This window comes from Ruegeria sp. AB9 (assembly GCF_056542585.1).
Map to the genome: position 1 here is coordinate 1 of NZ_JBQGAA010000011.1, position 57,671 is coordinate 57,671.

Here is a 57,671-nt window from a genome sequence, read left to right on the forward strand (position 1 = left end):
AGATCATGTTCGGCAGGCTGAAGGACTGGAGGCGCGTGCCAACTCGCTACGACAGATGTCCGAAGGCCTTCCTCTCAGCAATCGCCCTGGCGGCAACCGTCATCTACTGGCTTTGAAATTCAATGAGTCCAGAGCCCAAAAAAGCAAGGGCGGGCTAACGCCCGCCCTAACCAGTTCACCTGATCGACAAAGCATCCCCTAAGGCGCGCAGCTGTCCCAGCCCTGGCCTGTTTCGCAGGCTTCGAAGAATGCTTTAGCGTTTTTGGTCATACTCATCTGGTTGTCTCCTTTGTCTGAACGCCGAGAACGATCCCCGCGTCTTCGTAGACTAAACATGAACAACGACAGGCTCCGGCGATATCGTTCAGATGAACCACTTGATGCAGGAGGGATGTAGGGTATCCTCTTCCTACATTTGTACGGGGGTAAAATGTCCGAACAGATCGAAGAGGTTGAAACGCTTTCCAAGCGAGAGCAAGAAGTCGCCGCTGCCTATGCTAATGGTGCAAGCTATAAGGAAATCGCCCGCGATCTTGGTATCTCACCAACTACCGTAAGATCTCATCTTCGCACCGTTTACAGCAAGCTGAATGTCACATCGAAAATTGCGCTGGCAAAATTACTGGTCGATCCGGCGGGGCCAGTTGAAAACGCTGACGAGGTCGCGCTGAAAGCCGATCTGGCGCTTGAACTTGATGACGCTATGCGTCGCGAGCGAATGATGGCGGATGTTCTGAACCTCATCAGCCGCCGAGACACCATATTGGAAGAAGTGCTTGATGCTCTTCTCGAATACGCGCTCGACATTTGTGAAGCTGAATTTGGGGTCCTCTTTGAGCATCACGGAGATTTGGCCTTCAGCGAGATGCGTTCGCTCGGAATCACAAAGGGGTTCAGTGACTGGTTCGCCGAACAGGGCGTTTTCACTCCTTCCTCCACCACTGTACTCGGACGGATGGCGGTCAGCCGCGAAGTTGTGAACGTTGTGGACGTGATGGCAGAAGACCCGGCCATTCAGAAAACACCCCTTAGGGTCGCAACGAGGGAGCTGGGCAAAGCCCGGTCCTTCGCGGCTATCCCAATCATCTCGGGTGATCAGTTGATCGGCGCTTTCACAGTCTATCGAACCCGTTTGCATCCATTCAATGACCGCGCACTGGAGCTGGCCCAGGCCTTTGCCGACCAGGCCGCCGTCGCAATTGAAAACGCGCGCCAGATTAGCGCGATGGAGGCACGACTTGCCCAGGCCGCCGCAACCCGCGAAATCCTTGATGCGATCAGCAACGCCAGCGATGATGAAAGCCCTGTATTTGACACAATTCTCAGAAATGCCCGAAAACTATGCGAAGCACCGTTCGCGGCGCTGATCCTGGGTCGCGAAGCGGATGAGTTTCAGACCATGATCGCCCATCATGGAGCTATTCAAAGCACAGAGGACATCTACGCCCAAAAACGGGTTCCAATGGATCCCGAAAAATCTTTCGCAGCCCGTGCAATCATTGAAAAACGCCCGGTCCACCTTCCTAACATGAAGGACACAGATGAATATCGGGCAGGCGTGCCAAATATTGTAGAGGTTTGCGATCTTCAGGGCATTCGCACAAATCTATTTGTGCCTCTGATCAAGGACGGCGAGGGGATCGGTTGCTTTATCATCTTCCGGCACGAAGTCCGTCCATATTCGGATGAACAAATCGCCTTGGTAGAAACTTTTGCCGCACAGGCGGTTATTGCCCTGGAAAATGTGCGCCAGTTTCGAGAACTTCGCGACAGGTTGGAACGTTCTTTTGCAACGCGCGAAATTATGGAAATGATGAGCCGTGTCCGAGAAGACGAACAACCGATCTTCGAGGCCATACTCGATAATGCGACCCGACTATGCGGGGCTCCGAATGCATCATTGATCCTGGGCCGAGAAGGCGATGCTGCGCAGGTTATGGCTGCGAACCGCGGTTCTACACCTGAGACGCTCGCCCACTATCATAGTGGCGCGGTTCCAATGGACCCGGCAGACTCACTGGTTGCGCAGGCTATAGTTGAGCAGCGCACGATCCTGATTGACGACATGCGAGAGACAGAAGGGTATCGTTCCGGCCATGACCGCTATGTCATGCTCGTTGAACGACAGGGCATCCGTACTAACCTCTTCGTTCCTCTTTTGAGTCCTGACGGTGGCGTCGGCTGCTTTATTCTCTGGAAGACAGAAAAAGAACCGTTCACTGCTAGCCAAATATCCCAGGTTGAGACATTCGCCGCACAGGCCGCCATCGCGCTTGAAAATGTACGTCAGTACAAGGCGCTCGAAGCGCGCACGGCTGAGGTTCAATCCTTGAATACTTCGCTTGAGGCGAAGGTTGCGGAACAGGTTGATGAGATCGCGCGGATCGGTCGACTAAAACAGTTCCTTTCTCCGGCCGTGGCCGAGACGTTTGTATCTTCGGGAGATGAACAAGGCTTATCCTCCCATCGCGCACTGATCGCCACGTTGTTCTGCGACATTCGAGGTTTTACGGCCTTTTGTGAGACTGCAGAACCAGAAGAGACCATTGAGGTTTTGCAAGCATATCACGAGCAAATGGGTGTGCTGATCTCGGAATTTGGCGGAGGCGTCGATAAGCGAATGGGCGACGGGATTATGGTTATCTTCAACGACCCGCTGCCATGCGACGACCCCGCCGGAGATGCTGTACGGCTAGCCATAGCAATGCGGGCGAAAATGCGCGAGCTCACTGCGAAGTGGAAGAAGCTTGGCCACCGGCTCGGGTTCGGAGTAGGAGTTTCACTGGGTTACGCTACGGTAGGCATGGTCGGCTCTGCCGGACGATTCGACTACACGGCGTCTGGAACCGCCGTGAACACTGCAGCTCGACTCTGCGACATCGCCAAAGACGGAGAAATCCTGATCTCACCACGCGCTTGGGCGGCCGTCGAAGATAACATTGAAGCGGAAAGCCGTGGCGCATTTGAAATGAAAGGCATCCGCGAACCGATGGAAGTGTTCGCAATTTCGGACTCGTGACCAACGTTACCTAGGCTCACCGCCGGACGCAAAGGTACTCATTTTCTCTAGTCAATGTTCGCCTAATCCAACGTATGTCTAATCCTTGGTGGTTTCGTTGAGCCAGAAACCATGTCTTATCAGATACCCGGCAGATCAGGAGCGAGTTGCTGTTAGATTTTTCAAAAAATGGTTCGTATTTATGCGAGGTTTTATCGCTGCCAGCGTTGGCGAAAGCGGTTGCTGACGCAATCGTGTTGAACGGTGGCAGCGATACGCAGACTGTGAGGCTGGGAGTAACCAAATTTCGCTACTGCAGCGAATGTCTCCTCCGGCGGGCCGCACCGCAGCGGCGATACTCGTTGCCCAACGGCAGGATTGGTCCGGCCTCATCAACATGCGCCGAGCAAGTTAGGTCGATGCTGCGCCGCCTCTGAGGTCAGCGGTGAGCCCATACATACTGTTTTCTGCATCGTGGCGGACGTCTGGGTCTGTTGAGAATGCCATCTTGATGATTCAGGTTCCCTAAGCAAAGCTTAGAGGAAATGTTTGGAGGAAGGCTTGGAGCTATTCAGGGATGATGCAATCAGAGACCTATGGAAAAGATCCCGGCTGATCGTGTGGCCTGATCTCTATCGTATGGTGAGTTTCGATCCGAAAGATCAAGCAAATGCTCTAGAATTGGTCGCGAGGGTAACACTAGTCGACCACTATGTTTCAATTATTTGCGATCAGCATGAAGTCGCGGTGATCCTACCCGATACTATCTGGAATGACAGGAATGCGTCGGTCAATTGTCTTGATAGCCACGGGCCGCTCGTCTGTCTTACGTTTGATGATCCGCTCGACATTGAAGTTGCGGGCTATCTTCAACCTGCCGTGAATTGCTTAGCTGACGCCGGGATATCTATCGTTCCGCAATGCGCGTTGATCTACGATCATATTCTGGTCAACGAAAAGGACCGTGATGCAGCAATTTGCGCGTTGACCGAACTAAGGCAAAAAGCCGTATCTTACGAGACCTATTCCATGTAGCGGCAACAAACGACCTACCGTCACATTATTCGGGTGTGATGGCGCGCGAATCCGGTGCAGCGTCAAGATTTCAATTGGATGGAAGGCCGGGATCCGTCACCTGTATGCTTGTCCGTTTCGACACATTAACCCACCAATCGGCAAGTGCTGCATGGCGGCTCAACGCATCCGCGCCTTCTGGCGCCTGAGCAAAGTATGCGATCATCGGTGCAAGATGGCAGTCTGCAATTGTGAAGTTTCGGCCATCGAGGACAAGCCCTTCGACCGCAATTGTATTCAATGCGTCCAATACAATCTGAGCGGCTTCGAGCCCCGTTACAATCTCGGTTTCGTTGACTTGCTCCCCCGCTATAGGGTGAAAAACTCTGTGGGCGAAGACCTGCCGGACCATCGGGCGATAACCATAGCTGTCTACAATCGAAATAACCTGTGCAACGCGCGCTAAATGTTCCGGTGTGACAGGAACGAGTTCCGGTCCATCAAAGGCGGCGTCCACGTAGCGAGCGATTGCCGACGTTTCATAAACATCGAACGTGCCATGGCTAAGCACAGGAACGCGACCGAACGGTTGTAGCTTCAGGTATTCCTTCGGAATATCAGAAGCGAAGGGGTCGATTTCCTTGATCTCATAGTCGACGCCCTTTTCGTTTAAAACCAAGCGAGCAATGCGATTATAAACACTATAGCGGTATCCATGAAGAACGACTGAATTGCACATACCTTCTAGTATCATCGTGACGCACATGAAAAAAGCGGCTCACACTAGAGGATTTATCTGTTATTTGAAGCGGACGTTCAGGATTAGCGCATCTATTGCAGCAATGTCCGCGGTCCAGTCCTCCTTCGGCCTTCCGGCTTTGCGCTTGCAGCGAACGTCTCCTCCGACGGGCCTCACTGCAGCATCGCTAATTGTCGGGCAATAGCAGCTCAGGGCCGTTCGTTCAAAAATTGAGACTTGAACTGGCAACACTTCAGACTACCAGAGGTAACATTAGTTGGCGGAAAGGTAAGTTAACTGGTCAAAAGGCAAATTTTCTCTGCATTTGACAACTTGTTTTATTGGTCGGAGTGAGAGGATTCGAACCTCCGACCCCTGCCTCCCGAAGACAGTGCTCTACCAGGCTGAGCTACACTCCGACCGTGGCGGGTGATCTATACGTGGCGGTTCTGATGCGCAAGAGGTTTCTGTGAAGCGGCAACCTGAATCTTTTGGCTCCAAAACAGATAAGAACTAAGGCAACACCCCAGGTGTTCAATCACGGCAACGGATCGGTTTTGTACAGGCGAATTTTGGTGCCGCCATGGTTTACCACCGGACCTGGCGTCAGAAAAGGCAGGCGAGTGGCCCGAGCTAGCCCGGGAGAACTGGTAATTACGCCAACACGCCAACCCCGGAAGCGGTTCATCAGAGTTTTTCCCATGGCGCCATAGACCGATCGCAAGCGTTTTTCATCGCCAATTCGCGCCCCATATGGTGGGTTCACAATAACCAACCCTGCAGATCCTTCGGAGGGTTTGATGTCACTGACGGAACGCTGTTGAAACCGAGTCAAAGTGCCGACATTCGCCCTTTTGGCATTGGCAGTCGCCGCATCAATTGCGCCGTTGTTGCGATCGGAGCCGTAAAAGGTGAGAGCGCATTCTGCCGTGTTTGATTCTCTTCGCATCTCTTGCCACTTGTCAGGATCGAAACCTGCCAGTTCTTCGAATGCAAACCTGCGGGATCGACCGGGACACAGACCCAGTGCGATCTCGGCGGCCTCGATCACGAATGTGCCTGACCCGCACATGGGGTCCAGTACAGGTTCATCGCCCGAGTAACCGCACTCTCTCAGGAACATGGCGGCCATTGTCTCGCGCATCGGGGCTTTGGCAATTGCTTCCTTGTGGCCGCGCTTGTGCAATAGCTCACCAGAGCTGTCGACAGAGATCGTGCAAATGTCTTTCTCGATTCGCAGCAAAATCCGAAGGCGCGCGTCGGGTGAAATCGGAGAGCCCAGTGTTTCGCTTATTGCCCGCTCGATCCTCTGACGAGCTGCGCCGGCATGGTAAATTCTGGACTTGCGGCTGGTGGCTTCGACTTTGATCGGTACATCGGGGCGCAAGACATCACCCCAAGGGAACTTGCGTGCGCGTTTATCCAATTGGGCAAGATGCACAGCCGGGAAACTGCCCAATCGCACCAAAACTTTGTTGGCACCTCGCAGTGTCAGGTTGGCACGCCAGACGTCGGACCACGAACCGCGGCACGTCACGCCACCCGGTACAGTTCTGACCTGTGCGAATCCGTTTGACTGCGCCTCGTCGCAAAGAGGTGTTTCCAGGCCCGGCGTCGCCACCAGAAAGATTTCCAAGTCTGTGTCATTTTCCATTCCGGTTGCTTACACTGGAAGTTCGGTGGGTGCGACACGCAATTTTCCACGACGGATTCGGAAGATATGATCGGTAAAACGCAGGATTCTGTGGATCATTCTTTAGTTTTGGCGGTAACAGGTTTGCGTTTGTGACCTTCCCCGCGTAAAGGGTCCATGATCGGAAATACGCCTGCGGATTTTGGACCGTTTTCGACGCTTTTGCGACGGAGGCTAAAAAAAACCGAGCTATTGCATGACCCCGAAAGGGCGTTGGCAGAGCTGGCGCAGACAAAGAGGCTTGGAAGAACGTAGCAACATGCAAACTTTCAAACTGAAAAAAGGGCTGGATCTGCCGGTGGAAGGCGCTCCTGACCAGACCATTCATCCGGGTCCGGAATGTTCGACTGTTGGCGTACTGGGCGGTGATTACATCGGCCTGAAGCCCAAGATGCTGGTACAGGAAGGCGACAGTGTTAAGCGTGGCGCACCGCTATTCTGTCACAAGGATGCTCCTGACGCGATGATGGTCGCACCGGTCAGTGGCAAAATCGTCGCCATTAACCGGGGTGCCCGCCGGGTGCTGCAGAGCGTTGTGATCGAAGTATCCGACTTCAACGACACTGGAGTGGATTTCTCGGGCGTGGGTGATGCGGATAGCGCTGCCGGCGTGACCACCAAGCTGTGCGCTGCCGGCCTTTGGACTTCTTTTCGCACGCGACCCTATTCGAAAATGCCGGAACCGGGTGTTAAACCGCATGCGATTTTTGTCACAGCTATGGACAGTGACCCGCTGGCCGCTGACGCCGCCACGATCATTGCCGAAGCACCCGAAGCTTTTGCCGCCGGGCTGGCGACAGTCAGCGTGCTGACCGAGGGCAAAACCTATCTTTGCCAGAAAGAAGGTGACACAATCCCTGGCACAGACGTTGCCGGTGTCGAAGCAGCTTCGTTTGGCGGCCCGCATCCATCTGGACTGGCCGGAACGCATATTCACTTCCTCGAACCACTTGCAGGTGACAAGCAAGTCTGGACCATCGGATATCAGGACGTCATCGCAATTGGCCGCCTGATGCAGACCGGACATCTGGACCCGAATGTCGTGATTGCTTTGGCCGGGCCCGGTGCCCGTCAACCGCGTTTGATCCGCACAGTGATGGGCGCGTCCACCGACGATCTGACCCGCGACGAAGTCAATTTGGACGGCACACCCCGTATCATTTCGGGCTCGATCCTGTCTGGCCAACACGCTGACGGTACAACCGCGTATCTGGGCCGGTTTGCGCGTCAGATCAGTATTATCCGTGAAGATCCCGATCAAATCCCGATGGGCTGGATTCGTCCGATGCCGTCGAAGTATTCGGTCCAGCCTGTTTTGGGTTCGGCATTCGCCAAGAAGCTGTATGCCTTCACATCCAACCTGAACGGCGGTCGTCGTGCGATGGTGCCGACAGGCGTTTTCGAAGAACTGATGCCGCAGGACTACCTGCCCACTCAGTTGCTGCGGGCACTGCTGGTTATGGATACTGACACGGCCCAGGCTCTGGGTGCGCTGGAGTTGGATGAAGAGGATCTGGGCCTTGTGGGCTTTGCCTGTCCGGCAAAATATGAATACGGGCTGGCGCTCCGCGACTGCCTGACCAAGATTGAAAAGGAGGGCTGATCCTAATGGGTTTGCGCAGCTTCTTCGATCGGATCGAGCCGAACTTTACCAAGGGCGGCAAGTACGAGAAGTATTTCCCCATCTATGAGATGGTGGAAAGCTTTATCTACACTCCGAAAACCGTGACCACCGTCGCCCCTCATGCGCGGTCTTACGTGGATATGAAGCGGATCATGACTTACGTCGTGATCGCCACGATCCCCTGTATCTTATGGGGAATGTGGAACACCGGTTATCAGGCCAATTCTGCCATTGCTGAGCTTGGGCCAGATTCGGCCACAGGTTGGCGGATTGCCATTCTGCAGACATTCGGCATCGCGCTGAACCCGGACAGCATCTTTGCCAACGTCATGCACGGGCTGATGTATTTCCTGCCTATATATATTGTCACGCTGGTGGCGGGCGGCATCTTCGAGGTTATCTTCGCGACCGTTCGCGGGCACGAGGTGAACGAAGGTTTCCTTGTTACATCAATGCTGTATACGCTGATCATGCCCGCTACCACGCCTCTGTGGCAGGTCGCATTGGGGATTATCTTCGGTGTCGTGATCGGCAAGGAAGTGTTCGGAGGAACCGGTAAGAATTTCCTCAACCCAGCATTGGTCGGACGCGCCTTTCTGTACTTCGCATATCCCGCACAGATGTCGGGCGATGCGGTCTGGACTCCGGTTGACGGGTTTTCCGGCGCAACGGCTCTGGCGGTCTCGGCGGCGGACGGCGTTCAGGCTTTGGCCGCAGATGGCATCACTTGGTCGAGCGCGTTCTTTGGTCAAATACAGGGCAGTTTTGGCGAGACATCAACACTCGCCTGCATGATTGGTCTGGCCTTCTTGCTGATGACAAAGATCGCCAATTACCGGCTGATTGTCGGCTGTTTGGCCGGAACCATCGGCTTTACCCTGTTGCTGAACCTGATTGGTTCGGACACGAACCCGATGTTCGCAATGCCATGGTACTGGCATATTGTGCTGGGTGGTTATGCCTTTGGTCTGGCCTTTATGGTGACGGAACCGGTTTCGGCCAGCCACACCAATGTCGGTCGCTATATTTACGGCGCATTGATCGGTGTCATGGTTGTGATGATCCGCGTGATCAACCCGGCTTTCCCTGAGGGCATGATGCTGGCAATCCTATTCGGGAACGTTTTTGCTCCGCTGATCGATTACTTTGTCGTTCAGGCCAACATCAAACGGAGGGCGCGTCGCCATGTCTGATACGCAATCCCAAGAACCTAAAGGCGCACTGGCCAAATTCCTCGCGGCCTCACCGGATTCAGTTGGCAAGACGATCTTCATCGCCGTCGCCGTCTGTCTGGTCGCCTCGATGGTTGTTTCCGCAGCTGCAGTCAGCCTGCGCCCCGTGCAAGAGGCCAACCGCCTGAAGGACAAACAAGTCAACGTTCTGCAAGTGGCGGGCGTGTTCGAGCCCGGCATCGACGTGACCGAAGCTTTCGCCGCGTTCGAACCCCACGTGCTGGAACTGTCCACCGGCAATTTCGTCGACAATCAGTTTGACCCTGCCACCTTTGACGACATCGCCGCCGCCAGCGACCCTGAGCTGAGTGTCGCGCTTGACAACGACCCCGCTGGTATCGGGCGCAAGTCCAAGTACCGCGTAATCTATTTGCTGCGCGACGAGGCGGGTGATCTGGACAAAGTGATCCTGCCGCTGCACGGCTATGGTTTGTGGTCGACTCTCTACGGTTTTATCGCGCTTGAGAATAACGGCAACGATATCTATGGCCTGCAGTTCTATCAGCATGGTGAAACTCCGGGCCTTGGCGCCGAGGTGGACAACCCACGCTGGAAAGCCTTGTGGAACGGCAAGAAGCTGCGTGACGATGCCGGTGATCTGCAAATCACCGTTGCCAAATCGCAGCCTGCTGCGGGACCAGACTTCTATGTCGATGCGCTGGCCGGAGCCACACTGACTTCCGTTGGTGTCGATAACCTCGTGAAATTCTGGATGGGCGATGCGGGCTACGGTCCCTTCCTGGCCAAACTGCAAGCAGGAGAGATTTGATGTCCCAGACCAAAAAGGAAATGCTGGTCGACCCGCTTGTCGACAATAACCCGATCACCCTGCAGGTGCTTGGCATCTGTTCGGCACTGGCGGTGACATCATCGCTGCAGGTGTCTTTCGTGATGGCGCTGGCGGTAACTTTTGTAACATCGTTTTCTTCCTTCTTCATCTCGTGCCTGCGCAACCAGATCCCGGGCTCGATCCGGATCATTGTCCAGATGGTGATCATCGCCTCGCTGGTGATTCTGGTCGATCAGGTCCTCAAGGCTTACGCCTTCGAGATTTCGAAGACCCTTTCGGTCTTCGTTGGCTTGATCATCACAAACTGTATCGTGATGGGCCGCGCCGAGGCGTTTGCGATGAAGAACCCTCCGGTCGCGTCTTTCATCGACGGACTGGGCAACGGTATGGGCTATGGTCTGATTCTGCTGCTGGTCGGTTTCATCCGTGAGTTGTTCGGGAATGGCTCGTTATTTGGTGTCACCATTCTGGAGACTGTCAACAACGGTGGCTGGTACGTGCCCAACGGCATGTTGCTGCTGCCGCCGTCAGCATTCTTCATCATCGGTCTGATCATCTGGGCCTTCCGCACATGGAAGCCGAACCAGGTTGAAGAACGTGAATACAAAATCCAGCAGGTAGAGGCGCACTGATGGAAGGGCTTATCTCTCTGGCCGTAAAGGCCATCTTTGTCGAAAACCTTGCGCTCAGCTTCTTTCTCGGGATGTGTACTTTCATCGCCGTTTCAAAGAAAATCTCGACTGCGCTGGGTTTGGGGATTTCGGTCATGGTCGTTCAAGCCATCACCGTGCCCACCAACAACCTTTTGCTGACCTACTTGCTGAAGCCGGGTGCGCTGGCCTGGGCCGGGTTCCCGGATGTGGATCTGACCTTCCTTGGCCTGATCTCTTATATCGGCGTGATCGCGGCAATGGTGCAGATCCTTGAGATGATTCTGGATAAGTACTTCCCTCCACTCTACAACGCGCTGGGGATCTTCCTGCCGCTGATCACAGTGAACTGCGCCATCCTTGGCGGATCTCTGTTCATGGTGGAGCGTGACTATAACTTTGCCGAGGCGGCGACTTATGGCCTGTCCTCCGGCTTTGGCTGGGCACTGGCAATCACGGCGATGGCCGGCGTACGGGAAAAGCTGAAATATTCGGATATTCCTGACGGTCTGCAAGGCCTGGGCATTACTTTCATCACCGCAGGTCTGATGGCTATGGCCTTCATGTCCTTCTCGGGCGTGAAACTGTAAGGAGGCGTCGATGGAAACCTTTACCCTAGGCGTAGCTCTTTTCACTGTAATCGTTCTGGCGTTGGTGGCTATTATCATGGCCGCACGCTCCAAGCTGGTTTCGACTGGCAACGTCAACATCACGATCAACGGCGAAAAAACCATTTCCGTTCCTGCGGGCGGCAAGCTGCTGCAGACGCTGGCGGCCGAGAAGCTCTTTGTTCCTTCGGCCTGCGGCGGCGGCGGCACCTGTGCGCAATGTCGCGTGCGCGTGCATTCGGGTGGTGGGTCGATCCTGCCAACCGAAGAAAGCCATATCACTAAACGTGAAGCATCATGCGGTGACCGTCTGTCCTGTCAGGTCGCTGTGAAACAGGACATGGACATCGAAGTCCCTGAAGAGGTTTTCGGCGTCAAGAAATGGGAATGCACGGTTCGCTCGAACGACAACGTTGCAACCTTCATCAAGGCGCTGACGCTGGATCTGCCCGAGGGCGAGGATGTGAACTTCCGCGCCGGTGGCTACATCCAGATCGAGGCCCCTGCGCACCAGTTGAAATACACCGATTTCGACGTGCAGGAAGAATACCGCGAAGATTGGGATCGCTTCAATCTCTGGCAGTATGAATCCGTGGTGGCCGAACCGATTGAACGCGCCTATTCGATGGCCAACTATCCGGATGAAAAGGGCATGATCATGCTCAATGTACGGGTTGCCTCACCGCCTCCGGGCTCCGAAGGTATCCCTCCGGGTCAGATGTCGTCGTACATCTTCAACCTGAAGCCGGGCGACAAAGTCACCATCTCAGGTCCGTTTGGCGAGTTCTTTGCACGCGAGACAGAAAAAGAGATGGTCTTCATTGGCGGCGGTGCCGGTATGGCACCTATGCGCAGTCACATTTTTGACCAGCTCAAGCGCCTAGAGAACCGCAACCGCAAAATCAGCTTCTGGTACGGTGCGCGGTCGAAGAAAGAGATGTTCTTTGTCGAAGATTTCGACACACTGGCCGAGGAATTCGACAATTTCGAATGGCACGTCGCCCTGTCTGACGCCCAGCCAGAGGACGATTGGAAGGGCTATACTGGCTTCATCCACAACGTCCTGTTCGAAGAATACCTCAAGAACCACCCCGCGCCAGAGGATTGCGAGTTCTACATGTGTGGCCCGCCGATCATGAACCAGTCGGTCATCAACATGCTGCTGGATCTGGGTGTGGATCGCGAAGACATCATGCTCGACGATTTCGGCGGGTAAGAAACCAAAAGCCGGCGCTGACTGCGCCGGTTTTTTTCATTTGGCGACCTGCTCGGCTATTTCCCGTAGTAGTCCCGATACCAGGCGACAAATTCGGCGATACCGTCTTTCAAGTCGGTTTGCGGGCGGTAATTTGTCAGTTGTTGCAACAACCGGTTGTCCGCCCATGTGGCATAAACATCCCCCATCTGCATTGGCATCAGGTTCTTGACGGCTTTCTGCCCAACGGCTTCTTCAATGGCTTCGATAAAATCCATCAGGCGCACTTTTTCCCCATTGCCAATATTTACTATGCGGAAGGGCGCGACAGGCGACAGACTGTCTCCATCTTCGATATCGTCACGGCTGGCTGGCCGCACCGGAGGCACGTCGATCAGCAATCTGATCCCGCGCACAAGGTCTTCGACATGGGTGAAATCCCGAAACATGTCGCCATGATTGTAGATATCGATCGGGCGGCCATCCAAGATGGCAGCAACAAATTTGAAATAAGCTAGATCGGGCCTTCCCCACGTTCCATAGACTGTAAAGAATCGGAACATGGTCGTCGGCAAGTCCCACAGATGCGCGTAGGAGTGCCCCATCGCCTCATTTGCCTTCTTTGTGGCGGAGTAAATGGTGAGCTGTGTGTCGGCCTTTTCCGTCTCAATGAACGGCATCTCTTCATTGGCACCGTAAATCGACGAGGTTGACGCCATCAGCAGATGATCAATTTTGTGCTGCCGGGCAATTTCCATCACGTTGAAAGTTCCAACGACATTCGATTCTATATAGCTACGAGGATGTTCCAAGCTGTGTCTCACACCGGCCTGCGCCGCCAGATGAACGATGACGTCCGGCTGAAATTCTTCGGCAACCTGCAACAGCCGGTCAAAGTTTTCCAACCGATCCTCCGTTGCCGTAAATCCGGGTGTCTGAAGCAGAATTTGATGCCGACGCTGCTTCAGAACCACATCGTAGTAGTCCGTCATCCCGTCATAGCCATGCACACGGTACCCTTCCTCTAACAGCACCTTTGCCAGATGGAACCCGATGAACCCCGCAGAGCCCGTAATCAAAACCCGTTTCATAGAACCCTCAAAACGCCCTGCAAAATCAATGCTGAACAAAAGGCTTCGACCGGGTAGCAGGACAAACACTTTTGACAGCTTCAAAAGTCATATCGGACATCCCGATGCCATTGGTCAACTCTTTGCCGATTCAATCAGATGTTCATTGCCGCCAACGGGTGAGAAGGATAGGGATGCAACCTGCATGATTACGAACTGGATCAGACGGCGGTTCCACCGCACTGCGGGGCAAACAACCGATATTGTGCCTTGCGACATCGCTCCGGCTGCGAAAGTGACGGCTGTGGGTGATATTCACGGACGTCTGGATCTGCTGCAGGCGTTGTTGCCCAGGCTGGATGATCAATGCACGCTGGTTTTCGTCGGCGACTACGTCGATCGGGGGCCTTATAGCGCGCAGGTATTGCACCATCTGCGTCACCTGAACGAGACGTCAGGAGGTCGCGTTCAGTGTCTTCTTGGAAACCACGAAGAGATGTTATTGCGCTTCCTGGATGCGCCGGAACGCAACGCCCGCCTCTGGTTTCAAAACGGGGGCGCGCAAACCTTGGCGTCCTACGGGCTGAAACCGTTTGACGATACCGACGACATCCAACAAGTTCAAAAACTAGCGAATGACCTACGCCGGAAGATGGGAGAAAATCTGCTCGACTGGCTTGCAGACAGGCCCCTGACTTGGACCAGCGGCAATGTCACATTTGTTCATGCGGCCCTGGACCCTCAACAACCCATTGAAGCCCAGGACCGTCAGATTTGCCTTTGGGGGCACCCCATGTTTCCAAGACACGCGCGCGGCGATGGCCAATGGGTGGTACATGGCCACACTATTGTAGGCCTCCCCCGGCTCAGAAACCGGGTGGTTTCGATTGATACGGGTGCGTTCGCCTCGGGGCGACTTACGGCAGTCGAAATCGAGGTCGGAAGCGTCCGGTTCCTTTCAGCCGCCTGACCTCAGCCGACGATCATCTGCTTCATGCGAAGGGCTTCATATTCCAGCTCTTTCAGGCGGAAATGGACAACGTCACCAATAGTGATGACACCGGACAAATTACCGTCGCGCAGGACCGGCATATGGCGAAAACGGCCCTCGGTCATTGTTTTCAGAACGTCATTCAGCAGATCGTCAGGTGTGCAGGTCTTTACGTCCTTGGTCATCAGGTCTTCGACCGATTGCGGCAGGGTCTGGCCGGGTGTATCTGCCATTCGCCGAACGATGTCGCGTTCTGACAAAATTCCCTGCAATGCCCCGTTCTGGTCCGTCACAAGTACAGCGCCAATTCGCTTTTCCTTCAGCGTGTTGACTACCGAATGGATGGTGTCGTTTGGCCGCACCGAAAATACCGCGTCCCCTTTACCCTCAAGCAGTTTGGCTACGGTTGTCTGCGAGTGCGAAAGGTTTGATTCCGCCGACTGGCTGTACGTCGTCTTGTCAGTCTTGTCGCCGCGTGAGGGCGACTGGTATGAGGTTGGAGCCATGGGCAATCTCCTTATGGTTCTTGCAAAGTCTTTCCCTTTCACCTTAGCGCAGCTAAACGACCTGTATAGGGTGCAATTGCGAGGATCAGCGAAAACGCGGGCCCGGAAAGGATGTTTAAGCTATTGAGTGAACTCTATCTAACTCCGCCCGTAGCAGCATTGATCTTCTTTGCAGTTGTTGTATGCGGCCACAATTTTCGCATGGCGTGGAAACAACAGTCGCCGGGTTGGCAAAAACGCGCGTGGTTGTTCGGTGTGCCGGCAGGGATCGGCCTTTTGATGCTTGGTTTCCTTCCACTAAAAATGTGATCGCAGTTTGACTCTTGCCGGGGCCACTGGCATATGCCGGGCACAGAATATCCCGGAGACCGACCTATGCGTCTTTTGCCTGTACTGGCTGTTGTTACTCTTCTATCCGGCTGTCTGTTCGACAAGGAACCCGAGGTGGTTCGTCTGTCGGGCGAAACAATGGGCACGACCTTCAATATTACCGCGATCGGTGAAGATCTTGATGAGGCTGCATTGGCCGCGGCCGTCGAAGAGACATTGGCCGAGGTTAACGCCAAGATGTCCAACTGGGACCCGAACTCCGAGGTTTCTGTCTTTTCGGCTTCAACCAGCACAGACCCCGTAGCGGTCTCGGACGAGTTTGCGCTGGTCCTGTCGGCAGCGAATGATGTGCACGAAAAAACCGGTGGTACTTTTGACGTAACTCTGGGGCCCCTGATCGAACTCTGGGGCTTTGGCCCACGCAAACCCGAGGATCCGGTGCCTTCGGATGCGGAAATTGAGGCCGCGTTAAACGGTGTGGGGCAAGCCCGCTTGCTAACGCTCGACACCGACGCTGGCACTCTTTCGAAATCCGACGCCAAGGTCGGCATTAACCTGTCCGCTATTGCGAAGGGCTATGGCATCGATGCCGTTGCCGGAACTTTGCTGGATGCTGGTATCGGGAATTATCTTGTCGAGATCGGCGGTGATCTTGTCTCCAAGGGTCAGAATGAACAGGGCGAAGCCTGGCGCATTGGCATTGAAAAGCCTGAAACGGGCGCTCAGAGCATCCAGTTGATTGTTTCACTGGATGATCGGGGCATGGCCAGCTCAGGCGACTACAAGAATTTCTTCGAACAGGACGGTGTGCGCTATTCGCATATCATCGATCCGACAACAGGCCGTCCGATCACGCATCGAACAACCTCTGTCACGGTTCTGGCCGAAAACGCGATGATGGCGGATGCCTGGGCGACGGCCATGCTGGCTTTGGGTCAGGAAAAGGGCATGGACGTTGCGGAAGAACATAAACTTGCCGTGTACTTCATCTCACGGGATGTGACAGGCGGCGAAGACGACTATATTACTTCGCACAGCACCGCGTTCAAAAACGCGTTGGGAACCAACTGACAGGTAGGAACCGAGATGAGCACTTTTATTCTGGCCTTTATTCTTCTGGCACTCGTCATGGTCGGCATGTCTTTGGGCGTCATGCTGATGGGTAAAACCATTAAGGGCAGTTGCGGTGGCCTGAACGCGATCTCGGGCGCTGATAAATGCGTTGTGTGCCAAAAGGATGTCGACCCTGACAGCCCGCTGCGTGACCAGTTGCAGTGCAAACGTGCCAAGAAGGCGCTGAAAAAGATTGAACGGCAGACCTGAAGCACATTTTGCTTCGCTCCGCGGGTGGAAGTGGCTAACTAAGTCTCCATGACTTTTGGGGGGCGTCGCGTTGGCCAAGGCAAAAAACATCCTGTTTATCATGTTCGACCAGCTGCGCTGGGACTACCTGAGCTGCTACGGGCATCCGCACCTGCACACTCCGAACATCGACAGTCTGGCCGCGCGCGGTGTGCGGTTTGACCGCGCCTATATCCAGTCGCCAATCTGCGGCAGCTCACGCATGTCAACCTATACCGGGCGTTACGTGCACTCTCATGGAGCGTCGTGGAACGGTATTCCACTTAAAGTCGGCGAGATCACGATGGGTGATCACTTGCGCAAAGCCGGGATGGACTGCTGGCTGGTCGGCAAAACGCACATGCAGGCAGATGCTGAAGGGATGGCACGGCTGGGATTGGAACCTGATAGCCTGATTGGTGCCCGGGTTGCCGAGTGCGGTTTTGACGTGTTCGAACGGGATGACGGTATGCTGCCCGAAGGGCCGGATGGTTATTACGATCCGGACGGCGCAAAGGAATACAACAAGTTTCTGAAAGCCAAAGGATATGAAAGCGACAACCCTTGGCACGACTTTGCCAACTCCGGATTGGATGAAGACGGAAACGTTCTGTCCGGTTGGTTTCTGAAAAACTCACCGGAAGCTGCGAACATTGCCGAGGAAGACAGCGAAACGCCATACCTGACCAATCGCGGCATCGAATTTATGGAAACACACGACGGTCCCTGGTGTTGCCACCTTAGCTTTATCAAGCCACATTGGCCCTATATCGTACCTGAACCTTACGCCTCGATGTATGGACCAGAACACGTGCTGCCCGTAGTGCGGTCTGAATCTGAACGCCAGACTGCGCATCCGGTGCTCAAAGCCTTCATGGACACAAAAATCGGTCAGACCTTTTCGCGACAGGACGTTCGGGATGCGGTAATCCCGGCTTATATGGGTTTGATCAAGCAAGCCGACGACCAGATGGGCCGCCTGTTCGAGTGGATGGAGAAAACCGGACGGATGAACGACACGATGATCGTTCTGACGTCAGACCATGGTGACTTTCTGGGCGACCACTGGATGGGGGAAAAGACCTTTTTCCACGATGCCTCAACCAAAATGCCGTTAATCATCTATGACCCATCGCCCGAGGCGGATGCGACACGCGGCATGGTGAGTGATGCACTGGTTGAGTCCATCGATCTGGCACCCACCTTTGTGGACTTCGCCGGAGGTGAAGTGGCGACGCATATCCTTGAAGGCCATTCACTGCTACCGATCCTGCGCGGAGCGACAGAGGTGTTGCCCCGTGACGTCGCGATCTGTGAGTACGATTATTCCGCCTCGCCAATCGCGGACATATTGGATGCGTCGGTAAGGGATGCCGTGATGTTCATGGCTGCGAACAAGAAGTGGAAACTAGTCCATTGTGAAGGTGGTCATCGACCGATTCTGTTCGATCTGGAAAACGATCCTGAGGAACTGACTGATCTGGGTGACAGCGCAGATCATGGCGACGTGATCGCCGAAATGTATGACCATCTGTTCGCGTGGACGCGCCGAGCGTCACAGCGCACCACCCGATCTGAGCAGCAACTGATCGAAATGCGTACCAAGAGCCGGGGTCGAGGGGTTGTTTTGGGTGTTTACGATGAAAACGACGCTCCGCTGGACTTGACAGTAAAGTACCGTGACCGCAAGGCACGCCCTTACAAGAGCTATCTCAAGGATTAGCTTTTCCGGGATTTTCACTGAACAAGCAAAGCCACCGGTGCCTCGAATTGTTCAGGGGTTTGTTGGCTTGCAGCAATAGACCCTAGCTGCCTGACCGTTTGATTAATTCTGCGCAAAATTGCCGCAAAGACGGTTCACCCCCTGCCAGCCAGACGATAGAAGGTGACCCAAGAGCAGTAATCGGAGAATTTCAATGGCCACCCCCAAACCCGTTGTCCTGTGCATTCTTGATGGGTGGGGCCTGTCCGGCGACACACAGGCGAACGCGCCCTACCAGGCGAATACTCCGACCTTTGACACGATCATGGCCGAATGCCCCCACGCCGCCTTGATAACGCACGGCCCCGATGTGGGTTTGCCAAGCGGGCAAATGGGTAATTCCGAAGTAGGTCATACAAATATCGGCGCAGGCCGCGTTGTTGCCATGGATCTGGGTCAGATTGACCTGGCCATCGAAGACGGCTCATTTTTTGCAAATGAGGAGCTGCAGGCTTTCATTTCCAAGGTCAAATCCTCCGGAGGAACGGCTCACCTTATGGGGTTGGTCTCGGACGGTGGTGTCCACGGGCACCTGAACCACATCATTGCAGCAATCAAGGCCATTACGGACGCCGGTGTTCCGGTCGCCCTTCATGCCATTACGGACGGGCGCGATGTGGCCCCTAGATCTGCGTTGTCCTACTTTTCCGAACTGGAAGAGCGACTGCCCGAAGGTGCCCGCGTCGTCACGGTGAGCGGTCGATATTTTGCCATGGATCGCGACAATCGCTGGGAAAGGATATCTGAAGCCTATGACGCGATGATCAACGGCAAGGGCAGGGCGGCCAGCACCGCACATGGTGCCGTGGACCACGCCTACAACCAATCTGAATCTGACGAATTCATCACGCCAACCGTGTTGGAAGGTTATGAAGGCGTCGCCGATGGAGACGGCTTCTTTTGCCTCAACTTCCGTGCAGATCGCGCGCGCGAAATTCTGCGCGCGATTGGTGAACCGGGCTTTGCAGAGTTCGAAACCGGGCCACGGCCGAAGTTGTCCGCGCTGTTGGGTATGGTGGAGTATTCGGAAGGTCACAACGCTTATATGACCACAGTTTTCCCGAAACGGGCGATTGTGAACACACTGGGCGAATGGGTGGCCAAACAGGGTTTGCGTCAATTCCGGCTGGCTGAAACTGAAAAATACCCCCATGTCACTTTCTTTTTGAACGGGGGGAAGGAAGCCCCGGAACAGGGTGAAGATCGCTTTATGCCCAAATCACCTAAGGTTGCGACCTATGACTTGCAGCCCGATATGTCCTCGGCCGAGGTCACGGCCAAGTTTGTTGAGGCGATTGAAGAAGGTTATGACCTGATCGTCACAAATTATGCCAACCCCGACATGGTCGGACACACCGGTGATCTGCAGGCTGCGATCAAGGCGTGTGAAGCTGTCGATGCGGGGCTGGCTCAGATCGTTGCAGCCTTGGAAAAGGTGGGCGGCGCAATGATCATCACTGCCGATCATGGAAACTGTGAGGTGATGGTCGATCCTGAAACCGGAGGTCCACACACGGCGCACACGCTGAATCCTGTGCCCGTCGCATTGGTTGGTGGGCCTGAGGGGGCGCAATTGCGTCAAGGGCGGCTGTCAGACTTGGCTCCAACTCTTCTTGATCTGATGAACTTGTCCAAGCCGACCGAAATGACCGGAGAAAGCCTTTTGTCATGAGGCTTACCGCTCTTGCGATATATCTGCTGTCAACTTTGCAGGCCTTGGCCCAAACTGATTCGGCCCGGGCTGCTCTGGAAGCGGCAGAGATGCTGGAACAGGCATCCATCTCGCTGACCGAAGCTGAAAGTGCCCGGGATAGGGTGCGGGCACTGACCGAAACGATACAGGCGTATGAGGCAGGGTTAAGCGCCATGCGATCCGGTCTGCGCAAGGCCGCAACACGCGAAGCGCAGTTGAGCGCTGAACTAAGGGCACGCGAAAAGGATGTCAGGCAATTGCTTGGCGTGTTGCAAACGATCGAAACAACCGCCCCACCGGTGCTGATGTTGCACCCTTCAGGCCCGTTGGGCGCGGCACGAACCGGAATGATACTGTCCGAGGTAACACCTGGTCTCAACGCCAAAGCGCAAGCGTTGGCACAAGACCTGAACGAAGTTCAAACACTGCGCGTTCTGCAGCAAAGCGCCTCAGAAACTTTGACAGAAGGGCTGAGCGGGGTGCAACATGCCCGCACGCGTTTGAGCGAAGCGATCGCTGACCGCACTGATTTGCCACGTCGCTTTGTAGAAGACCCGGTGCGCACGGCCATTCTGATTTCTTCGACCGAGACTCTGGACGGGTTTGCAAGCGGTCTGTCCGAAATCTCGGAAGGCGAGATTATTGAAACCGACGCAAGCGTTACGGATCAGAAAGGGCGGATCGCTTTACCGGTGCAAGGTGTCTTGCTGCGCAAAGCTGGCGAGCCGGACGCGGCAGGGGTGACCCGCGCGGGTCTGGTTTTGGGCACCCGTTCCCGCGCGCTTGTAACATCCCCCACAGCTGCGACCATCCGCTATCGCGGGCCATTGCTGGATTTGGGAAATCTGGTCATTCTGGAGCCGCAACCGGGCCTGTTGTTCGTGTTTTCCGGTTTACAAGAGGTCTATGGCAGACCGGGGCAGGTGATCCCCAAAGGCACTCCGGTTGGTCTGATGCCGGGTGAATCGCCGGAAATAGGCGCAATATTGTCAACAAGCGGTGATGGCACTGGAACTGATCGCCCAGAAACGCTCTATATAGAGGTAAGAGAAGATAATAGCCCCGTGGACCCGGAATCGTGGTTTCGGACCGACAAGGATGGATAAACGAGTATGAAGAAATTTGTGATGGCCGGTCTGGCCGGAACTGTGGCAGGCATTCTTGCGACAACTCAGATCGCAGGCCCCCTGCTGGCACAGGAGGCCGTGAACAAGGCCAGCGTCTATGAGCAGCTTGACCTGTTCGGTGACATTTTCGAACGCATCCGTGCACAATATGTCGAAGAGGTTGAGCCTGAAGAACTGATCGAGGCTGCAATTGATGGCATGTTGACCTCACTTGATCCGCACTCCAGCTATCTTTCTCCTGACGATGCCGAACAAATGCGCGTGCAGACACGAGGTGAGTTCGGTGGGCTGGGCATTGAGGTCACGCAAGAGGAAGGCTTTGTCAAAGTCGTCTCTCCCATCGACGACACGCCCGCTGACGAAGCAGGGATCGAAGCCGGGGATTTCATCACACACGTAGATGGCGAAAGCATTCTGGGCCTGACGTTGGACAAAGCGGTCGATCTGATGCGTGGGCCCGTCGGGTCTGAAATTATCATTACCGTGGTGCGTGAGGGCGAATCTGATCCCTTCGATGTCACCATTATCCGCGATACGATCAAGCTGACCGCTGTTCGCGCGCGCACCGAAGGCACAAGCGTTGTCCTGCGCGTGACCACCTTCAATGATCAGACTTTCCCCAATCTGCAGGAAGGGTTACAGGAACAAATTGACGAAGCTGGTGGCATCGAAAAGGTCAATGGTGTCGTGCTGGATCTGCGTAACAACCCGGGCGGTCTGCTGACACAAGCCATTAAAGTTTCGGATGCGTTCCTGAACGAAGGTGAAATCGTCTCGACCCGCGGGCGCGACCCGGAGGAGGGCGAGCGGTTCAACGCAACCCCCGGCGATCTGGCTGAAGGCAAGCCGATCGTCGTGCTGATCAATGGTGGTTCGGCCTCGGCATCCGAGATCGTTGCCGGTGCACTGCAGGACCACCGCCGCGCTATCGTGGTTGGCACCAAGAGCTTTGGTAAAGGCTCAGTCCAGACGGTCATGCCGCTGCGCGGCGACGGAGCCATGCGCCTGACCACGTCGCGTTATTACACGCCGTCGGGACGGTCGATTCAGGCGCTTGGCGTCAGCCCGGACATCATTGTTGAACAGCCACGTCCGGCGCCGGAACCGGAAGAGGAAGAAGCCAACGCCCGTACACGGTCCGAAGCCGATCTGCGCGGTAGCCTGAACAATGACAGCCTGAGCGAGGATGAGATTCGCCAGATCGAGGAAGATCGCGCCAAGGCTGAGGCCACAGCAGAGTTGAGGGAAGAGGATTACCAATTGGCTTATGCCATCGATATCCTAAAAGGGCTGTCAGCCTTCAACCCTAACGGGCCCTCGCAATAAAACGGTAAGGGCTGCGTGATCCGCAGCCCTTTTTTTAGGATTCAACTTTCGATCTTGTGCAGTTTCTTTTCGTCGAGAAGCAGCGCCAGAACGACGCCGACCGAGACCGAGATGGTTGAAAATACGAATGCCATGCTCATGCCGCTGTCGAACGCCGCCGACAACGCCTGTTGAACCTTCTCCAATTCACTGGAAGACAACCGGCTGATAACCGCTTTTGCAGACTGGGTATCCAGCGTTCCGCCATTGATCGCCCGCAGGTCTGCTTCCGTCAGCCTGACGCCAGCAGCGTTCAGCCCTTCGCGCAGTTTGGACAGGCTCACGACATACATGATGGCTGTGGCACTCGCGACAGAAATCGCGCCATAGACCAGATGAGTCATAAAGCTCAGGCCGCCGACCAGACCGGCCCGCTCAGGCTTCACAGCACACACTGCGGCGGTACCGGACGGCCCTACGGTCAGAGTTGCGCCCAGTCCGATCATCGCCATGCCAGGCAGGATACGAAAGTATCCCAGATCGCTGGGCATCACGACAATCGTCGCGGCCCCGATCGTGGCTATCAGGTAGCCCCAAAACAGTAACCGCTTGGGACCGAAATCATTGTAAAGCGTGCCCGAAACGACTGACCCAACGGCGAGCAACACAGTTAGCGGCGCCAAACCCATCGCCGATTCAAACGTCGACCAGCCCAGCACCTTTTGCATGTATTGGGGAAAATAAAGCAGCCCCACAAATGCCGCTGACACGTTGAACATGTTCAATCCAAGAGTGATGCGAAACTCTCGATTTTGCATCATCTGTGGTAAAAGCAGCGGCTCTGTCACGCGTTTCTCGACTTTGGGGAACAGAATGAAAAGCGCAGCGCTAATGAAAAACAGCATCAGCAACGGAACCGACGTCCACCCCCAATCCGTGCCTACATCCAGACCGTAAAGCAGCAATAAAACAGCAAAGGACAAAACGCCCATTCCGGCGAGGTCGAGATGCTCATCCTGTTTGTGCTGGGTTTCGCGCTCCATCAGGATCAGCGCGGTGGCCATTGAAATGCAGGAAAAGACGACATTGGCGAGGAAGAAATACCGCCACTCTCCCAGGTTCACTGCCAACCCGCTGATCATCGGACCAAACACATTACCCGTGGTCACACCCGCCAGAATAAGCCCCATCACCAAGGCCCGATGTTCGGGCTTCGACACTTTCGTAGCCCCGAAGGCCAGGGTGCAAGGCCAGACACAACCCGCGCCAATCCCTTGCAACGCGCGCGCAATGACCAGGAAGTCCAGGCTGGGCGAAACAAAACACATGACCGAGGAAAACAGAAAGATCGACAGACCAAAAATCATCATTCTGCGGTGGCCATACATGTCGCCAAGCCGCCCGCCTGCGACCATGGTCATTGCAAAGAACAACGCATAGATGTTCAGGACCCATTGGGTGCTGGTGATATCGGCGTCAAAGCTGTTTTCGATTGCAGGCACCAGCATGAGGGCACCGGTAAAATCGATACCGATGCCAAATCCAGTCACCATCAATGCGATGACTTTGACAATACTGCTGCGATCCATGACGGGGCGCGATCCGTTTTGAATGCGCCTATGATGCACGAAACTGTTAAGAAAGATAGGACAACCAACAAGAACGGTTTAGGAGTCGTCCCGGCAGATCCGGCGAAAGGCACGCTTCAGCATATCCAGCTCTGCACGTAACAGATCTACTTCGGCCCTGAGGTCGTCTGCTGCTGGCTCACCCGAGATTACTGTGAAATGTCCCAGTTTCTCAGTCGTATCTGCGTCTGCGATGACGAACGTGTGCACTCCTTCTGACAGGGCGCAGACGGGTACCTGAATGCTTAGATCCCATCCGTTTTCTGCTGGCGACAAGTCAACACCGTTCAGAGTTTCGCCCTGATAACGCACGTCCAGCCGCGGCTCGCCGCTGGCCTGAAGGTGGCCTTGCCAGAGACCGTTTTCAAATCGAAGGAAGGTCAGAGTGGTTTGTGTCATGTCTGATCTTCTCACATATCGGCTCGGTGGAAACGGCAGAATGTAAGATCCCGCACCACCATGCAGTTCATCTCGGGCGTTTCAAAAATCAGGTCCAGCCAGATTTTTTCGATCCTGCGTTCATTCAGGGGGAGGTGTGCCAGATCAAAATCAACAGCATTCGACGCCTCGGTGGTATCAAGGCTTCGCAATACTTGCTCCATATTGGGGCCATGCTGAATGTTGAGGCGCGCAAAAACGCCAGTTGGCCCTTCGCACTCAATCGCGGTTTCCACCCGCATAAGGTGCTCACGTGTGAGGTTTAACGCCGCATCCTCAGGCAATTCGACCGAAACCGAAAGAAACGACCCCTCAAAGCTGAAAACTTCGACCAAGAGACTGAACGGAGCCAGATCTCTGCCTCCCCTGTTCCGAACTTGCCGCACGGCAATTTCGGATAGCGGGCAATCGTGGAACAGGCTGACCTGTCTATCCAGAACGGTCTTTCGCGGGGCCGAAGCCACGCCCGGTTGTATCAGGGGTCCTCGCCAAAGGTCGGGGCGACAGCTCCAGTCCGTCCCAACGGGTTTCGAAAACTGCGTGGACCCGATTTCCGGCCGGACGAGGCGAATATCCGCCTGTTGAATCAATCGATCAAGATGGCCGCGCAGACTGCGTGCTTGGTCCCGTTGCAGTCGCAATTCTGACTGCGCAGCATTCGGAGCGAGTTTCGCGGCCCGACGCCAACGTCCCAGAATCTTGCGATGAAAATAGCGATCCAGAATCCTGCTCATGGCCTCGTCGTCCGATAATGCCCGCCTTTAGTCAAGGAGAAGAACATGAACAAATCCGCAATAACAAAATTGCTATCGAAGGCCTGTGTTTTTCTGTTGGGGCCGGAACATAATTTGGATAGGCGCGAGGTGCTGAAACTGAAACGGTCTATTCTTGCAATACACCGGGCCAGTGCTTACCGTCTGGTACCTGCAAAGTGGGTCGCCCCAAAAACAGCCACACGACAGTTTAGCTAATGATAAGGCCAGGTTATGGAGTCCACTTTATTTGCCTTCATTTGGAAACACTCGAAGAAACAGCAACTTGTTCTTCTTCTGCTGACGGTCTTGTCGTTCCCGTTTCTCTATGCCTCGCTGGAATTGCCCAAACAGATCATTAACGACGCAATCGGCGCGCCGGGTGACACAGTAACCATCTGGAACTTCACCGTGACACAGGTGCAGTACCTGCTGATACTGTGCTTTGCATTCCTGGCCACAGTGATCGCAAGTGGCCTGATGAAGATGCGCATCAATACGATGAAAGGCATTCTTGCCGAACGTATGTTGCGACGTCTTCGGTTTACGTTGATTCAGCGTTCGATGCGATTTCCCAAATCCTATTTCGCGACCACCAGCCAGGGTGAGCTGGTTTCGATGATCACGTCCGAGGCCGAACCGATGGGGGGTCTGATGGGTGATGCCATCGCACAGCCTGTGTTCCAGTTCGGCCAAATGATGACCATCGTAACTTTTCTGTTCATGCAAAGCGTTTGGTTCGGCCTTGCCAGTATCGCACTGATCCCGCTTCAGGCCTGGCTGATCCCCAAGCTTCAGCGGCAAATCAACCTACTCAACAAAGACCGCATTCAGGAAGTTCGGCGTCTGAGCTCGGAAATTGGTGAAAGTGCGGCTGGCATCAGCGACCTGCGTACCAATGGCGGTTGGCGCTATCGTCTGGCGCAATTCAGCCATCGGCTGGGGAACCTGTTCGAGATCCGCTTCAGGATCTACAACAAAAAGTTCTTCATGAAATTCCTCAACAATCTGATCACTCAGATGACACCCTTCCTGTTTTACTCGGTAGGTGGATATCTTGCGATAACTGGTGAGGTGACGGTGGGTGCTCTGGTTGCTGCGTTGGGTGCCTACAAGGATCTGAGCGGCCCGTGGAAGGATCTGCTGACCTATTACAACCAGGTGCAGGACATGTCTTTGCGGTGGGAGATTGTCACGGAACGATTTGCTCCGGACAACATGATACCGCAAGAGCTGTTCGAGGGTGAACCCGAATCCATCCCTCGTTTGACTGGTGATATCGAGCTGCGCAATGTGACGGTCCGCGATAGTGACGGTAAAACGATCCTTGAAGACCTCGATTTGACCATCCCTCGGGGCGCGCGCGTCGCAATTCAGTCCACACACGCGTCGGAACGCAGTGCATTGGGTCAGCTTCTGACCCGCGAAGTTTTGCCGGTGCAGGGTGAGGTGATCATGGCAGGGCATAACCTGCGTGGCCTGCATCAGTCCGTCATTGCGGCCCGGATCGGTTATGCCTATTCGCGACCTTACTTGTTTGACGGGACGCTGGGCGATAACCTCATGATGCCTCTGCGCACCCACCCGATGCATGAAGCAGACACGCTCAAGGCGCCAACACGGCGGCAAATCGAAGCTGTCCGCGCAGGTAATCCACCGGACTCTCTGGACGATGAATGGATCGATCCAGGCCTCGCCGGTCTGGACGGTATCGAAGACATACGCGACTGGTGGTTCCAGTTGGTGGAAGCGATGGGCATTGATGAATTCATGTTCCGCCGCACATTGCGTACGCAGTTCAACCCCGAAATCCACCCGGTCCTGGCACAGGAAGTTGTCAATTTGCGAGAGACCATAACCAAGCGTCTGAAAGAAAAGGGGCTTGATCGCTATGTTTATCGGTTCGATCCTGATCGCTTTAACCCGGCAGTTCCGCTGGGCGGCAATCTTTTGTTCGCGGCACCATCCCGGGACATTTCCCCTGACATTCTGGCCGGTGACGAACGGTTCGTTCAAATGCTCAGCGCCCACGATCTGGCGGATGACGCGATCAGTATCTCTAACGCTGTTATGGACACGCTCAGCAAGACCTTTGGGCGGGACGGAGCGGATCACCCGCTTTTCCTGAAGCTTGGCATGTCCAAGGACATGTATCACCAGCTGCTGGATATAGAAGACCGGCGCAAAGCCAAAGGTGACATGGCAGTGAGCGACCAAGAGCGTGCATTGCTGCTGACGGTGCCGTTCCTGTTGACGGCTGAGCAGATCGGCCCGGACTTCCCCGAAGAATACAAGGACAAAATTCTTGCCATCCGCAAAAGTCAGGCCAAGCGGTTGCGCGATGCGATGGGTGGAATGTTCATGTCAGTTGCTCCGGATATCTATGTACCCCGTCTGACGGTGATGGAAAATGCAATATATGGCCGGGTGTCATTGATGGCCGGTGCACATGCGGACGACATCGAAAACATTGTAGCCGAAGCCATGAACGAAGCCGGCCTGCGCCGTCGGGCGGCGGCCATCATTTATGATCTGCCATCAGGTCTGGGCGGGAACAATCTGCCGACCGTCTTTCAGGAGCGCGCCGCTTTCTCACGCGCTGGTATCAAACGTCCTGATGTGCTGATTCTGGACAAGGCATTGGCCAGCCACGATTCTGAAAGCAGGCTGCGTACCCGCCTGAAACTGCGGGAATTGCTGCCGGATTCCATCATGATCTTCATGGAAGATCATTTTGCCCATCCCGAAGCCTATGATCTGTTTGTGGAAATCAAGGATGGTCGTATCGATGGCGTTTCGCGCACCAAACCCTCACAAGAAGACAGCACATCGGACGATCTGAGCCGCAAGCTTGAGATTTTATCGGCCACCGAGTTGTTCTCTGGTGTGGACGGCCGAAATCAGCGACTGCTTGCCTTTTCCGCGCAATGGTACGAAGCGGCCGCGGGGCAAGTCATTTTCTCGCGTGGTCAGGCACCGGACGCGGCTTATCTGTGCATCTCAGGGCAGGCCAGACTGGACTGGCCCACCGATGATGGAAAAAAACGTCCAATCTCAATCATCGAGCCCGGGCGCCTGATTGGGGATCTCTCCATCATCACCGGTGAACCCAGACAATTGGATCTGGTCGCCACCGAAGACTGTAGCTTCCTGCGTATCGGTGCAGAAGAGCTGCGAGCCGTGGTTGAAAGCGATGCGTCGGTTGCTACACAATTGCTGCAGACTGTTGCAGGGTATCTGACTACGCTGTCCACTAAGATCAACGCGGCACAGAACCCTGAGGAACTGCTCCCTTCCATAACGGATCAGGTGACTCCGGAAAGCGCGGGTAAGAATGCATAAAGCATATTCCGCTCATAACCATCTGGTCGAAACCGCACGCGACAAACCGGAAATCTGGCGCCTGTTACTGGGGCTCTTGCTGGTTGCCGTGCTGGTCAGCGTTCTGAACATGGTGTTCTTCACCGTGGTCGCTCGGATGGGTCCGGAAAGCTGGGCGCAGACGCTTCTGATTGGCGGTTCACCGCCGGCACTGTTGTTGTTGTTAGCCAGTTTCGGATTCATCATTCTGGGCGTGGCCGTCGCCGCGCGGCAGGTTCAGCACAGGTCTTTGCGGTCCATAATCGGTGGGTACCGGTTGGCCGTGAACCAATTCCTTAAAGTGTTCAAAGCCCTTCTTATTTTGGGCACGGTTGGGGTCCTGCTGCCGCCGTACAGTATGGGCGGATCTTTGTCTCAAAACCTGCCACTGTCGACGTGGCTTCTTCTTTTGCCGGTCTCGGCATTCGTTGTTCTGGTACAGACCGGTGCCGAAGAAGTGTTGTTCAGAGGGTACATCCAGCAAACTCTTGCAGCCAGATTCCAATCTCCCGTCATCTGGATAGGCGTGCCATCCATCCTGTTTGCCGTGGGACATTACACGCCGGATATGGCAGGCGACAATGCACTGCTGATTGCGCTATGGGCCTGCGTTTTCGGCCTGCTAACCTCGGATCTGACGGCTCGGGCCGGAACACTGGGACCTGCTATCGCCCTTCATTTTTTCAACAACATCATTGCGTTGTTGTTCATCTCGCTGCCTGACAACCTCAATGGGCTGGCCCTGTTTACGCTGCCGTTCGACGCTTCTGACGCCGAACAACTGCGTCCCTGGCTTTTGGTGGACTTGGCTGTGATGTTCGTTTGCTGGCTGGCCGCGCGGCTTGCGCTCAGGCGTTGATTGCATTTCCTTCCGTAGCGTCTTATTTGACGTCAACACCGCACAAGCCAAGGTTCCGACATGAACTGGATCACAAATTACGTCCGCCCCCGGATCAACTCGATCTTCTCACGCCGCGAAGTACCGGAAAACCTCTGGCACAAGTGTGACGAATGCGGAACGATGCTTTTCCATCGCGAGTTAGCGGAAAACCAGAATGTCTGCACTCAGTGTGACCACCACATGGCGATCACTCCTCGTGAGCGGTTCAAGCACCTGTTTGACGGCGGCATCTTTACCGAAGTTGAGGTGCCCACACCCAAAGACGACCCGCTGCAGTTTCGCGATCAGAAGAAGTACCCCGACCGCATGAAGGCGGCGCAGAAAAAGACCGGCGAAAAAGAAGCTATGCTGGTCGCAGTAGGTGAAATTGGTCGCACCCCAATCGTCGCCGCCGCGCAGGACTTTTCCTTCATGGGCGGCTCGATGGGCATGTACGTAGGCAACGCGATTATCGCCGCCGCGCAAGAAGCGGTAAGGCTCAAGCGTCCATTGATCCTTTTCTCGGCTGCCGGTGGGGCCCGCATGCAAGAAGGCATCCTCAGCCTGATGCAAATGCCGCGCACCACCGTGGCGGTTGAAATGCTGAAAGAAGCCAACCTGCCATATATCGTTGTTCTTACCCATCCGACGACCGGAGGCGTAACTGCATCTTATGCGATGCTGGGCGATGTCCATATCTCGGAGCCTAACGCGCTGATCTGCTTTGCCGGACCCCGCGTGATCGAGCAGACGATTCGAGAAAAACTGCCCGATGGTTTTCAGCGCGCCGAGTACTTGCTGGATCACGGGATGTTGGACCGTGTCACCAAACGCACCGAAATGCGCGATGAACTGATCACAATCACGCGGATGCTTATGAACCAACCTCCGGCGATCATGGGCGATCTGCCAGCACCGGAACCAGCCGACGCAACAGAGGCTCCCGCCGAAGAGACAGATCAGAAATGACGACACAGACGTCTGACGCCATCCTAGACCGGATGATGGCGCTGCATCCCAAGATCATTGATCTGACCTTGGACCGTGTCTGGCGTTTGCTTGCAGCGCTGGACAACCCTCAGCTTAAAATGCCGCCGGTCATTCATATCGCCGGAACCAACGGCAAGGGCTCAACCCAGGCCATGATCAGAGCTGGGCTTGAAGGGGCGGGTCGTTCAGTACACGCCTATACTTCGCCGCACTTAGCGCGTTTTCACGAACGCATCCGATTGGCCGGAGAGTTGATCTCAGAACCGGACCTGACAGCGATTCTGGATGAATGCTACGCCGCCAATGGCGGCGAAAACATCACTTATTTTGAGATCACCACATGTGCCGCCCTGTTGGCTTTTGCCCGCGCCGAGGCGGATTACACGCTGCTGGAGGTCGGGCTTGGAGGGCGTCTGGACGCGACAAATGTAATCCAGAATCCGGCCGCTACAGTTATCACGCCCGTTTCCATCGATCATGAACAGTTTCTGGGAGATACTCTGGGCAAGATTGCGGCTGAAAAAGCAGGTATCATCAAACCTGGTGTTCCGTGCATTGTTGGCCCGCAGCAAGACGAAGCGCTGGAGGTCATCGAGTATACGGCGGCCCGCCTGGGCGCGCCTTTGTTCGTCCATGGGCAGCACTGGCATGTGCATGAAGAAAATGGTCGCCTGATCTATCAGGACGAAACTGGTTTGCGTGATCTGCCTCTGCCAAACCTTCTGGGCGCACATCAGTTCCAGAACGCCGGGGCCGCATTGGCAGTTCTGCGCCATCTGGACATGGGCGACGATGCCTATGAAGCCGCTGTGGCTAAAGCCGAATGGCCGGCACGTATGCAGCGTCTGAAATCTGGCCCGCTCATCGATCAAGCCCCGCAGGCCGAGTTGTGGCTGGACGGCGGTCACAACGCCGCTGCAGGTATCGCGCTGGCGGATGTGCTGACGAAACTGCCGCAAAAATCCACCCACATGATCTGCGGCATGCTCAACACCAAGGATGTGACCGGCTACCTTGCACCTCTGGCAGCAAGGGCTGCAAGTCTGACCGCCGTCTCGATTCCGGGTGAATCAGCGACGCTCAGCGCAGAAGAAACCGCTGCAGCCGCAGCCAAGGTCAACCTACCGGCATCCACCGCAGACAGCGTTTCGGAAGCACTGAATGAAATCATAGACAAAGACCCGCAAGCGCGCGTCCTGATCTGCGGCTCGCTCTATCTGGCCGGAAATATCCTGCGAGAGAACGCCTAAGCGCGTCCCAGCCTTCTCACCTGACTGAAAATTTCTTGGGGGAGCTCCTCAGTACGGGCAGGGGTCGCGCCCTAATTTCCCCCAATCCTGATCCTGCATTTCCCGCAAGCGCGATGCCGTGCGTTCAAACTCGAACGTCCCTTCCCCTTCGACATACAGCATCTCGGGCTCGGCCGCCGCAGAACAGATCAATCGCACCTTGGCTTCGTAGAGCGCATCGATCAGGGTGACAAAACGCTTGGCTTCATTGAAGTTGTTCCGCGACAGGCGCGGGATATCCTCAAGCACCAGCACCTTCACCTCTTCCGCAATCGCCAGATAATCCCCCGGTCCCAGCATGCGACCACACAGGTCATAGAATGAGGCCCGGGCCACTCCATTGCGAAAGGCAGGCAGTTCAACGGCGCGCCCCTTGACTTGCAACACAAGCGGATCAGCAGGACCACCGGCAAGATCGACCCAGACCTGGCGGATTTTCTGCCGGGCTTCCGGGCCGATCGGTGTAAAATAGACCGGTGCGCCTTCCAGCCGGTTTTGCCGGTAGTCCGTCGGGGATACCAGTTCCCATACCTGCAACTGCTCTTTGATATGCGCGATAAATGGCAAAAACAGCTGCCGGTTCAGCCCATCTTTGTACAGCTCATCAGGATGCCTGTTCGACGTTGTTACAACGACCACGCCCCCCTCGTGCAGCAGATCAAACAGTCGCCCGACTATCATCGCATCTGTAATGTCGGTGATTTGCATTTCGTCAAAAGCGAGCAGGCGAACTGAATTGACCACATCCTTCGCTACCGGCGCCAGAGCATCTTCAACATTCTGTTGCCGAGCCTTGTGCATTCCGGCATGGATTTCTTGCATAAAAGCATGAAAATGAACGCGCCTCGCCGGGATATCGTCCAGCGTATCGACGAACATGTCCATCAGCATGGATTTTCCACGCCCAACGCCACCCCATAGATACAATCCTTTGGGAGGCGGAGGTGCCTTGCGGAAGAACCCGCGCTTGACCGGTTCGGACAACGCGGCACGGATACGTTCGAAATGGGGAAGAACGGCCTCTTGCGCATCGTCGCGTGTCAGGGTTCCATCCGCGATGCGGGCCTCGTAGTGCGAAATAAGATCCGTCATGAATCTGAGCCTTACCTGTCGCTTCGCCCATTGAAAAGAAGCCATTTTTGGCGACGCATCAAATTTGCTTATCCGTTACCGCAAATCTGCTGAATTGACGCCAACAGCAAAAACAATACGGTCTGCCGGAGGAAACGCCCGAGGTCTAAATGCCCCAATCCGTCCGCCTGTTGAATCCGATCCTGATCGTCGGATGCATCATCATCACGGTCAGTTTCGCCGTGCGCGCCTCGTTCGGTGTGTTCCAGATCCCGATTGCGGATGAGTTCGGCTGGTTGCGTACAGATTTCTCGCTGGCAATCGCAATCCAAAACCTGGCCTGGGGCATCGGACAGCCGATCTTTGCCGCTATCGCTGAGAAAGTGGGTGACCGACGGGCAATCATCTTGGGCGCTCTGACCTATGCCGCAGGTATGGTGTTGTCTGCTTGGTCGGTCACGCCGTTCGAGCATCAGATGTATGCTTGGCTGGTGGGTTTCGGCATCGCTGGGACCGGGTTCGGCGTGGTTTTGGCAGTGGTCGGACGGGCGTCTTCCGACGAAAACCGGTCTATGTCGCTTGCCATCGTTACGGCTGCGGGCAGCTTTGGGCAGGTTCTGGGTGCGCCCACTGCGGAGTGGCTGCTGTCTTTCCTGCCCTGGCAGCAAGTCTTTATCGTATTTGCCGTGGCGATTTTGACACTTGTGCTGACCTTGCCCTTCATGCGCGCACCGCAACCAGTCTCCAAAGCTGAGCTGGAAGAAAGCATGAGTGAGATACTGGGCAAGGCGTTCCGCGATCCTTCTTACGCTTTGATTTTTCTGGGGTTTTTTAGCTGCGGGTACCAACTGGGCTTCGTAACCGCGCATTTCCCGGCTTTCGTGACCGAGATGTGCGGGCCAATTCAACCCGGAGGTGTCCTGCACTCCATCGGGATCACCTCAACTTCAGCGCTTGGTGCTGTATCGATTTCCCTGATCGGTTTAGCCAACATTGGCGGCACGCTTCTGGCAGGCTGGGCGGGCAATCACTTTCCCAAGAAGTACCTTCTGGCCACAGTCTATACAGGCCGGACAATTGCTGCGGCCTTGTTCATAGTATTCCCGATTACACCACTTTCTGTCATCGTCTTTTCGCTGGTAATGGGATCGCTTTGGCTGGCCACTGTACCGTTGACCTCGGGCCTTGTCGCGCACCTCTACGGTTTACGCTATATGGGAACGCTCTACGGTATCATCTTCTTCAGCCATCAGATCGGCAGCTTCCTTGGCGTCTGGCTTGGAGGCCGCATGTATGACCAATATGGAGACTACAACATGGTCTGGTGGATCGGGGTCGCAATCGGGGCCTTCAGCGCCATTGTTCACCTGCCAATCCGTGAGAACCGATCAGCAGTGCCTGCCTGAGGCGTATCGGCACGCCACAGACAGTGAACCAAAAGGGCGATGAAATTACCGGAGTTCAGCTTCGGTGTTTCCGCCATCCACGGTTACGACATGCCCTGTGGTGCGTTCCATCAGCGCTAACGCAACAAATGCGTCGGCCACATGTGTCGCTTCGACTTCGCGGCCCAACAGATTGCCTGACATATATGTTTCCTCGGAAACTCCGCGCGCAGCGGCGCGTTCCTGAATGAACCCGTCTGTCAAAAGGCCTGAACGGATTCGGTCTGCATTCACGCCATTCACGCGAATACCATACTCGGCCAGTTCCATTGTCAGTTGGCGCAGCAGGAACAAGGTAGCAGCCTTTGGCGTGCCATATGCCCCCATGTTGCGACCGGGGTTTATCGCCTGCTTGGAGATGTTGAACAGGATCTGCCCACCACGGCCCTGTGCCTGCAATACCTGTGCCGCGCGGGTCGCAAACGCCTTATGCGCAAAGAAGTTCAATTCGAAAGCAGAGCGGAATTCTTCATCTCCAAGCTCCAGCAATCCACCGGAGGTCGCTGACCCGGCATTAGACACCAGTATATCGAGGCCTCCGAACCGGTGTATCGCCGCAGCAATCGCGGCGTCTGCGGCACCCCCATCAGTCACGTCGCAGGCAAATGTCGAATGCCATGTGCCAAGGCTCGACTTTGCGTCTGCCAACGCCGCCTCATCCCGATCAATCAACACGACGTTTGCACCGACATCCGCAAAGGCCTTGGCGGTCGCCAGACCAATCGCACCTGCGCCGCCTGTGACCATCACGATCTTACCTTGAAGCGGGGGCGGAGAGCTTTTGCCCAGCTTTGCCTGCTCCAGAGACCAGTACTCGCAATCGAAGCGGTCTTTTTCGCCGGTCGGGTAAAAACCTCCGGCATCTTCGCCAACCGATCGAACCCGCAGGTTTTGTTCTGCAAGATCCGCCGCTATCGAGGCGGCCTTTGCGTTTGGACCTATTCCAACGATACCCACGCCCTCGATCCAGGCGTGCTTAGGGTCTTGGGGCAGAAGTTTCTTGGGCTCATCAGCCTGCGGGGCCTGCCGTTCAAAATACGCTCGGTAGTCATCGGCAAATTCCTCTATCTTTGCCTTGAGCCCAGACCGCCCCCTGACCAAATCCGAAGCGCGCAAAACAAGAGGGCATCCTTTTGTTCGCAAAACGTGGTCAGGCGATGCCATGCCTCGCTGGGACAAGGCATCAATGTCTGATCTATCAAAAAACCGCATGACATCCGGCCCGTTGCGAAGGTCAAAAACCGGCATCGGATCATCCCGCTGGGCTGTAACTTCGGCAATAACCCCACGCAGGATCGGCAATACACTAAGATCCTGAGAAGGATCGCGATGGCCAATCGTCGTCAGGTCCGTCATACCAAAATAAGCGGCCACTTCGTTGGTATGCGCCACGATCCGGTCATAGCTTTCCTGCGCTGTCGCGCCGAATGTAAAATGCCCGTGCTGAAGCAGCAGAAGGCCTTCGACATTCGGGTTTTCATCGAATACTTCCGCCGCCTTTTTTGCGAGCCCAAAACCCGGCATGATATAGGGCACAATACCCAGCCGGTCGCCAAAAATCTCACGACAGATTTCCTCGGCATTGGGCAGGTTGGCAAGCACCAGAAACGGGGTCGCATGCGTATGATCTACATATTTGTGCGGCAGAAACGCGTGCAGAAGGGTTTCGACAGAGGGGTTCGGCGAACCTGAATCCAACAGGTTGGCACGCTGAACATTGACCATCTGAAAATCCGACAGATGATCCAGGGCACGCAGTTTCATCAATGGTTCAAGCCACACGCCCGGCAGGCCCGGTGCCTCGATACTGTCCAGATCCCACCCCGATCCTTTGACATGCAGAACGCGCTGCGGCGTGCCGAACAGATCAGGGCGTTCCAGCTTGACCGAGGTGTTGCCCCCGCCATGCATCAATAGATCCGGATTTTGGCCGATCAGGCGGGAGGTATAGACACGCTCGCCCAGCTCCTGATCCGCCGGATCAGTCCCGGCCTGATCGCGCCATTTCCGTGCCTCATCGGCCTTGTACCAGTTTTCAATCATCATTCATTCTCAGCAATTTAAGCGCGTTCATGACCCGAACGTTCGGTCACACAATCATGGATGGTTTTAAACAAAGTGTTAACCAACCCGATCCGGAAATAGACCTGCAAGGCCTTCGGCCGAGGCCTCGCAGACGCCACGTTCGGTGATAAGCCCTGTCACCAATCGGTTAGGAGTGACATCAAAGGCGGGATTGCTCCCTTCGGTACCATCTGGTGTCACACGAACATCCGAGATATTCCCCTGCCCATCAACACCCATGACATGGGTCACTTCCTTTGCATCGCGTTCCTCGATCGGGATTTCTGCCACTCCGTCGCGAACCGTCCAGTCGATCGTGGGGGAGGGCAGAGCAACATAAAATGGAACGCCGTTATCGCGCGCAGCCAACGCCTTCAGATAAGTCCCGATTTTGTTGCAAACATCCCCTTGAGCCGTCGTGCGGTCCGTGCCGGTAATGACCAGATCAACCAGCCCGTGCTGCATCAGATGACCGCCGGCATTGTCCACGATATAACGATGGGGAATTCCGTGCTCACCCAGTTCCCAGGATGTTAGCGCCCCCTGGTTGCGGGGTCTGGTTTCATCCACCCATACATGCAGCGGAATGTCTGCGTCGTGAGCGTGATACATCGGGCTTGTCGCCGTGCCCCAATCCACCGTCGCCAGCCAACCCGCATTGCAATGGGTTAATAGTCGTACCGGCTCACCCGCAGGTTTTCGGGCCGCGATGTCCTTGATCAGTTCCAGCCCGTGTCGGCCAATGGAGGCGTTGATCTCGACATCTTCGTCTGCAATCTCTTGCGCCAATGCCCAAGCGCGTTCGGCGCGATCACCCGGAGCAAGTGGCATCAGCGCTTCACGACATCTGTCCAATGCCCAACGAAGGTTGATTGCTGTAGGCCGTGTTGCGTGCAGAACATCATATGCAGTGTCGAATGACGCTTCTGAACTGTCACGAGACATCTGTTCGGCCATTCCAAACGCTGCGGTTGCACCAATCAGAGGCGCGCCTCTGACCCACATATCGCGTATCGCGGCTGCGAATTCATCCAGCGTTTTTAGAGTCACGACCCGAAAATCATGTGGCAACCATCGTTGATCGATGATCCGAACCTCACCTGCGGGTTGGTCCCACCAAATCGACCGGTAGTGTGTGCCCCGAACTTTCATAACGCAGTCTCCGTATTCGAATGGCCTGATCAGAATTCCAAGACAGGGTGCGTTCTTACGTAGGAGTTGTAAACGGCGTTTCTGATATCACGTCAGTGTTTTGGACAGAACGTCGGCCCAGTCAGTTCCGCCGGACTGCGCGAATTTCCCGCTCCAATGCATCCAGAAACCGTGAGCGGTCTGCCTTGCTGAATGGGCGACCACCGCCTCCTGCTCCCAACGGATTGGCAGCACGCAGGTCGGCCATTAAATCGCGCATCGCCAGCTGCTGGCCGATATTGGCCGCCGTGAAGGCTTCACCGTTGGGGCGCAGAACGCGTGCACCTGCTTCGACACATTTTGCGGCCAGAGGGATGTCGGACGTGATGACGACATCCCCCGCACCACAACGTTCAGCGATCCACTTGTCGGCCTCATCGGCGCCTTCCGAAACGATGACGATTTGCACCAGCGGGTTGGCAGAGGGTCGAAGCCCGCCATTGGACACCAGCACCATGGGCACCTTATGTCGCGTAGCGACCCGTTCGGCCTCGGCCTTTACAGGGCAGGCATCGCCATCGACATAAAGCGTAGTCACGCCTTTTTGGCCTCTTTCTTCGCTGGTTCCGCAGGTTTCTTTCGAACCTTGAATTCGTCCGGAATTGGCATGCGGTTGAAAGCATCCAGGCCAGCAATTTTATAAGCTTCGGCAAGAGTTGGATAGTTGAACGTGTTCTGCACGAAGTAGTCCACCGTGCCTTTCAGGTTCAACACCGCCTGCGCGATGTGGATCAGTTCAGTTGCGCCTTCACCAACGATCTGCACACCCAGAACCCTACGGGTCTTCAACGAAAACAGCATTTTCAACATGCCGTGTTCCAGCCCCATGATATGCCCGCGCGACGTTTCGCGAAACCGGGCGACGCCGACCTCATAAGGGATGCCCCGTTCCTGCAGTTCTTCCTCGGACATTCCGCATGTGGAAATCTCGGGAACTGAATAGATGCCATAAGGGTACCACGGGCTTTCCGGCAGAGTAGGCGTTTCAAGCGCATGGCAGGCCGCGACGCGTCCCTGTTGAAGTGAAGTAGAGGCTAAGGACGGATGCCCGATCACATCGCCGGTTGCATAGATATGCGGTACCGATGTCTGATACGTCTTTCGGTCGACCTTGATCCGATTGCGGTGATCAGTCTCCAGACCAACGGAGTCCAGATTGAGTTTCGACGTGGCGCCCATTCGTCCTGCCGCAAACAGCAGCATTTCGGCGCGGACGTGACGCCCGTTTTCAAGGGTCACTTCGACATGGCCGCTCGCATCTTCAATTTTCTCGACGGCTGAACCCAACCGCAGGTCAACACCATTTTCCCGGATCTGATGGGTGAAATCATGGATCAGGCGACTATCGATGAAATCCAGAAAAGTATCGCGCGGCTCGATCAAGGTTACCCGCACATCCAGGGCCGAGAACATGGTCGCGTATTCGACACCAATAACCCCTGCGCCGATAACGACCAGCGAACGAGGAATTTCCGCCATTTCCAGAAACTCGTCACCGTCAACTACGGTCTTACCGTTAAACGGAACATAATCCGGGCGATAGGTTTTGGTGCCAGTCGCAATCAGAAACTTAGCGGCCGTTACACGTGTGGTCTCTCCGGCGTCAGTTGCCACCTCCACCTCGTGTGGCCCAACGAACTTGGCCAGACCATCCAGTGTCTCGACGTGGTTACGGTTGAACTGATGTTCCAGCACATCAACCTCGTGGTCGAGAGTCATATGAAGGCGGGCCTTCAGATCTTCTGCACGGATCTGGTCCTTCACACGGTAGGAGCGCCCGTAAAAGCTGCGCTCGCGCCAACCTGACAAATTCAGAACCGTTTCACGCAAAGTCTTGGAGGGAATGGTACCGGTGTGAACGGATACGCCACCGAAACGGTCCTTGCGATCGATCACCAATACTCGGCGTTTCAGTTTGCCTGCCTGAATCGCCGCTGAACGCCCCGACGGCCCGGACCCGATGATGATAAGGTCATAATCGTACTTGCTCATCGTTCAGTCTCCGTACAGTGCTTCGGCATGGAAAATGATGTGATCCTCCATGAAAGTCGACACAAAGTAGTACGAATGATCGTAGCCCGGCTGGAAGCGATAAGTCGCTTGCTGGCGACGCTCGGCGATAGCTTGCGCCAAGGCTTCAGGGCGCAGAAGATCCATGAACTGATCGTTTGCGCCGGTGTCGATCAGGATCGGACCGTCGAAACCCGTTTCCTTCATCAACAATGACGCATCGTGCTTGGCCCAGAGAGCTTCGTCGTCACCGAGATAGGCGCCCAGCTGCTTACGGCCCCAATCCGCGCCTGTAGGGTTCGAGATCGGCGCAAAGGCCGAAACTGAGCGGAATCGCCCGGGCAGGTTCATGGCAAGTGTCAGCGCGCCGTGACCTCCCATGGAATGGCCAGTGATGGCCTGACGTTCGCTATCGATCGCGAAATTCTCAAACAGAAGGGCTGGCAGTTCTTCGGCAATGTAGTCCCACATCTTGAAATGCGGAGCCCATGGTTCCTGGGACGCGTTCACATAGAAACCCGCGCCCTGACCGATATCATAATCCTCATGATCTGCAACGCCTTCACCGCGCGGCGACGTATCAGGAAACACCACGGCAATCCCTTGTTCCGCTGCCCACGCCTGTGCTCCAGCTTTGGTCATCGCGTTTTCGTGGGTACAGGTCAAACCTGACAAGTACCAAAGAACCGGAACCGGACCGTCTTGGGCCTCGGCTGGAAGAAACAGGCCAAATGTCATGTCACACTGGCACGACGAGGAGGCATGGCGGTAAACGCCCTGCACTCCGCCGAAACAGGCATTTTCCGAGAGGGTTTCCATTAGGCACAGTCCTTATTTTAGAGTCGCAACATGGCTAACGATCCGCGGTCCCGGCGTAAAGTCCGAGCGCCTTCGGCGAGAGAATTTTTCGAAAAGATGAGGATCTAGAGAATGCCCACCCAGGCGATCACCATTGGCACGGACAGAATACTGACGATTGTGGATAAAAGGATCGCCGCAGAAGCGCGTTGCGGAGCGATTCCATAATGCGCGGCCAGCATGTAGACATTGCCGGCAACCGGCAAAGCGGCCGCTGCGATGGCTACGGTTGCCGGAAACGTTCCGATCGGAATCAGCCATATCAGTGCAACAGCGACGCACACCGGGTGGATCACCAGTTTACAAAAACTCAGCCACGCGGCGATCTGCACACGTTCTGCCGATTTACCCGCCAATGATGCGCCAATGGCGAATAATGCCCCCGGAGTTGCGGCACCGCCGAGAATGGTCAGGAAATCACTAAGAGGTTCGGGAACTGGTATTTGTAGCGACGACCAGATGAGACCGGCTGAGATGGATACGATCATAGGGTTTCTCATCAAACCCAATCCGATCAGCTTGAACGTAGCCGGGGTCAACTTTCCGTCACGGCCACCATTGATAAGGATCACGATAAGGGAAGAAAACACCACAAGATCGACAGTCAGGACCAGCATGACAGGCCCGATCGCCGCCTCAGAGAACAAAAGCGCAAGCATGGGCAATCCCAGGAACCCAACATTGCCAATGGCCGCGCATTGTGCTTCGACAGCTGCGGTCGGAATGTCGAGCCCGCGCAGCCAGGCTACGTACGTCGCCAACGCGTAAACTGTCGCGGTTCCCAGCAGATATCCAAGGATGAGCCGGGCGTTGAAAATCTCGGCAAAGGGTAGGGTGGCTGCAAAGCGAAACAACATCGCCGATAGCGCTAAGTAGAAGACGAACTTGGTCAGATACGCCGTAGCTTCGGCAGTGAAAAACCGCGTGCGTCCCGCCCAAAAGCCCAGGCCGATAATCGCGAAAAACGGAAGGGTGCGCAGAAAGATTTCGACCATGGGCCAAGTCCTAGCACGGTTTGAACCCTCCGCAAGTACTCAGTACCAAAGCAAACGCACCGTCAGTCTGGCTGAAAAATCCGAGAATCGTTGTATCTAAACTGAACGGTTTATAAACTGGTGCAGTTATCGATCGAGGAGACGACATGACCCAGACCGCCACCATCCTGCGCACCGGCCGAAAATTCGACCAGGTATTGCGCGGGGCCCGAGAGGTATTCATGGCGGATGGGTTTGAAGGTGCAAGTGTGGACGACATTGCCCGCGCAGCTGGCGTGTCAAAAGCAACGCTATACAGCTACTTCCCGGACAAACGCCTTTTGTTTATGGAAGTTGCGCAAACAGAATGTTGCCTGATGGCCGAGCGGGTCATCTCGATGATCGACGAAACCAAGCCCGCTCGTGAAGTGCTTCAGATCACGGCGACACAGCTGACCACTTTTCTAGTGTCAGATTTCGCGCAACAGGTTTTTAGAATCTGTGTGGCCGAACGCGACAGGTTCCCCGAGCTTGGCCGTGCGTTCTATGAGGCTGGGCCACAAAATGGCCAGCGACAGATGGCCGAATACTTGGAAAAAGCCGTAGCCAAAGGCGAGCTGGCTATCGAAGATGTGCATATCGCTGCCGAACAGTTTTCCGAACTGTGCAAAGTGCGAATCTGGACCCGGGCGGCTTTCGGCATTCAGAACTCTTTCAGCCAGGACGAAATAGACCAAGTCGCCGCTCAGGCTGTTGACATGTTTCTTGCCCGTTACGGGGTTTGATCCCTAAAAAGTGATGGCCCGCGCCCGGAACAGGGACGCAGACCATCGCTCACTCACCAAGACACTCGATACAGATCAGTTTACGGTAATAAGTCTTGTGAATTCCCTTTACTCGATGAAAGTTCGGGCCAGGCGCTCGCTGATCGGCTGTGCCAGATAAGCAATCACAGCACGTTCACCTGTGCTTACGAACAGGTCTGCTGGCATCCCGGGGACCAGTTCCAAAGCCGCCACCTCATCGGATTGCAGCTCATACAGTTTGACCCGCGCCTTGTAGTAGGCTTCGCCCGTACGTTCGTCCTCCAACGCGTCAGCCGAGATATCAAAGATTGCACCTTGGGCCTCGGGCACATCGGCCTGCGCAAAAGCGGACAAGCGAATACGTGTGGCCTGACCGATTTTCAGCTTGTCGATGTCGCCGGGTTTAACGCGGGCTTCGACGATCAACTCCTGGTCGGCGGGCACAATTTCCATGATATGCTCACCGGGCCTGATCACGCCGCCGGTGGTCGAAGCGACCAGATTGACAACCCGGCCACTGGTTGGTGCCAGGATCTCGATCCGTTTGCGGCGTTCCGCAGCACCTGCATATTGCGGACGGATCAGATCAAGCTGCGCATCGACAACCGCCAGTTCTCCGGCAAGCACTTCGTCGCGCAGTTTTTTCTGGCTGATCAGGGTCAGTTTCAACTCGCTGACCTGGTTTTCCGCCTGCGCAATCTGCGTTCGAAGCGAAGCATCAATACCCGAAAGCCGCTCGACCTCGATCTGACGGGAACTCACGCGGGTGGCCGCGACAAGACCCTTTTCCAACAGACTTTGCAGGTTGTTCAGTTCTTCTTCGGTGATGTCCTTTTGGTTCTGGGCACTGACACGTTGCTCATTCAAACCTTCGATCTGATCTCGCAGGGCAGAAATACGCTGGGAGTTTATTTCGACCTCAGTCGCGCGAGCGCGGAATTCGGCGTCGAACAATTGCTTCTGGGTCAAGTAGGCGGAATACCAGTGCAACCGGTTCATGCCATTTTCAAAGCTTTGAAACGCGGCGGCCTCACCAAATTGCGCCTGTCCCTGCATTTGCGCCAACAGGCGCGCGCGGCGCACGGACAGCTCTCCGAGTTGAGTGCCTAGCACACTGAGGTCAACGTCAATGTCGGTGCTGTCCAACCGGATCAGAGGTTGACCCTGTTCGACAAACTCACCGTCTGAAACCAGAATGGACCGGACGATACCACCATCGAGATGTTCAACGGTCTTTCGGTCTCCTTCCACAACGAACGAGGCGGGTGCCACTACGGCTCCGTCCAGTTTCGAGGCGAAAGCCCAGTACGCACTGCCGCCGACAAAGGCGAACAGGGTTAACAGGCCGAGCAGAACGTACATCCTGATACCGAGCGTGGTTTCGGTCACGTCAACGGCCTGCACGTCATTGAGAGTCAAAGCATTTGTGGTCGGGGTGTGGGGAACGATCCGGGTCATTGGGCAGCTCCTGTGATACGATTGTCTTCCTGCAGGCGCAGAGCAGGATTTCTGGCAGTTGCGCGACGCGACGGCGAGTTCAGCACATTGCGGCTGTTGACTTTAAGCACGTCTTCTTTGTCGCCAAACTGGGCCTGTGACCCGGCGCGCAAGACCAAAACCTTGTTAGCAGCTTGCAGCGTGGCCGGGCGGTGGGTCATGACAACTGTAATCGACCCCCGGGTCTGAGCCGCAAGGAAGGCGTCGCGCAGGGCTTTCTCACCCTCGGCATCCAGATCCGAGTTCGGTTCGTCCAACACCAATACGAAGGGATCGCCATAAAGCGCTCGGGCCAGTGCAAGGCGTTGCCGCTGTCCACCGGACAGGAAAAAGCCCTGACCGATGCGTGTTTCATACCCATCAGGCAGACCGCTGATCAGTTCATGTACGCCCGCCTCACGCGCGGCGCGCAGGACTTCGGTATCGTCGATAGCAACGGAGAAGCGACCGATGTTTTCGCGGATCGTACCATCGAACAACTCTACGTCCTGCGGCAGATAGCCGATTTGCTTGCCCAGATCCTCGTGATTCCATTTTGACATCGGGCTGCCATCCAGCAGAACCTCGCCCCGCTGTGGGTGCCAGATACCGGCCAGCATTTTGCCCAGCGTCGTCTTGCCCGATCCGCTTGGGCCGATGATCGCCAGTACATCACCCGCAGCCAGATTGAAATCGATGCCGCGAAGGGTGGCGTTGACAGCTCGGGGTGGGCCTGCTTGCGCAATCTTCACATCCACGGACTTGAAGGCGCGGGGCAGGTGAAGGTTGGGTCGTGCCTCAGAGAATTCCTCGGTCAGGGACTTGATCTTGGCGTAAGAACCTCGCGCAGCCAGAAAAGTACGCCATTGCCCGATCAGCTGATCGATTGGGGCGAGGGCGCGGGCCAGAACAATGGTCGCTGCGATCATGACACCCGCGGTGGCTTCGCCGGTGATGGCAAGCGCTGCGCCCAATCCAAGAGCAGCGGATTGCAACCCCATACGCACGGTCTTGGACATGACCGAGAAACCGGCGATCCGATCGGCGGCTCGGGTCTTGTGGCGGTGGGCATCCACCTGCAGCGCTGTCCAACGACGCACCAGATCGGACTTCATGCCCAACGCATGGATCAGCTCGGCATTGGTGTCGCCGGTTCGGAACAATGCGTCTGAACGCCCGCGGGCCTGTGCGGCCTGCTGCATCGGCTGTTGCGCACGGGCGTTATTGGTCAGTGCCATGGTCGTCAGCATCAACGCGCCTGCCAATCCCAGCAGGCCGAGCAGAGGTTGAAGAATATAGAGCACCAGCAAATAGATCGGTATCCACGGCGCATCGAAAAAGGCTGTCAGTGTTGTGCCGGAGATGAACTCGCGAAGCCCGTTTACGTCCTCAACCAGGTTTTCACCGGCGTCGGCTCCGCCCTGCACGCGACGTTGCATGGCTGCGCCAAGAACAGGGGCACCGACATTCATCTCGAACCGGGCCGCAAGACGCCCAAGGATGCGCATCCGTATCAGATCAAGGCAAGCGATAACCACGAAAGCCCCCGCCAACAGCAACGACAGCGCAATCAGCGTGTCGCCATTCTGGCTGGTTAAAACACGGTCATAAACCTGCAGCATATAGATCGGCCCGGCCAGCATCAGCAGATTCAGAAACAGACTAAAGAAGGCGATTGCGACAAAACCCTTGTGCAGTGACCCCCAGGCGGCTTTTACAGGATTTGCTTTCTGCAACATCGTGATGATCCTTTCCGGTTGGCAATGCGGGGCGACCGGGGGCCGCCCCGCAGATTGGGACCCTTACGCGACGAAATCGTCGTCGTTCAGATCGGCACTGTTGACGCCGACCAGACGGACGGAACCTTCGTTGCTGAAGCTGATCACCGCATCGTCGCCATCCTGCGCCACGTTGATCTGAGCGCCGAAATCCGGCCCGAAATCACTGAATTGCAGCTGATCCCGGCCGATTTCATAGTCCTGAATGACGTCGTTGCCGAAGTTTGCGCCAAACTGGAACGTATCCGCGCCATCGCCACCGATGAGGATATCGTCGCCGCCTTCGGCCTTCAGCAGGTCATCTCCGCCTTCTCCATTCAGCACATTGGTCAGATTGCTGCCGACAATCACGTCGCCCTCATCAGATCCGACAACGTTTTCGATGGATCGCAGGATGTCGGTTTCGATCTGGTTTTCGATGACGTCCTGACCGATGACACCGGTACCACCCGCTGCATCCACATCCAGAGTGGCACCTGCATCCACCAGCGTGTCCTGTACAACCGGGCCGTTTTGACCGGCAGGCGCATTGTGCAGATGGATGGCCGAAACGACGCCAGGGATAGGCGTGTTCAGGTCAGCTTCGTTCAAACCGACAACGCTCAGCTCGCTGGAATAGGTGACTTCACCGGTTTCCAGGTTCTGAGTGATGACAACGGTTGCATCACCCTTTGCGGCGCTGTCCGAGGTTGGGCCCGGTTCCTGCGCAGCATCCAGACTGCCGCTCAGTGTGACGGTGCGAATACCACCTTCGGTCACATCGCTGTCTACCAGCAGCTGCCCACGGATTTCACCGGCGGGAAAGTCAGATGTGTGGATGTTGTAGTACAGGTTGCCCTGAACCGCCTCCTCAACAAACCAACCGCCATCGGGGATGTCTGCCCCGAACTGATCTGGTGCCGAGACAACCGCATCCGTGATCGATACATTGAATCCGGTGTCTCGTGTGGCTGTTCCGTTGCCATTGGCATCCAGACGAACCTCGACTGCGACATCCAGATCCGAGAAGTCGGCCGTGTCGTTGCCGTCGCCACCGTCGATGAAGTCGTTGCCCAGACCGCCGGTCAGAACGTTGTCTGTTTCGCCCGCGATCAGAACATCGTCACCTGCACCCCCGTCAATGTTGCCATTGGTGGTGCCCAGATCGACAAAGATGTCATCGCCATCGCCAAGCAGAACGTTGCCGTTGATGACGCCTTCGTCGTCGTTGACGATGGTCACGGTGCCCGCATCCGAGGCGTCGATTGCATTGACCGTGCCACGAATCTCACCTTCGTTGAGGATTGCACCCAGCAGGTTCAGACCACCATCCACGCGGATACCAGCTGCGGCATCCGAGTCCTCGGATCCGGCAATCAGACCCTCGTTGACCACAACACCGGCAAAGGATGCCTCGTCCTGACTGGTGAACAGACGCAGACCGTCGCCGACCTGATTTCCTTCGGCAGCATCACCGCGGCCTTGCAGGGTGCCTTCGTTCCGGATTGCGACCGAAACCACATCACCGGATACGTCACCGGTTTGTAGCGACACGGCCGAGCCGTTGTTGCCTTCGCCCGCGTCCACCAGACCCGTATTCGAGAAGGTATAGTCGTCAGCGGTTCCGTCGGCATAGACAGTCCCGTTGCGCTGGTTTCCGGTGCCAAGAATCTCCCCTTCGTTAACCACCTCGAGCCCAACGCCGTCAATGTTCAGCGCGCGGCTGTCCGAGGTCACGGTACCTTGGTTCAGGAACGAACCGCCAGAGTGATCGCCGGTGCCGAAATAGACGCCATTTTGACCGCCCGCGAACACGCCGGTTTCTTCGTTAACCAGTTGGCCCTGGAAATTGACGTTGTTCACGGCACGGAACGCGCCAACAGTGCCGTTCGCCCCTTCTGATGTCACAGTCCCACTGTTGGTGATAGAGCCGGCAAATGAGGCAGAGGCAAAGCCACCTTCCTGACGCACGCCTTCCAGGCGGATGCCGTCACCCGCAGTACCAAGCGCTGCACCCGCGTCGCCGCGACCCGCGATGGTACCTGCGTTTTCAATCGCGACATCGCCATTGCCATCTTCGGCCAGTGATAGCGAGATGCCCGCGCCGTTGTTGTGCTCACCCGCATCAATCGTGCCTGAGGCCAGATTGTTGATCGAATAGTCACGCGCAGTATCGTCGGCATAGATCGTACCATTGCGCTGGTCACCTTTGCCCAGAATGTTGCCACCATTGATGATGTCGACACCGGAACCATCAATGTTGACCGCGCGGCTACCTGACTGGATGGTGCCAAAGTTCAGCACGTCCAGATCATGTTCGCCATTCCCGATATACAGGCCATTGCGCAGACCTTCGATCACACCGGTCGAGGTATTCAGGATTTCGCCTTCCGCATTTGCGCCGTCAGCGATGCGAATGCCAGCTGCGGTACCCTGATTGCTTTCGGTCGAGATCAGGCCGCTATTGACGATCTCGGTTTCAAGGACGGTACCATCAGCCCCATCATCAATACGAATGCCGTCACCGGCCAGTGACGTGTTCGATGCCGCCTGACCACGACCTTGAATGGTCGCTCCAAACCCATTGAACACGTCGGTCTCAACGCGAGCGTTAATCTCATCCCCAATCTGAAGCGAAATACCAGCGCCCTGATTGCCTTCGCCCGCATCAATCGTGCCCCCGGTGAAGTTCGAGATCGAAACATCCTCAGCGGTCGAGTTGGTGTAGATGGTGCCGTTGCGCTGGTCACCGGTGCCGATGATATCGCCAAAGTTGCGTACATCGATGCCCTGGCCCTGAATATCGACCCCGCGGCTGTCCGATGAGATGACGGCACCGCGGAAGTTATCCAGACCGCCAGAGCTTTCAGCGCCCGCAAACTGCACGCCGTTGAATTCGCCTGCGATCTGGCCAAAGTTGCGAACTGAGGCGCTGCCGGTGACCTGAACGCCAGTTGCAAAAGCGTCTGGACCATTATTCGCCTCGATCAGACCCGAGCGGAAATTGAAGATATCAACATCCTGACCCTGTGCCTGAACGGCAGCAACGGCATTATTGGTGACAATCTCGCCAAAGTTCAGCAGGCGGGAAAAGTCATTTGCCAGAACAAAGGCGGGTGTGTCGTCAACGACCGTAGATTGAAAGAAATTATTGATGAGGGTTTGGCCATCGCGGGATGTCTCTTGCGCCAGGGTCGATGTGGTCAAGAGACGGGCGCGCAGGCCTTCTGCAAATTGGGACAGCATGGATCGCTCCGTCAAAAAGTTGCGTTCGTGTTGGCGACCCGTCAGTCCGGGCAGCCGACGCAACAAAGGACTAGGCCGCCCCCGGCGCGAGCTGAAATTCATGGTTCAAATCGGGTGTATAACCGGCACAAATACTCACGGTTTGCGTGAGGGCTGAAACATCTGAGTCGCGAAAATCACGGCGTTTTTGTCCAAGCAGAGCCGGTTGGCCATCTATTCGATTTCGAATTCTGACAGATTTGTTAGTGGATGTGAGCGTAAATTAGGCGGGTTTTGCTCCAGTGGCCTTCTGCATTCTGTCGTCAGATCGTATTTTGATAGGTGATTAATTAGAAAAATTGCTTCGGGATTGGATGTCCGGTGAACCTCAGAGATCTGGAATACGTAGTCGCAATCGCAAAACACGGTCAGTTCAGTCAGGCTGCGACGGCTTGCAACGTGTCGCAGCCCGCAATGTCGAACCAGATAAAAAAGCTCGAACAGGAATTGGGAACTGATCTGTTCCTGCGCCTCAACAATGAGGTGCGTCCGACTTTATACGGTGCCCGTGTCGTCGAAATGGCTGGGCGCATTCTGAGCGATGCGCAGAAAATCCGCGACACGGCAACAGAGTTCCGTGACCCCGAGGCAGTCCCTTTGACGATCGGCATGACGCCGACATTGGCCCCGTATCTGACCGGGTATTTTTCTGAGCTCTTCAGTATTCTGTTTCCCAGGATGCGAGTCACACTGGTCGAAGACCTGCCGCAAAACATGTTGCGCATGGTCGAAGATCACATTCTGGACATGGCGCTCGTGGCTAAGATAAACAGCAGCGCTTCTTTGGATTTCACTTCGATCTGGTCAGAACCGTTGTTTCTGGCCCTGCGTAAAGGGCATCCACTCTGCACTCTATCATCCATCGCCCCGGAAGATGTTCCGACGTATGATTTTATCCGGCTGCCACACAGTTTCGGATACGATCTTGAGGATCGGCTTCCCAAACAAGATGGATCAACGCGGATCAGCAAGCGTTTCGACCTGACTGCGCTGCGGTTTGAAACGATCTGTCGCCATATTTGCCATTCCGACGATTGTACGATTGTCTCTGCTTTAGCTGCGGAACAGTTCCAGCGGGATAACTGGCCTTTGTGTTTCATCCCGTTTGATGCCCCCGGACACCTGCGGGATCTTGGGGCAGCCACCCGTCCGAATTGCCCCAGAAAACCAATGCTGGCGCGTATTGGCACCTACATTCTGGAGAATCCCCCGGTTGGCGTAATCCCAACCTATGAGCCGGACACCAAGGGCCAAAACACAAAATCCAACTCGGAACCCGTGCGAGAGAAAGCGTAACGATATACCGGACTACGCAATTGGCTTCCCCGTGATGGTGCAGGTCCGTCCACACCTTCTATTGACGCAGGGCAACGCAGAGCACTATCGGTGAACCCATTGAAAACCGGATGCACGACCGTGCTTTGCTGTGGTTGCCGATGATTGGGGCAGGGACATGAACGATACCGAAATCCGACACGAGGGGATGCGCATAGGGGGGCAGGTTGTTTTCACGGAAGAAACCATTCCTGTACATTACCCTTACACGAATGCCATCGTGGGTACCGTTCCGGCTGGAACCGCCCAACATGCACGACAAGCTTTCAAGACTGCAGCAAACTACGTCCCAACACTGACCCGGTACGAGCGCAGCCAGATCCTTCGGCGCACCGGAGAACTGATTGAAGAGAAACGCGATTATCTGGCCAGATGGCTGACGCTGGAACTGGGTATTTGTCATCAGCATTCGGTTTATGAAACCCAACGCGCGCAGGATGTCTTTCAGTTTGCCGCTGCTGAGGCGCTGAAAGATGATGGGGAAGTCTATTCCTGCGACCTGACCCACAATGGCAAGGCACGGAAGATCTTTACAAAGCGCGAGCCTGTTAAAGCGATCAGTGCAATCACACCGTTCAATCACCCGCTGAACATGGTTAGCCACAAGATCGCACCTTCGATTGCGACCAACAATTGCATGGTGTGCAAACCGACCGAACTGACACCTCTGACCGCGGTGACACTGGCCGACATTCTTTATGAGGCAGGCCTGCCGCCAGAGATGTTTCAGGTTGTCACGGGTTGGCCGCAAGACATTGGGGATGAGATGATCACCAATGACAATATCGACATCATCACTTTCACCGGTGGTGTGCCAGTCGGCAAGAAGATCGCCTCGAAAGCGGGGTATAAACGTCAGGCACTTGAGCTGGGCGGGAATGATCCCCTGATTGTGCTGAACGATCTGAATGATGCAGATCTGGAGCGCGCCGCAACTATCGCAGTGGCAGGTGCCACGGGAAACTCCGGCCAGCGCTGCACGGCCATCAAACGTATTCTGGTACAGCGTAGCGTGGCGGATCGTTTTGTTCCTTTGGTATTGGAAAAGGCCAAGGCAATCCGATTTGGCGACCCACAAGATCCTGAAACCGAACTGGGGTGTGTCATTCATGCCGAGGCGGCAGAGCTGTTCGAGAACCGTGTTTTGCAATCAGCGGAGCAAGGGGCTGAAATCCTCTATCACCCGGGTCGCCAGGGCGCATTGTTGCCGCCGATCGTTGTCGACAACGTGCCCCATGATTGTGAGTTGGTTATGGAGGAAACATTCGGCCCGATTATACCCATCGTTCGGGTGCCGGACGACGATACGGCCGTGATGCAGATTTCGAACAGCACCGCCTTTGGGCTGTCCTCAGGCGTTTGCACCAACGATCTGAATCGGGCCATCGCTTTTATCAACGGCCTGGATGTGGGCACCTGCAATATATGGGAACAGCCTGGCTACCGGATCGAGATGTCACCTTTCGGCGGGATCAAAGACAGCGGCAACGGCGTTAAGGAAGGCGTGATCGAAGCGATGAAGTTTTTCACCAACGTCAAAACATACTCGCTGCCTTGGCCTCAGTAAGTGGTGCGCATCTGGTATCCCTGATGGAAGGTCATCCGTACAAATGTAACCGGGTCGCTGCGAAACCAGGTCGTTCGCTCTAATTGAAACAACGGTGTGCCGGGCGGTACCGACAAGAACTCCTGTAATTGCCCAGTTGCAGGAACGGCTGAAAACGCAATTTCAGCGTTGGAAAACGGTACTTCGGATAACAGCCATTCATTTGGTCCGGTGGTCTGGAAATCTTCGTTGAGAACCCGAGGCACGGCGCTGACGTTGATCCATCGTTCTTCGAACTGGAAGGGACGGTTGTCGGCGTGGTGCATACATTGCAGGTGGACGATCTGCGCGCCTTCCGGAATGCTCAACTTGGCCTGGAGCCACGCGGGGCAATCAATCAGGGTCCGGCTGACCAGCGCATAGCGGTATTCGGCATTCATCTCTTCGATGGTTTGTCGCACCACGGTAATCGGCAACTTCGCCTGCTTTACCGGTGTGATCACAACTCGCGTGCCACCCTTGCGTTTACGGGTGACAATACCCTGCTCGGCAAGTTCGCGTAGGGCGCGGTTGACCGTAGCCCGTGCAACGCCAAATTCAGCCGCCAGTTCCAGCTCGGTCGGCAACAGGCAGCCCTGCGGCCAGACACGGGTTTGAATGCGGTTGACGACTTCGTCCCGAATATCCTGAAAGCCGACATGTTTTTGATCGATCACGTGGGGTTCATCCAATTATGCATAATCATATTATTAGTATGAGGTCATTTTAGTCAGCCCGTAAAGGGCAGGGGAAACTCAAAACCTCCGCAAGAGGTCAGCCATAGCCCGTCGATAGTCGGACACGATCCGATCCCGTGCAATATGACAGCCGCTGCGTACCTGATGGCGGCCAGCTGACCATAGATCGGTCACTACGTTATCCTTTGCGGCAAAAACCAACCCGTCGAGCAACTGCTCGGGACGCAGGGCGCATAGCGCGGTATCCTGACTGTCGATGGCAACCAGATCTGCAAGCATACCTTCTGCAATCTGACCCGCCGCGCGCCCCAAAGCCTGTGCGCCGCCTATGGCAGCACCGCAATAGAGTGTTTGTCCAACCGAACCTTCCCCGTCGACCAGAACATTGCGCGACAGGTCTCGCAGACGTTGTGAGTACTCCAGCGTGCGCAGTTCTTCTGTCATCGAAATCAATACGTTTGAATCGGATCCAACCCCGAAACGACCGCCCGCACCAAGATAAGTAGCTCCATTGAAAGGACCATCACCCAGGTTGGCCTCGGTGATGGGGCAAAGCCCTGCGACAGCACCGGTCGCAGCCATATCACGGGTCTCTTGTTCCGTCATATGAGTAGCGTGAATCATGCACCATCGATTATTTACTGCCGCATTGCTCAACAACCATTCCACCGGGCGTGCGCCCAGACCCTCCTGAACCTGCGCAACTTCTTGGGGTTGTTCAGCGATGTGAATATGAACAGGTCCGGTTGTTTTTGCTTCCAGAACCCGCGCAAGATCTCGTGGTGACGTGGCTCGCAGAGAATGGGGAGCGATACCGATCTGACAGTCATTCGGCAGATCGCGCAACCCCGTTTGCGCTTGCTCGACCAATACCAGATAGCGGTCCACATCATTGCCAAATCGTTGTTGACCCGCTTCCAAAGGTTGCTCGCCGACCCCTGCGTAGGAATAGAGTACGGGAAGATGCGTCAGCCCAATCCCAGCCTCGGCAGATGCAGCCATGATCCGGTGGGACAGTTCTGCAAGATTGTCGTAAGGTGCTCCGTCCGGCTGGTGATGCAGGTAATGGAACTCTCCCACCGAGGCATATCCGGCTTCTTGCATCTCCATGAACACCAGCGCAGCGATTGGCTGCACCTGCTCGGGGGTCAGGTGCGCGGTAAATCGATACATCAGTTCACGCCATGTCCAGAAACTGTCGCGACCTGGCATGCGGTATTCGGTCATCCCTGCCATCGCGCGCTGGAATGCATGGCTATGCAAGTTGGCCAGCGCAGGCAGTAATGTGTCGACGCGTGTATCCCCTTCTTGCGCCATCGCGCCCTGCTGCAACGACGTTATCAGACCGTCCCTGATTTCAATCCGCAGGTTCGTAGCCCAGCCCGTGCTTAATAAAGCGCGATTTGCAAAGATAGCCATTTTTCACCTCATTTTATGCATAGACATATAAATGATAGAAATGTACTAGAAAAGAAGGAAATGCACGGAGGTTGCGAGTCACATGCAGAGGCAAGCGCAGATTTTGACGGATCTGGACGCCGCAACGATGACCGAAAGCGCCACGCCATACGGTTTGGTTCGGGACGCCGCGATAGCGTTGCAGGACGGGTGCATCGCATGGGTGGGGCCTGCCGCCGACCTCCCATCAAAGTTCGCCGATCAGCCAAGAACAAGCTTAGGCGGCCGCCTGGTCACACCCGCCTTGATTGATTGCCACACTCATGTGGTTCACGGTGGCCACCGCGCTGTAGAGTTCGAAATGCGCCTGAAAGGGGCAAGCTATGAAGACGTTGCTCGTGCTGGGGGTGGGATCATCTCGACCGTCAAGGCCACGCGAGCGGCCGGCGTTGAGGACTTGATTACGCAAGCATTGCCGCGTGTGGATGCGATGCTGGCCGAAGGGGTATCAGTCATCGAAGTGAAGTCCGGTTATGGGTTGGATCGCGAGACTGAATTGAACATGTTACGCGCCGCTCGGGCATTGCCGGATCGCCGTCCCGTCCGTGTTCTGACCAGTTTTCTAGGAGCACATACAGTGCCTCAGGAATATAGGGACAGAGCATCGGATTACATACTTGAGGTGTGTATTCCTACGCTTCGCGCTGCTCACGCGGAGGGTCTGGTCGATGCAGTGGACGCCTTCTGCGAAGGCATCGCCTTTCAACCTGAAGAACTGATCCCACTCTTCGACGTTGCATCAGAACTTGGCTTGCCGATAAAGATCCACGCCGAACAATTGTCGAATTTGGGCGGAACAATACTGGCAGCAGGATACGGCGCATTATCGGCAGATCATATCGAATACCTTGATGAAGCGGGTGTTCAAGCCATGGCCCAGGGCGGAACCGTTGGTGTTATACTGCCGGGCGCATTCTATACTCTGCGCGAAACACAGGCGCCACCGATTGACCTGTTGCGCAAGCATGGTGTGCCGATGGCGCTTGCCACAGATTGCAACCCCGGCTCGGCCCCGATGACATCGCTGCTGCTGGCAATGAACATGGCCTGCACCCTGTTTCGCATGACACCAGAGGAAGCCCTGCAGGGCGTGACAACACACGCAGCCCGCGCTCTTGGGTTGGCCGAGTACGGTCAGATTTCAGTCGGGCTTCGCGCTGACCTGGCGGTTTGGAATGCCGAACATCCCGCTGAATTGGCCTATCGCATCGGCTTCAACCCCCTTCATACCCGCATATTCGGAGGCTCACTTTGACGACCCTCACCCTCACTCCGGGTACAGTTACCCTGTCACAGCTGGAACAAGTCTTTCGCGAGGAAAGAGCAGTTCAGCTGGACCCTGCTTGCCGCCCGTCCGTCGAAGAAGCGCACAAACGGATTGCCGAAGCCGCAGCAGGAGAGGTTGCCGTATATGGTGTGAACACAGGGTTCGGGAAATTGGCCAGCGTCAAAATCGCAGCCGAAGATACAGCAACCCTGCAACGCAACCTGATCCTCAGCCATTGCTGTGGCGTAGGTCCTGCGATCCCACGCGCCCATGCCCGCTTGATGATGGTTCTAAAATTGCTGAGCCTTGGTCGTGGAGCCTCAGGCGTTCGGCCTGACGTGATCGAACTGCTCGAAGGCATGCTATCCAAAGGTGTAACCCCGGTGATCCCTGCGCAGGGGTCGGTCGGGGCGTCGGGCGATCTTGCGCCCTTGTCCCACATGGCTGCCGTAATGATGGGCGCAGGAGAGGCCGAATTCGGTGGCGACGTGATGCCAGGCGCAGCTGCGTTGTCCAAAGCAGGCCTGCAACCAATAGAGTTGGGACCAAAAGAAGGTCTGGCGCTGATTAACGGTACGCAGTTTTCGACAGCCTTTGCACTGGCTGGTCTGTTTGGCGCATGGCAGGCGGCGCAAAGCGCACTCGTCACCTCGGCTTTGACAACGGATGCAATCATGGGATCGACTGCGCCACTGCAGCCGGAAATCCATACATTGCGTGGCCATCGGGGGCAGATTGAGGCCGGAGTAACCATGCGTGCGCTACTTGCCGGGTCGGTCATTCGTGAAAGCCATCGGGATGGCGATACCCGCGTGCAGGACCCGTATTGTATCCGCTGTCAACCGCAGGTGGTGGGGGCTGCAATGGATGTGCTGAGACAGGCCGCAACAACGCTGGAAATCGAGGCCAATGCGGCGACCGACAATCCTCTGGTTCTTTCAGAAACCGGCCTGATCGTCTCGGGTGGGAACTTTCATGCTGAACCAGTTGGGTTTGCCGCAGACATGATTGCGCTCGCCGTGGCTGAAATCGGGGCCATTGCGCAACGTCGCATTGCACTGATCGTCGATCCAGTGCTGAGCTTTGATCTGCCGCCTTTTCTGACGCCCAATCCAGGCCTGAACTCAGGCTATATGATCGCCGAAGTGACTACCGCCGCTCTGATGAGCGAAAACAAGCATCTGGCCAATCCCTGCGTGACGGACTCGACGCCAACGTCGGCCAATCAGGAAGATCACGTCTCGATGGCCGCCCATGGCGCGCGGCGGTTGGGGCAGATGGTCACCAATCTGGAACGCATTCTGGGGGTCGAATTGCTCTGCGCCACACAAGGGATCGAGTTTCGCGCGCCACTGCCTACGAGCGAAACGTTGCAGGCCGTGATGGCACGTTTGCGTACGGTGGTGCCTGCACTGGGTGATGATCGCTACATGGCGACAGAGATCGAAGCAGCCTCGGCCCTTATCGCCAGCGGCGAGATTGCCCATGGCACAGGCATCGCCATGCCGGAACTTGGCGCATGAGCGGCCCGGTCGAGATCACACGTGGTGAAAGCCCCATTGTGTTGGGCCTGCCACATACCGGCACCTATGTACCCGCCGCGATCGAGGCCAAGTTGAATGCGCGGGGCAAGGCATTGACGGATACGGATTGGCACATTCATACGTTGTATGAAGAACTTCTGCCCGGTGCGACCACTGTACGGGCCACCTTCCACCGTTATGCGATCGACGCCAACCGCGACCCGTCAGGCGTATCGCTGTATCCCGGTCAGAACACGACAACTTTGGTGCCGCTGACGGATTTCGACGGTGAGGATATCTGGGACATCCGACCTTCTGAAAAGGACATCACCGAACGGCGGGAAGCTTTCCATGCACCGTATCATGCCGCCCTGAAGGCTGAGTTGGAGCGGGTTAAAGCAATCCATGGGGTTGCGGTGCTGTATGATTGTCATTCGATCCGCAGTCACATTCCCTTCCTGTTCAAAGGACTCCTGCCCGATATGAACATCGGCACCAACAATGGGGTGACCTGTGCACCGGAGATCCAAGCCATAACGCATGAGTTCGCGGCCTCCTCACCCTATAGTAGCGTTCTTAACGGTCGATTTAAGGGTGGTTGGACAACGCGTCATTACGGGCGCCCCTCGGAGGGGGTTCACGCGATCCAGATGGAACTGGCTCAGTCAGCTTACTTGAGGGATGAAGTACCGCCCTGGACTTATGACACCGACAAAGCCAACCGCCTCCGCCGTTGGCTCAAAGACATCCTTGACGCCATCCACGACACTGCATTGGAGCTTGCCCGATGACCGATCCTCGCAAAAACACCCGTGACATCTATCCCCCGACAGGGCCCGAACTGAATGCCAAAAGCTGGATGA

Annotated in this window: 47 protein-coding genes, 1 tRNA gene and 1 pseudogene (1 of these 49 running past the window's edge); 29 read left to right on the top strand and 20 right to left on the bottom strand. The window is 55.7% G+C overall.

Going from position 1 to position 57,671, the window contains the following annotated elements; genetic code table 11:
* The 3 genes and pseudogenes from ACR0K5_RS18415 to ACR0K5_RS18425 all read left to right on the top strand — a co-directional run.
* Nucleotides 1-116 (top strand): annotated as a pseudogene (locus tag ACR0K5_RS18415) (IS5/IS1182 family transposase); the annotation flags it as partial.
* Between the two features lie 314 nt (nucleotides 117-430).
* Nucleotides 431-3,019, top strand: coding sequence for a GAF domain-containing protein (locus ACR0K5_RS18420; protein ID WP_480631108.1), 2,589 nt, complete (start codon nucleotides 431-433; stop codon nucleotides 3,017-3,019).
* A gap of 726 nt (nucleotides 3,020-3,745) precedes the next feature.
* Complete coding sequence (locus ACR0K5_RS18425; protein WP_480631109.1) at nucleotides 3,746-4,033, top strand: ACT domain-containing protein; 288 nt, start codon at nucleotides 3,746-3,748, stop codon at nucleotides 4,031-4,033.
* A 70-nt stretch (nucleotides 4,034-4,103) separates the two neighbouring features.
* Here ACR0K5_RS18425 and ACR0K5_RS18430 read toward each other — a convergent pair whose 3' ends face one another.
* The 3 genes from ACR0K5_RS18430 to ACR0K5_RS18440 form a co-directional block, all read right to left on the bottom strand.
* A complete protein-coding gene (locus ACR0K5_RS18430) occupies nucleotides 4,104-4,778 on the bottom strand; it encodes a glutathione S-transferase family protein (protein ID WP_480631110.1) in 675 nt (224 codons plus the stop codon).
* A gap of 315 nt (nucleotides 4,779-5,093) precedes the next feature.
* Nucleotides 5,094-5,170: transfer RNA gene (locus ACR0K5_RS18435), tRNA-Pro, on the bottom strand.
* Between the two features lie 119 nt (nucleotides 5,171-5,289).
* Nucleotides 5,290-6,405 carry a THUMP domain-containing class I SAM-dependent RNA methyltransferase gene (locus ACR0K5_RS18440; RefSeq protein ID WP_480631111.1) on the bottom strand — a complete coding sequence of 372 codons (1,116 nt, stop codon included), beginning with the start codon at nucleotides 6,403-6,405 and terminating at the stop codon, nucleotides 5,290-5,292.
* Between the two features lie 298 nt (nucleotides 6,406-6,703).
* Between ACR0K5_RS18440 and ACR0K5_RS18445 the strand changes: the two genes are divergently transcribed.
* The 6 genes from ACR0K5_RS18445 to nqrF are packed head-to-tail and all read left to right on the top strand — an operon-like array spanning nucleotide 6,704 to nucleotide 12,564.
* On the top strand, nucleotides 6,704-8,047 hold the full coding sequence (locus ACR0K5_RS18445) for a Na(+)-translocating NADH-quinone reductase subunit A (protein ID WP_480631112.1): 1,344 nt from the start codon (nucleotides 6,704-6,706) through the stop codon (nucleotides 8,045-8,047).
* A gap of 5 nt (nucleotides 8,048-8,052) precedes the next feature.
* The gene (locus ACR0K5_RS18450; RefSeq protein WP_480631113.1) at nucleotides 8,053-9,261 is read left to right on the top strand and encodes an NADH:ubiquinone reductase (Na(+)-transporting) subunit B; all 1,209 of its coding nucleotides are present in this window, start codon (nucleotides 8,053-8,055) and stop codon (nucleotides 9,259-9,261) included.
* The gene (locus ACR0K5_RS18455; protein WP_480631114.1) at nucleotides 9,254-10,069 is read left to right on the top strand and encodes a Na(+)-translocating NADH-quinone reductase subunit C; all 816 of its coding nucleotides are present in this window, start codon (nucleotides 9,254-9,256) and stop codon (nucleotides 10,067-10,069) included. Before ACR0K5_RS18450 ends, ACR0K5_RS18455 begins: the two co-directional genes overlap by 8 nt.
* Nucleotides 10,069-10,722 carry an NADH:ubiquinone reductase (Na(+)-transporting) subunit D gene (locus tag ACR0K5_RS18460; protein WP_155145536.1) on the top strand — a complete coding sequence of 218 codons (654 nt, stop codon included), beginning with the start codon at nucleotides 10,069-10,071 and terminating at the stop codon, nucleotides 10,720-10,722. The genes ACR0K5_RS18455 and ACR0K5_RS18460 overlap by 1 nt, the downstream gene beginning before the upstream one ends.
* Complete coding sequence (gene nqrE, locus ACR0K5_RS18465; RefSeq protein WP_171173115.1) at nucleotides 10,722-11,330, top strand: NADH:ubiquinone reductase (Na(+)-transporting) subunit E; 609 nt, start codon at nucleotides 10,722-10,724, stop codon at nucleotides 11,328-11,330. Before ACR0K5_RS18460 ends, nqrE begins: the two co-directional genes overlap by 1 nt.
* Before the next feature lie 10 nt (nucleotides 11,331-11,340).
* Nucleotides 11,341-12,564: an NADH:ubiquinone reductase (Na(+)-transporting) subunit F gene (gene nqrF, locus ACR0K5_RS18470; RefSeq protein ID WP_480631115.1), complete on the top strand. Its 1,224-nt coding sequence runs from the start codon at nucleotides 11,341-11,343 to the stop codon at nucleotides 12,562-12,564.
* Between the two features lie 56 nt (nucleotides 12,565-12,620).
* Here nqrF and ACR0K5_RS18475 read toward each other — a convergent pair whose 3' ends face one another.
* Nucleotides 12,621-13,634: an NAD-dependent epimerase/dehydratase family protein gene (locus ACR0K5_RS18475; protein WP_480631116.1), complete on the bottom strand. Its 1,014-nt coding sequence runs from the start codon at nucleotides 13,632-13,634 to the stop codon at nucleotides 12,621-12,623.
* Between the two features lie 184 nt (nucleotides 13,635-13,818).
* On the opposite strand from ACR0K5_RS18475, the gene ACR0K5_RS18480 reads away from it, so the two are divergent.
* Nucleotides 13,819-14,583 (top strand): metallophosphoesterase, encoded by a 765-nt coding sequence (locus ACR0K5_RS18480; RefSeq protein WP_480631117.1) that lies wholly within the window; start codon nucleotides 13,819-13,821, stop codon nucleotides 14,581-14,583.
* Between the two features lie 2 nt (nucleotides 14,584-14,585).
* On the opposite strand, the gene ACR0K5_RS18485 is transcribed toward ACR0K5_RS18480, so the two are convergent.
* Nucleotides 14,586-15,110 (bottom strand): CBS domain-containing protein, encoded by a 525-nt coding sequence (locus tag ACR0K5_RS18485; protein WP_480631118.1) that lies wholly within the window; start codon nucleotides 15,108-15,110, stop codon nucleotides 14,586-14,588.
* 111 nt (nucleotides 15,111-15,221) lie between these two features.
* On the opposite strand from ACR0K5_RS18485, the gene ACR0K5_RS18490 reads away from it, so the two are divergent.
* The 7 genes from ACR0K5_RS18490 (at nucleotide 15,222) to ACR0K5_RS18520 (ending at nucleotide 22,689) form a co-directional block, all read left to right on the top strand.
* On the top strand, nucleotides 15,222-15,419 hold the full coding sequence (locus ACR0K5_RS18490; RefSeq protein ID WP_480631119.1) for a hypothetical protein: 198 nt from the start codon (nucleotides 15,222-15,224) through the stop codon (nucleotides 15,417-15,419).
* Between the two features lie 66 nt (nucleotides 15,420-15,485).
* The gene (locus tag ACR0K5_RS18495; RefSeq protein WP_480631120.1) at nucleotides 15,486-16,511 is read left to right on the top strand and encodes an FAD:protein FMN transferase; all 1,026 of its coding nucleotides are present in this window, start codon (nucleotides 15,486-15,488) and stop codon (nucleotides 16,509-16,511) included.
* Nucleotides 16,512-16,526: 15 nt separating this feature from the next.
* Nucleotides 16,527-16,763, top strand: coding sequence for a (Na+)-NQR maturation NqrM (nqrM, locus tag ACR0K5_RS18500; protein WP_480631121.1), 237 nt, complete (start codon nucleotides 16,527-16,529; stop codon nucleotides 16,761-16,763).
* A gap of 70 nt (nucleotides 16,764-16,833) precedes the next feature.
* Nucleotides 16,834-18,504, top strand: a complete 1,671-nt coding sequence (locus ACR0K5_RS18505; RefSeq protein WP_480631122.1) for a sulfatase-like hydrolase/transferase — start codon at nucleotides 16,834-16,836, stop codon at nucleotides 18,502-18,504.
* 193 nt (nucleotides 18,505-18,697) lie between these two features.
* On the top strand, nucleotides 18,698-20,215 hold the full coding sequence (gene gpmI, locus ACR0K5_RS18510; RefSeq protein ID WP_480631123.1) for a 2,3-bisphosphoglycerate-independent phosphoglycerate mutase: 1,518 nt from the start codon (nucleotides 18,698-18,700) through the stop codon (nucleotides 20,213-20,215).
* On the top strand, nucleotides 20,212-21,342 hold the full coding sequence (locus ACR0K5_RS18515; protein ID WP_480631124.1) for a murein hydrolase activator EnvC family protein: 1,131 nt from the start codon (nucleotides 20,212-20,214) through the stop codon (nucleotides 21,340-21,342). Before gpmI ends, ACR0K5_RS18515 begins: the two co-directional genes overlap by 4 nt.
* A gap of 6 nt (nucleotides 21,343-21,348) precedes the next feature.
* Entirely contained in the window at nucleotides 21,349-22,689 is a 1,341-nt protein-coding gene (locus tag ACR0K5_RS18520) for a S41 family peptidase (protein ID WP_480631125.1), read from the top strand.
* A gap of 41 nt (nucleotides 22,690-22,730) precedes the next feature.
* Here the strand turns inward: ACR0K5_RS18520 and ACR0K5_RS18525 are convergent, their stop codons facing one another.
* From ACR0K5_RS18525 to ACR0K5_RS18535, 3 genes are all read right to left on the bottom strand, one after another.
* Nucleotides 22,731-24,257, bottom strand: a complete 1,527-nt coding sequence (locus tag ACR0K5_RS18525) for an MFS transporter (protein WP_480631126.1) — start codon at nucleotides 24,255-24,257, stop codon at nucleotides 22,731-22,733.
* 78 nt (nucleotides 24,258-24,335) lie between these two features.
* A complete protein-coding gene (locus tag ACR0K5_RS18530; protein ID WP_480631127.1) occupies nucleotides 24,336-24,695 on the bottom strand; it encodes a hypothetical protein in 360 nt (119 codons plus the stop codon).
* Nucleotides 24,696-24,706: 11 nt separating this feature from the next.
* Entirely contained in the window at nucleotides 24,707-25,468 is a 762-nt protein-coding gene (locus ACR0K5_RS18535; RefSeq protein ID WP_480631128.1) for a DUF6478 family protein, read from the bottom strand.
* A 252-nt stretch (nucleotides 25,469-25,720) separates the two neighbouring features.
* On the opposite strand from ACR0K5_RS18535, the gene ACR0K5_RS18540 reads away from it, so the two are divergent.
* From ACR0K5_RS18540 to ACR0K5_RS18555, 4 genes are read left to right on the top strand one after another with little or no spacing between them, the layout of a single operon-like run.
* Nucleotides 25,721-28,828: an ABC transporter transmembrane domain-containing protein gene (locus ACR0K5_RS18540; RefSeq protein WP_480631129.1), complete on the top strand. Its 3,108-nt coding sequence runs from the start codon at nucleotides 25,721-25,723 to the stop codon at nucleotides 28,826-28,828.
* Nucleotides 28,821-29,705, top strand: a complete 885-nt coding sequence (locus ACR0K5_RS18545; protein ID WP_480631130.1) for a CPBP family intramembrane glutamic endopeptidase — start codon at nucleotides 28,821-28,823, stop codon at nucleotides 29,703-29,705. Before ACR0K5_RS18540 ends, ACR0K5_RS18545 begins: the two co-directional genes overlap by 8 nt.
* A 60-nt stretch (nucleotides 29,706-29,765) precedes the next feature.
* On the top strand, nucleotides 29,766-30,695 hold the full coding sequence (accD, locus tag ACR0K5_RS18550; protein WP_480631131.1) for an acetyl-CoA carboxylase, carboxyltransferase subunit beta: 930 nt from the start codon (nucleotides 29,766-29,768) through the stop codon (nucleotides 30,693-30,695).
* The gene (locus tag ACR0K5_RS18555; RefSeq protein ID WP_480631132.1) at nucleotides 30,692-31,966 is read left to right on the top strand and encodes a bifunctional folylpolyglutamate synthase/dihydrofolate synthase; all 1,275 of its coding nucleotides are present in this window, start codon (nucleotides 30,692-30,694) and stop codon (nucleotides 31,964-31,966) included. Before accD ends, ACR0K5_RS18555 begins: the two co-directional genes overlap by 4 nt.
* 48 nt (nucleotides 31,967-32,014) lie before the next feature.
* Here ACR0K5_RS18555 and zapE read toward each other — a convergent pair whose 3' ends face one another.
* On the bottom strand, nucleotides 32,015-33,097 hold the full coding sequence (gene zapE, locus ACR0K5_RS18560; RefSeq protein WP_480631133.1) for a cell division protein ZapE: 1,083 nt from the start codon (nucleotides 33,095-33,097) through the stop codon (nucleotides 32,015-32,017).
* 149 nt (nucleotides 33,098-33,246) lie between these two features.
* Here zapE and ACR0K5_RS18565 point away from each other — a divergent pair, with 149 nt between their 5' ends.
* Entirely contained in the window at nucleotides 33,247-34,482 is a 1,236-nt protein-coding gene (locus ACR0K5_RS18565; protein ID WP_480631134.1) for an MFS transporter, read from the top strand.
* A gap of 45 nt (nucleotides 34,483-34,527) precedes the next feature.
* Here ACR0K5_RS18565 and ACR0K5_RS18570 read toward each other — a convergent pair whose 3' ends face one another.
* From ACR0K5_RS18570 to ACR0K5_RS18595, 6 genes are all read right to left on the bottom strand, one after another.
* Nucleotides 34,528-36,567: a bifunctional aldolase/short-chain dehydrogenase gene (locus ACR0K5_RS18570; protein WP_480631135.1), complete on the bottom strand. Its 2,040-nt coding sequence runs from the start codon at nucleotides 36,565-36,567 to the stop codon at nucleotides 34,528-34,530.
* Nucleotides 36,568-36,642: 75 nt separating this feature from the next.
* Nucleotides 36,643-37,737 carry an S-methyl-5-thioribose-1-phosphate isomerase gene (gene mtnA / locus ACR0K5_RS18575; RefSeq protein ID WP_480631136.1) on the bottom strand — a complete coding sequence of 365 codons (1,095 nt, stop codon included), beginning with the start codon at nucleotides 37,735-37,737 and terminating at the stop codon, nucleotides 36,643-36,645.
* Between the two features lie 121 nt (nucleotides 37,738-37,858).
* Nucleotides 37,859-38,314: a YaiI/YqxD family protein gene (locus ACR0K5_RS18580; protein ID WP_480631137.1), complete on the bottom strand. Its 456-nt coding sequence runs from the start codon at nucleotides 38,312-38,314 to the stop codon at nucleotides 37,859-37,861.
* The gene (gene sthA / locus ACR0K5_RS18585) at nucleotides 38,311-39,768 is read right to left on the bottom strand and encodes a Si-specific NAD(P)(+) transhydrogenase (protein WP_480631138.1); all 1,458 of its coding nucleotides are present in this window, start codon (nucleotides 39,766-39,768) and stop codon (nucleotides 38,311-38,313) included. The genes ACR0K5_RS18580 and sthA overlap by 4 nt, the downstream gene beginning before the upstream one ends.
* Before the next feature lie 3 nt (nucleotides 39,769-39,771).
* Nucleotides 39,772-40,605, bottom strand: coding sequence for an S-formylglutathione hydrolase (fghA, locus tag ACR0K5_RS18590; RefSeq protein ID WP_480631139.1), 834 nt, complete (start codon nucleotides 40,603-40,605; stop codon nucleotides 39,772-39,774).
* Nucleotides 40,606-40,709: 104 nt separating this feature from the next.
* Nucleotides 40,710-41,639, bottom strand: coding sequence for an AEC family transporter (locus tag ACR0K5_RS18595; RefSeq protein ID WP_480631140.1), 930 nt, complete (start codon nucleotides 41,637-41,639; stop codon nucleotides 40,710-40,712).
* Between the two features lie 146 nt (nucleotides 41,640-41,785).
* Between ACR0K5_RS18595 and ACR0K5_RS18600 the strand changes: the two genes are divergently transcribed.
* The gene (locus ACR0K5_RS18600) at nucleotides 41,786-42,403 is read left to right on the top strand and encodes a TetR/AcrR family transcriptional regulator (protein ID WP_480631141.1); all 618 of its coding nucleotides are present in this window, start codon (nucleotides 41,786-41,788) and stop codon (nucleotides 42,401-42,403) included.
* A 108-nt stretch (nucleotides 42,404-42,511) separates the two neighbouring features.
* On the opposite strand, the gene ACR0K5_RS18605 is transcribed toward ACR0K5_RS18600, so the two are convergent.
* From ACR0K5_RS18605 to ACR0K5_RS18615, 3 genes are all read right to left on the bottom strand, one after another.
* Nucleotides 42,512-43,882 carry an HlyD family type I secretion periplasmic adaptor subunit gene (locus ACR0K5_RS18605; protein ID WP_480631142.1) on the bottom strand — a complete coding sequence of 457 codons (1,371 nt, stop codon included), beginning with the start codon at nucleotides 43,880-43,882 and terminating at the stop codon, nucleotides 42,512-42,514.
* Entirely contained in the window at nucleotides 43,879-45,639 is a 1,761-nt protein-coding gene (locus ACR0K5_RS18610; RefSeq protein WP_480631143.1) for a type I secretion system permease/ATPase, read from the bottom strand. Before ACR0K5_RS18610 ends, ACR0K5_RS18605 begins: the two co-directional genes overlap by 4 nt.
* Before the next feature lie 63 nt (nucleotides 45,640-45,702).
* Nucleotides 45,703-48,903, bottom strand: a complete 3,201-nt coding sequence (locus tag ACR0K5_RS18615; protein ID WP_480631144.1) for a beta strand repeat-containing protein — start codon at nucleotides 48,901-48,903, stop codon at nucleotides 45,703-45,705.
* A 360-nt stretch (nucleotides 48,904-49,263) separates the two neighbouring features.
* Here ACR0K5_RS18615 and ACR0K5_RS18620 point away from each other — a divergent pair, with 360 nt between their 5' ends.
* Nucleotides 49,264-50,238, top strand: coding sequence for a LysR family transcriptional regulator (locus ACR0K5_RS18620; protein WP_480631145.1), 975 nt, complete (start codon nucleotides 49,264-49,266; stop codon nucleotides 50,236-50,238).
* Between the two features lie 157 nt (nucleotides 50,239-50,395).
* Nucleotides 50,396-51,844, top strand: a complete 1,449-nt coding sequence (gene phnY, locus ACR0K5_RS18625; protein ID WP_480631146.1) for a phosphonoacetaldehyde dehydrogenase — start codon at nucleotides 50,396-50,398, stop codon at nucleotides 51,842-51,844.
* Here the strand turns inward: phnY and ACR0K5_RS18630 are convergent.
* On the bottom strand, nucleotides 51,838-52,539 hold the full coding sequence (locus ACR0K5_RS18630; RefSeq protein WP_480631147.1) for a GntR family transcriptional regulator: 702 nt from the start codon (nucleotides 52,537-52,539) through the stop codon (nucleotides 51,838-51,840). The genes phnY and ACR0K5_RS18630 overlap by 7 nt on opposite strands.
* Before the next feature lie 78 nt (nucleotides 52,540-52,617).
* Nucleotides 52,618-53,979 carry a formimidoylglutamate deiminase gene (locus ACR0K5_RS18635; protein WP_480631148.1) on the bottom strand — a complete coding sequence of 454 codons (1,362 nt, stop codon included), beginning with the start codon at nucleotides 53,977-53,979 and terminating at the stop codon, nucleotides 52,618-52,620.
* 82 nt (nucleotides 53,980-54,061) lie between these two features.
* On the opposite strand from ACR0K5_RS18635, the gene hutI reads away from it, so the two are divergent.
* The 4 genes in view from hutI to hutU are tightly spaced (each overlapping or abutting the next) and all read left to right on the top strand, a layout consistent with a single transcriptional unit that may run on beyond the window.
* Entirely contained in the window at nucleotides 54,062-55,273 is a 1,212-nt protein-coding gene (hutI, locus tag ACR0K5_RS18640; protein WP_480631149.1) for an imidazolonepropionase, read from the top strand.
* Complete coding sequence (hutH, locus tag ACR0K5_RS18645; protein WP_480631150.1) at nucleotides 55,270-56,808, top strand: histidine ammonia-lyase; 1,539 nt, start codon at nucleotides 55,270-55,272, stop codon at nucleotides 56,806-56,808. Before hutI ends, hutH begins: the two co-directional genes overlap by 4 nt.
* Nucleotides 56,805-57,599 (top strand): N-formylglutamate deformylase, encoded by a 795-nt coding sequence (hutG, locus tag ACR0K5_RS18650; protein ID WP_480631151.1) that lies wholly within the window; start codon nucleotides 56,805-56,807, stop codon nucleotides 57,597-57,599. Before hutH ends, hutG begins: the two co-directional genes overlap by 4 nt.
* Nucleotides 57,596-57,671, top strand: partial view of a urocanate hydratase gene (gene hutU, locus ACR0K5_RS18655; protein WP_480631152.1) — the 5' portion only. It continues 1,607 nt past the right edge of the window; 76 of the gene's 1,683 nt are visible here — the first part of the coding sequence; its start codon is at nucleotides 57,596-57,598; its stop codon lies beyond the right edge, outside the window. The genes hutG and hutU overlap by 4 nt, the downstream gene beginning before the upstream one ends.

Bases quoted from the DNA above. Each gene is read 5' to 3' on its own strand.
- ACR0K5_RS18565 (WP_480631134.1), top strand. From the start codon at position 33,247: ATGCCCCAATCCGTCCGCCTGTTGAATCCGATCCTGATCGTCGGATGC.
- ACR0K5_RS18605 (WP_480631142.1), bottom strand. From the start codon at position 43,882: ATGACCCGGATCGTTCCCCACACCCCGACCACAAATGCTTTGACTCTC.
- accD (WP_480631131.1), top strand. From the start codon at position 29,766: ATGAACTGGATCACAAATTACGTCCGCCCCCGGATCAACTCGATCTTC.
- ACR0K5_RS18520 (WP_480631125.1), top strand. From the start codon at position 21,349: ATGAAGAAATTTGTGATGGCCGGTCTGGCCGGAACTGTGGCAGGCATT.
- nqrF (WP_480631115.1), top strand. From the start codon at position 11,341: ATGGAAACCTTTACCCTAGGCGTAGCTCTTTTCACTGTAATCGTTCTG.
- ACR0K5_RS18600 (WP_480631141.1), top strand. From the start codon at position 41,786: ATGACCCAGACCGCCACCATCCTGCGCACCGGCCGAAAATTCGACCAG.
- ACR0K5_RS18495 (WP_480631120.1), top strand. From the start codon at position 15,486: ATGCGTCTTTTGCCTGTACTGGCTGTTGTTACTCTTCTATCCGGCTGT.
- ACR0K5_RS18455 (WP_480631114.1), top strand. From the start codon at position 9,254: ATGTCTGATACGCAATCCCAAGAACCTAAAGGCGCACTGGCCAAATTC.
- ACR0K5_RS18555 (WP_480631132.1), top strand. From the start codon at position 30,692: ATGACGACACAGACGTCTGACGCCATCCTAGACCGGATGATGGCGCTG.
- ACR0K5_RS18480 (WP_480631117.1), top strand. From the start codon at position 13,819: ATGATTACGAACTGGATCAGACGGCGGTTCCACCGCACTGCGGGGCAA.
- zapE (WP_480631133.1), bottom strand. From the start codon at position 33,097: ATGACGGATCTTATTTCGCACTACGAGGCCCGCATCGCGGATGGAACC.
- ACR0K5_RS18485 (WP_480631118.1), bottom strand. From the start codon at position 15,110: ATGGCTCCAACCTCATACCAGTCGCCCTCACGCGGCGACAAGACTGAC.
- ACR0K5_RS18545 (WP_480631130.1), top strand. From the start codon at position 28,821: ATGCATAAAGCATATTCCGCTCATAACCATCTGGTCGAAACCGCACGC.
- fghA (WP_480631139.1), bottom strand. From the start codon at position 40,605: ATGGAAACCCTCTCGGAAAATGCCTGTTTCGGCGGAGTGCAGGGCGTT.
- ACR0K5_RS18540 (WP_480631129.1), top strand. From the start codon at position 25,721: ATGGAGTCCACTTTATTTGCCTTCATTTGGAAACACTCGAAGAAACAG.
- ACR0K5_RS18610 (WP_480631143.1), bottom strand. From the start codon at position 45,639: ATGTTGCAGAAAGCAAATCCTGTAAAAGCCGCCTGGGGGTCACTGCAC.
- ACR0K5_RS18430 (WP_480631110.1), bottom strand. From the start codon at position 4,778: ATGTGCGTCACGATGATACTAGAAGGTATGTGCAATTCAGTCGTTCTT.
- ACR0K5_RS18570 (WP_480631135.1), bottom strand. From the start codon at position 36,567: ATGATGATTGAAAACTGGTACAAGGCCGATGAGGCACGGAAATGGCGC.
- ACR0K5_RS18475 (WP_480631116.1), bottom strand. From the start codon at position 13,634: ATGAAACGGGTTTTGATTACGGGCTCTGCGGGGTTCATCGGGTTCCAT.
- ACR0K5_RS18445 (WP_480631112.1), top strand. From the start codon at position 6,704: ATGCAAACTTTCAAACTGAAAAAAGGGCTGGATCTGCCGGTGGAAGGC.
- nqrM (WP_480631121.1), top strand. From the start codon at position 16,527: ATGAGCACTTTTATTCTGGCCTTTATTCTTCTGGCACTCGTCATGGTC.
- ACR0K5_RS18525 (WP_480631126.1), bottom strand. From the start codon at position 24,257: ATGGATCGCAGCAGTATTGTCAAAGTCATCGCATTGATGGTGACTGGA.
- ACR0K5_RS18440 (WP_480631111.1), bottom strand. From the start codon at position 6,405: ATGGAAAATGACACAGACTTGGAAATCTTTCTGGTGGCGACGCCGGGC.
- sthA (WP_480631138.1), bottom strand. From the start codon at position 39,768: ATGAGCAAGTACGATTATGACCTTATCATCATCGGGTCCGGGCCGTCG.
- ACR0K5_RS18515 (WP_480631124.1), top strand. From the start codon at position 20,212: ATGAGGCTTACCGCTCTTGCGATATATCTGCTGTCAACTTTGCAGGCC.
- ACR0K5_RS18535 (WP_480631128.1), bottom strand. From the start codon at position 25,468: ATGAGCAGGATTCTGGATCGCTATTTTCATCGCAAGATTCTGGGACGT.
- ACR0K5_RS18460 (WP_155145536.1), top strand. From the start codon at position 10,069: ATGTCCCAGACCAAAAAGGAAATGCTGGTCGACCCGCTTGTCGACAAT.
- phnY (WP_480631146.1), top strand. From the start codon at position 50,396: ATGAACGATACCGAAATCCGACACGAGGGGATGCGCATAGGGGGGCAG.
- ACR0K5_RS18450 (WP_480631113.1), top strand. From the start codon at position 8,053: ATGGGTTTGCGCAGCTTCTTCGATCGGATCGAGCCGAACTTTACCAAG.
- ACR0K5_RS18635 (WP_480631148.1), bottom strand. From the start codon at position 53,979: ATGGCTATCTTTGCAAATCGCGCTTTATTAAGCACGGGCTGGGCTACG.
- ACR0K5_RS18490 (WP_480631119.1), top strand. From the start codon at position 15,222: ATGTTTAAGCTATTGAGTGAACTCTATCTAACTCCGCCCGTAGCAGCA.
- ACR0K5_RS18420 (WP_480631108.1), top strand. From the start codon at position 431: ATGTCCGAACAGATCGAAGAGGTTGAAACGCTTTCCAAGCGAGAGCAA.
- nqrE (WP_171173115.1), top strand. From the start codon at position 10,722: ATGGAAGGGCTTATCTCTCTGGCCGTAAAGGCCATCTTTGTCGAAAAC.
- hutI (WP_480631149.1), top strand. From the start codon at position 54,062: ATGCAGAGGCAAGCGCAGATTTTGACGGATCTGGACGCCGCAACGATG.
- gpmI (WP_480631123.1), top strand. From the start codon at position 18,698: ATGGCCACCCCCAAACCCGTTGTCCTGTGCATTCTTGATGGGTGGGGC.
- mtnA (WP_480631136.1), bottom strand. From the start codon at position 37,737: ATGAAAGTTCGGGGCACACACTACCGGTCGATTTGGTGGGACCAACCC.
- hutG (WP_480631151.1), top strand. From the start codon at position 56,805: ATGAGCGGCCCGGTCGAGATCACACGTGGTGAAAGCCCCATTGTGTTG.
- ACR0K5_RS18530 (WP_480631127.1), bottom strand. From the start codon at position 24,695: ATGACACAAACCACTCTGACCTTCCTTCGATTTGAAAACGGTCTCTGG.
- ACR0K5_RS18595 (WP_480631140.1), bottom strand. From the start codon at position 41,639: ATGGTCGAAATCTTTCTGCGCACCCTTCCGTTTTTCGCGATTATCGGC.
- ACR0K5_RS18615 (WP_480631144.1), bottom strand. From the start codon at position 48,903: ATGCTGTCCCAATTTGCAGAAGGCCTGCGCGCCCGTCTCTTGACCACA.